Annotated in this window: 46 protein-coding genes and 1 other annotated feature (1 of these 47 running past the window's edge); of the genes, 35 read left to right on the top strand and 11 right to left on the bottom strand. The window is 45.0% G+C overall.

The annotated features are described in order from the left end of the window. Window positions 1–548, bottom strand: the 5' end (the start) of a protein-coding gene (locus AB4Z17_RS03070; protein WP_441958072.1) for a UvrD-helicase domain-containing protein. The gene continues 1,687 nt to the left of window position 1, outside the view; only the first 548 of its 2,235 coding nucleotides appear in the window; it begins with the start codon at window positions 546–548; the stop codon falls past the left edge of the window. Window positions 549–617: 69 nt separating this feature from the next. Between AB4Z17_RS03070 and AB4Z17_RS03065 the strand changes: the two genes are divergently transcribed. From AB4Z17_RS03065 to AB4Z17_RS03050, 4 genes are all read left to right on the top strand, one after another. Next, on the top strand, window positions 618–1,178 hold the full coding sequence (locus AB4Z17_RS03065) for a GNAT family N-acetyltransferase (RefSeq protein WP_441958070.1): 561 nt from the start codon (window positions 618–620) through the stop codon (window positions 1,176–1,178). Window positions 1,179–1,283: 105 nt separating this feature from the next. After that, the gene (locus tag AB4Z17_RS03060; protein ID WP_441958068.1) at window positions 1,284–2,588 is read left to right on the top strand and encodes an MFS transporter; all 1,305 of its coding nucleotides are present in this window, start codon (window positions 1,284–1,286) and stop codon (window positions 2,586–2,588) included. Then, window positions 2,581–4,548: a glycosyltransferase family 39 protein gene (locus tag AB4Z17_RS03055; RefSeq protein WP_441958066.1), complete on the top strand. Its 1,968-nt coding sequence runs from the start codon at window positions 2,581–2,583 to the stop codon at window positions 4,546–4,548. Before AB4Z17_RS03060 ends, AB4Z17_RS03055 begins: the two co-directional genes overlap by 8 nt. After that, window positions 4,514–4,654 carry a hypothetical protein gene (locus tag AB4Z17_RS03050; RefSeq protein WP_441958064.1) on the top strand — a complete coding sequence of 47 codons (141 nt, stop codon included), beginning with the start codon at window positions 4,514–4,516 and terminating at the stop codon, window positions 4,652–4,654. Before AB4Z17_RS03055 ends, AB4Z17_RS03050 begins: the two co-directional genes overlap by 35 nt. Before the next feature lie 2 nt (window positions 4,655–4,656). On the opposite strand, the gene AB4Z17_RS03045 is transcribed toward AB4Z17_RS03050, so the two are convergent. Next, window positions 4,657–4,992 carry a DUF1904 family protein gene (locus AB4Z17_RS03045; protein ID WP_441958062.1) on the bottom strand — a complete coding sequence of 112 codons (336 nt, stop codon included), beginning with the start codon at window positions 4,990–4,992 and terminating at the stop codon, window positions 4,657–4,659. Between the two features lie 148 nt (window positions 4,993–5,140). Then, a complete protein-coding gene (locus AB4Z17_RS03040; protein WP_083681946.1) occupies window positions 5,141–6,067 on the bottom strand; it encodes an RluA family pseudouridine synthase in 927 nt (308 codons plus the stop codon). Window positions 6,068–6,257: 190 nt separating this feature from the next. Between AB4Z17_RS03040 and AB4Z17_RS03035 the strand changes: the two genes are divergently transcribed. Both AB4Z17_RS03035 and AB4Z17_RS03030 read left to right on the top strand, forming a co-directional pair. Beyond that, on the top strand, window positions 6,258–7,808 hold the full coding sequence (locus tag AB4Z17_RS03035) for a stalk domain-containing protein (protein ID WP_441958060.1): 1,551 nt from the start codon (window positions 6,258–6,260) through the stop codon (window positions 7,806–7,808). Between the two features lie 157 nt (window positions 7,809–7,965). Next, window positions 7,966–9,858, top strand: coding sequence for a B12-binding domain-containing radical SAM protein (locus tag AB4Z17_RS03030; RefSeq protein WP_441958058.1), 1,893 nt, complete (start codon window positions 7,966–7,968; stop codon window positions 9,856–9,858). Between the two features lie 84 nt (window positions 9,859–9,942). On the opposite strand, the gene AB4Z17_RS03025 is transcribed toward AB4Z17_RS03030, so the two are convergent. From AB4Z17_RS03025 to AB4Z17_RS03015, 3 genes are all read right to left on the bottom strand, one after another. Beyond that, window positions 9,943–10,923 carry a type I phosphomannose isomerase catalytic subunit gene (locus tag AB4Z17_RS03025; RefSeq protein WP_441908804.1) on the bottom strand — a complete coding sequence of 327 codons (981 nt, stop codon included), beginning with the start codon at window positions 10,921–10,923 and terminating at the stop codon, window positions 9,943–9,945. Window positions 10,924–11,018: 95 nt separating this feature from the next. Further along, entirely contained in the window at window positions 11,019–11,612 is a 594-nt protein-coding gene (locus AB4Z17_RS03020) for a class I SAM-dependent methyltransferase (RefSeq protein ID WP_441958056.1), read from the bottom strand. Window positions 11,613–11,618: 6 nt separating this feature from the next. After that, the gene (locus AB4Z17_RS03015; protein WP_076268079.1) at window positions 11,619–12,584 is read right to left on the bottom strand and encodes a TIGR01212 family radical SAM protein; all 966 of its coding nucleotides are present in this window, start codon (window positions 12,582–12,584) and stop codon (window positions 11,619–11,621) included. A 282-nt stretch (window positions 12,585–12,866) separates the two neighbouring features. Here AB4Z17_RS03015 and AB4Z17_RS03010 point away from each other — a divergent pair, with 282 nt between their 5' ends. Together AB4Z17_RS03010 and trmB are read left to right on the top strand one after the other, a co-directional pair. Continuing rightward, the gene (locus tag AB4Z17_RS03010) at window positions 12,867–13,076 is read left to right on the top strand and encodes a hypothetical protein (protein ID WP_076268017.1); all 210 of its coding nucleotides are present in this window, start codon (window positions 12,867–12,869) and stop codon (window positions 13,074–13,076) included. 153 nt (window positions 13,077–13,229) lie between these two features. After that, complete coding sequence (gene trmB / locus AB4Z17_RS03005; RefSeq protein ID WP_076268016.1) at window positions 13,230–13,997, top strand: tRNA (guanosine(46)-N7)-methyltransferase TrmB; 768 nt, start codon at window positions 13,230–13,232, stop codon at window positions 13,995–13,997. On the opposite strand, the gene AB4Z17_RS03000 is transcribed toward trmB, so the two are convergent. Continuing rightward, window positions 13,994–14,566, bottom strand: a complete 573-nt coding sequence (locus AB4Z17_RS03000; protein ID WP_441958054.1) for a phosphatase PAP2 family protein — start codon at window positions 14,564–14,566, stop codon at window positions 13,994–13,996. The two genes, trmB and AB4Z17_RS03000, sit on opposite strands and share 4 nt — an antisense overlap. Before the next feature lie 707 nt (window positions 14,567–15,273). Here AB4Z17_RS03000 and AB4Z17_RS02995 point away from each other — a divergent pair. The 5 genes from AB4Z17_RS02995 to AB4Z17_RS02975 all read left to right on the top strand — a co-directional run bounded on the left by AB4Z17_RS02995 (window position 15,274) and on the right by AB4Z17_RS02975 (window position 18,511). Continuing rightward, window positions 15,274–16,512: a glycosyltransferase family 2 protein gene (locus AB4Z17_RS02995; RefSeq protein WP_441958052.1), complete on the top strand. Its 1,239-nt coding sequence runs from the start codon at window positions 15,274–15,276 to the stop codon at window positions 16,510–16,512. Window positions 16,513–16,578: 66 nt separating this feature from the next. Further along, window positions 16,579–16,736: a sequence feature (ribosomal protein L20 leader region), on the top strand. A gap of 56 nt (window positions 16,737–16,792) precedes the next feature. Further along, window positions 16,793–17,290 carry a translation initiation factor IF-3 gene (gene infC / locus AB4Z17_RS02990; protein ID WP_144376751.1) on the top strand — a complete coding sequence of 166 codons (498 nt, stop codon included), beginning with the start codon at window positions 16,793–16,795 and terminating at the stop codon, window positions 17,288–17,290. 34 nt (window positions 17,291–17,324) lie between these two features. Beyond that, entirely contained in the window at window positions 17,325–17,522 is a 198-nt protein-coding gene (gene rpmI, locus AB4Z17_RS02985; RefSeq protein WP_076268012.1) for a 50S ribosomal protein L35, read from the top strand. 50 nt (window positions 17,523–17,572) lie between these two features. After that, on the top strand, window positions 17,573–17,932 hold the full coding sequence (rplT, locus tag AB4Z17_RS02980; RefSeq protein WP_054028358.1) for a 50S ribosomal protein L20: 360 nt from the start codon (window positions 17,573–17,575) through the stop codon (window positions 17,930–17,932). 186 nt (window positions 17,933–18,118) lie between these two features. Continuing rightward, window positions 18,119–18,511, top strand: a complete 393-nt coding sequence (locus tag AB4Z17_RS02975) for a hypothetical protein (RefSeq protein ID WP_441908808.1) — start codon at window positions 18,119–18,121, stop codon at window positions 18,509–18,511. A 14-nt stretch (window positions 18,512–18,525) separates the two neighbouring features. Here the strand turns inward: AB4Z17_RS02975 and AB4Z17_RS02970 are convergent, their stop codons facing one another. Continuing rightward, window positions 18,526–19,026: a GNAT family N-acetyltransferase gene (locus AB4Z17_RS02970; RefSeq protein ID WP_083681944.1), complete on the bottom strand. Its 501-nt coding sequence runs from the start codon at window positions 19,024–19,026 to the stop codon at window positions 18,526–18,528. A gap of 514 nt (window positions 19,027–19,540) precedes the next feature. Here AB4Z17_RS02970 and ilvB point away from each other — a divergent pair. The 22 genes from ilvB to AB4Z17_RS02860 all read left to right on the top strand — a co-directional run bounded on the left by ilvB (window position 19,541) and on the right by AB4Z17_RS02860 (window position 54,851). Then, the gene (gene ilvB, locus AB4Z17_RS02965) at window positions 19,541–21,286 is read left to right on the top strand and encodes a biosynthetic-type acetolactate synthase large subunit (protein ID WP_076268010.1); all 1,746 of its coding nucleotides are present in this window, start codon (window positions 19,541–19,543) and stop codon (window positions 21,284–21,286) included. After that, window positions 21,283–21,768 carry an acetolactate synthase small subunit gene (ilvN, locus tag AB4Z17_RS02960; protein WP_076268009.1) on the top strand — a complete coding sequence of 162 codons (486 nt, stop codon included), beginning with the start codon at window positions 21,283–21,285 and terminating at the stop codon, window positions 21,766–21,768. Before ilvB ends, ilvN begins: the two co-directional genes overlap by 4 nt. Window positions 21,769–21,891: 123 nt before the next feature. Continuing rightward, window positions 21,892–22,884 carry a ketol-acid reductoisomerase gene (gene ilvC, locus AB4Z17_RS02955; protein ID WP_076268008.1) on the top strand — a complete coding sequence of 331 codons (993 nt, stop codon included), beginning with the start codon at window positions 21,892–21,894 and terminating at the stop codon, window positions 22,882–22,884. A gap of 120 nt (window positions 22,885–23,004) precedes the next feature. Beyond that, a complete protein-coding gene (locus AB4Z17_RS02950) occupies window positions 23,005–24,549 on the top strand; it encodes a 2-isopropylmalate synthase (protein WP_076268007.1) in 1,545 nt (514 codons plus the stop codon). Between the two features lie 365 nt (window positions 24,550–24,914). Further along, window positions 24,915–25,994, top strand: a complete 1,080-nt coding sequence (gene leuB / locus AB4Z17_RS02945; protein ID WP_339207563.1) for a 3-isopropylmalate dehydrogenase — start codon at window positions 24,915–24,917, stop codon at window positions 25,992–25,994. Between the two features lie 144 nt (window positions 25,995–26,138). Further along, window positions 26,139–26,687 carry a peroxiredoxin gene (locus AB4Z17_RS02940; RefSeq protein ID WP_076268005.1) on the top strand — a complete coding sequence of 183 codons (549 nt, stop codon included), beginning with the start codon at window positions 26,139–26,141 and terminating at the stop codon, window positions 26,685–26,687. A gap of 314 nt (window positions 26,688–27,001) precedes the next feature. Then, window positions 27,002–27,418 (top strand): hypothetical protein, encoded by a 417-nt coding sequence (locus AB4Z17_RS02935; RefSeq protein ID WP_441958050.1) that lies wholly within the window; start codon window positions 27,002–27,004, stop codon window positions 27,416–27,418. 222 nt (window positions 27,419–27,640) lie between these two features. Further along, entirely contained in the window at window positions 27,641–28,465 is an 825-nt protein-coding gene (gene sigI, locus AB4Z17_RS02930; RefSeq protein ID WP_441958048.1) for an RNA polymerase sigma factor SigI, read from the top strand. Beyond that, window positions 28,462–29,775, top strand: a complete 1,314-nt coding sequence (locus AB4Z17_RS02925) for an anti-sigma factor domain-containing protein (protein ID WP_441958046.1) — start codon at window positions 28,462–28,464, stop codon at window positions 29,773–29,775. The genes sigI and AB4Z17_RS02925 overlap by 4 nt, the downstream gene beginning before the upstream one ends. A 198-nt stretch (window positions 29,776–29,973) precedes the next feature. Further along, window positions 29,974–31,344 (top strand): ATP-binding protein, encoded by a 1,371-nt coding sequence (locus AB4Z17_RS02920; RefSeq protein WP_441908812.1) that lies wholly within the window; start codon window positions 29,974–29,976, stop codon window positions 31,342–31,344. Between the two features lie 232 nt (window positions 31,345–31,576). Continuing rightward, window positions 31,577–33,100: a leucyl aminopeptidase gene (locus AB4Z17_RS02915; protein WP_441958044.1), complete on the top strand. Its 1,524-nt coding sequence runs from the start codon at window positions 31,577–31,579 to the stop codon at window positions 33,098–33,100. 92 nt (window positions 33,101–33,192) lie between these two features. Next, on the top strand, window positions 33,193–33,900 hold the full coding sequence (locus AB4Z17_RS02910) for a DNA alkylation repair protein (RefSeq protein WP_441958043.1): 708 nt from the start codon (window positions 33,193–33,195) through the stop codon (window positions 33,898–33,900). A gap of 175 nt (window positions 33,901–34,075) precedes the next feature. Further along, window positions 34,076–35,080: an acetylxylan esterase gene (locus AB4Z17_RS02905; protein ID WP_441908817.1), complete on the top strand. Its 1,005-nt coding sequence runs from the start codon at window positions 34,076–34,078 to the stop codon at window positions 35,078–35,080. Window positions 35,081–35,373: 293 nt separating this feature from the next. Continuing rightward, the gene (locus AB4Z17_RS02900) at window positions 35,374–38,289 is read left to right on the top strand and encodes a 2-oxoglutarate dehydrogenase E1 component (RefSeq protein ID WP_441958041.1); all 2,916 of its coding nucleotides are present in this window, start codon (window positions 35,374–35,376) and stop codon (window positions 38,287–38,289) included. Window positions 38,290–38,295: 6 nt separating this feature from the next. Beyond that, the gene (gene odhB, locus AB4Z17_RS02895; protein ID WP_441958039.1) at window positions 38,296–39,525 is read left to right on the top strand and encodes a 2-oxoglutarate dehydrogenase complex dihydrolipoyllysine-residue succinyltransferase; all 1,230 of its coding nucleotides are present in this window, start codon (window positions 38,296–38,298) and stop codon (window positions 39,523–39,525) included. Window positions 39,526–39,779: 254 nt separating this feature from the next. After that, a complete protein-coding gene (locus AB4Z17_RS02890) occupies window positions 39,780–41,555 on the top strand; it encodes a histidine kinase (protein WP_441958038.1) in 1,776 nt (591 codons plus the stop codon). Further along, entirely contained in the window at window positions 41,548–42,837 is a 1,290-nt protein-coding gene (locus tag AB4Z17_RS02885; protein ID WP_441958037.1) for a response regulator, read from the top strand. The genes AB4Z17_RS02890 and AB4Z17_RS02885 overlap by 8 nt, the downstream gene beginning before the upstream one ends. A gap of 169 nt (window positions 42,838–43,006) precedes the next feature. Next, window positions 43,007–44,449: an ABC transporter substrate-binding protein gene (locus AB4Z17_RS02880; protein ID WP_441908825.1), complete on the top strand. Its 1,443-nt coding sequence runs from the start codon at window positions 43,007–43,009 to the stop codon at window positions 44,447–44,449. Between the two features lie 107 nt (window positions 44,450–44,556). Further along, entirely contained in the window at window positions 44,557–45,462 is a 906-nt protein-coding gene (locus AB4Z17_RS02875) for a carbohydrate ABC transporter permease (RefSeq protein ID WP_441958035.1), read from the top strand. Further along, the gene (locus tag AB4Z17_RS02870; protein ID WP_441908828.1) at window positions 45,459–46,334 is read left to right on the top strand and encodes a carbohydrate ABC transporter permease; all 876 of its coding nucleotides are present in this window, start codon (window positions 45,459–45,461) and stop codon (window positions 46,332–46,334) included. Before AB4Z17_RS02875 ends, AB4Z17_RS02870 begins: the two co-directional genes overlap by 4 nt. A 33-nt stretch (window positions 46,335–46,367) precedes the next feature. After that, window positions 46,368–52,844 (top strand): S-layer homology domain-containing protein, encoded by a 6,477-nt coding sequence (locus AB4Z17_RS02865; protein WP_441958034.1) that lies wholly within the window; start codon window positions 46,368–46,370, stop codon window positions 52,842–52,844. A 195-nt stretch (window positions 52,845–53,039) separates the two neighbouring features. After that, the gene (locus AB4Z17_RS02860; RefSeq protein ID WP_441958033.1) at window positions 53,040–54,851 is read left to right on the top strand and encodes a PAS domain S-box protein; all 1,812 of its coding nucleotides are present in this window, start codon (window positions 53,040–53,042) and stop codon (window positions 54,849–54,851) included. On the opposite strand, the gene AB4Z17_RS02855 is transcribed toward AB4Z17_RS02860, so the two are convergent. The 3 genes from AB4Z17_RS02855 to AB4Z17_RS02845 all read right to left on the bottom strand — a co-directional run. Next, window positions 54,843–56,057 (bottom strand): MFS transporter, encoded by a 1,215-nt coding sequence (locus AB4Z17_RS02855; protein ID WP_441958032.1) that lies wholly within the window; start codon window positions 56,055–56,057, stop codon window positions 54,843–54,845. The two genes, AB4Z17_RS02860 and AB4Z17_RS02855, sit on opposite strands and share 9 nt — an antisense overlap. 28 nt (window positions 56,058–56,085) lie before the next feature. Further along, window positions 56,086–56,538: a MarR family winged helix-turn-helix transcriptional regulator gene (locus AB4Z17_RS02850; RefSeq protein WP_441879177.1), complete on the bottom strand. Its 453-nt coding sequence runs from the start codon at window positions 56,536–56,538 to the stop codon at window positions 56,086–56,088. 99 nt (window positions 56,539–56,637) lie between these two features. Next, the coding region (locus tag AB4Z17_RS02845; protein ID WP_441958031.1) for an AraC family transcriptional regulator at window positions 56,638–57,671 on the bottom strand (1,034 nt) is incomplete at its 5' end.

Raw genomic sequence — 57,671 nt, 5'->3', positions numbered from 1 at the left:
GCAAGAATGGTTTCGGGCTCATATTCGTTTTGCAGCAAAAGCTCCCGCATCAGACGTTTGAAAAAAATATGCTTTTGTCCGGTTTCACCCAAAATGCCTTGGCGATAGCCGCGCCCTCGCAGCAGTTGGAGGCAGAAGGAATGAAAGGTACGAGCCTCTACGCCGCTTGCTGCTTGCGGATTAAGCACAGGAAGAGCGCGAATGCGGCTTCGCATTTCATCAGCTGCTTTTTTGGAAAAAGTCATTAATAAAATATGCTGCGGCAAGGCGCCTTGCACAGCAAGCAGATAAGCTGTTCGGCATACGAGTACTGACGTCTTGCCCGATCCTGCTCCTGCCAGCGTTAGGGCTGCTCCTTTGTTATGGCGAACAGCAGCAATTTGAGGCCTATTGAGTGATATGCCGAATTGCTCTAAAGACCGGAAGAAGCCGGCATCCTTCTGGCTTGCATCAACAAGCTGAAGGCTCGTTTCGGCTTCTGCTTGCTCGGCAAAAGGAACCTGACTGTTCCGAATGCCTATGGGAAATGTATAATAGACATGACTCACTACTTCATCACCTTTAAGAATAATATTCACTTATTATAACAGAACATTAAAAGAATGAGGGATGACATCATGATTGAACAAGCTGTGAAAGAAGACTTAAAAGAAGTAATGCCGCTGCTGCTATCTGCGATCGGCCATATTGCCTACACCTTGGCAGGAACTGAGGATGATGCTGAAGTAGAGCGCATCCTTGGCGATTTTTATGTTCGCGAGGACAATCGGATTAGCTATAAGCATGTTCTTGTCGATAGGAGAGAAGATGGCATTGCAGGAATGCTTATTAGCTATTCAGGCGATGGAGCTGCAGAGCTGGATGTGCCATTTGTTACACGTCCTGGGCGAGATAAAGGTGTGCGTGCGGATGAAACGATTGCTGTTGAGGCACAAGAAGGCGACTTTTACTTGGATTCTATCGCAGTCGCCGAACGTTATCAGGGGCAGGGCATAGCTAAGGCGCTAATTAGCGCTTTTGAACAGAAGGGTGAAGAGGCTGGATGCAGCAGGCTGTCGCTGATTGTAGAGCCAGAAAATACGAGAGCTTATGCGATTTACAAAAAGCTTGGTTTTACTGAGGATGGTACGATTTTAGTGAGCGGAAGTCCTTATATCCGAATGGTAAAAATCAAGTAATTGTTCAATAAGTTAATTATGGAATAAAAAGGGTTTGTGCGGTAAGATGAGAGAGTTATATGTAATTTATAATAGACTTTCATCGTAACCGGGGGCGTTTTATTTATGGCTATGGCAAGCTTCAAATCGAAATTAGCTTACAGCTCGGGAAATTTATCAGTCAACTTAATTGCACAGGCCTTCGCATCCTACATCGTTTTTTATTATGTGGATGTGCTTGGTGTAAAACCGACTTTAATCAGTCTGGCCATGGTGATTCACGGCATCGTCAATGCGGTGCTAAACCCGTTGTTCGGACACATTTCCGACCGTACGAGCTCCCGTTTTGGCAGGCGCATTCCGTACATGCTGTTTGGCATGGTGCCGCTGGTGGCCTTGTTTACTGCGATTTGGTTTCCAGTTGGCAYCGGATCAGCGCTGTTTTGGTACTTCTTAACGATCGTGCTGCTCTATGACATTATGTTCGTGATGGTTGTATTGAACTATTCTGCACTTTTCCCTGAAATGTTTACAACTATGAAAGAGCGGGCAACGGTGTCCTCATGGCGTCAAATGTTCGGCATCTTGGGGATGATTATTGGTGTGGCTCTTCCTCCACTCGTTTATGCGAATATGGGCTGGGGGCCGATGGGAGCGATTTTTGCAGGGATCGCGCTTATTTTCTTTATTGTTATGGTATCGGCAAGCAAGGAGAAAATGGTTGTTTCGCGTGAAGAGGTTGGTTTCGTTCAATCCTTGAAATTCACATTCTCGAATAAGGCGTTTGTTTTATTCGTTATTGGCAGCTTTTTCGTCCAGTTTACCTTTGCCATGCTGCCCGCGGCTATTCCTTTCTTCACCAAATACGTGCTCGGAGCTGAAGATAGCAGCAATACGATTTTGCTCGGTGCTATTTTTGTCGCTGCCATCCCGTGCGTCTACATATGGGGGAAATTGCTGCAGAGATGGGGCCCGCGCAAGACCGTTATGATTGCCGTTAGTATTTACGCATTTGCAACGATTCCATTTTTATTCGTATCCAGCGTTGCAACTGCGGCAATGGCGGCGGTCGTGATCGGCATCGGTTTAGCGGGTTTGCTCGTTTTGCTGGATGTTCTGTTGTCCGAGATTATTGACGAGGATGAGAAGCAGACAAACGTACGCAGAGAGGGCATGTACTTTGGGATGAACGGCTTTATCGTCAAATGGGGAATTTCACTGCAGGCTGTTGTTCTGGGTGTTGTGCTGGAGGCAACCGGCTATGTGAAGGACGCGGTTCAAGCGGATGCGGCAGTGTGGGGCATTCGTTCAATGCTCAGCTTTATCCCGTTCATAGCTTTGCTTGTAGCTCTTCTATTTTTCTATTTATACCCTATTCGTCCTACGAATACGATTACAAAAAGCGGAGCGGTGACCCATAGTAATGACTAGTTTTATAGATTGGGCAAAAAAGAACCCATTATTGCTGCTTCTGTTTCTCGTCGGGGCTGCGGTGAGAGTGGTATATGCGGGATCCATACCAGGCGGCTTGAATCAGGATGAGGCATCGATCGGCTATGAGGCTTATTCTATTCTGCATTATGGCATTGATCGCAATGGCATATCGCTGCCGGTTCATCTTATTGCATGGGGAAGCGGTCAGAACGCGCTTTATGCTTACCTGTCTATGCCTTTTATCTATTTATTCGGTTTAAATGAACTGTCAGTTCGAATGGTTAGCATCTTATTTGGCCTACTGAGCATGGTGCTATTCTATCGGATTGCAAATCAGCTATTCCAAAGAAAGCATGCAGCTGCGGCTGCAGCTTTTTTTATCGTCATATGTCCTTGGCATATTATGATGTCACGATGGGCGCTGGRGTCGAATATTTTTCCTACTCTAGTGCTGATCGCCGTGTTTTTTTTGTTTAAAGCGCTGCAGCAGCCGAAATGGCTGATTGGCTTTACATTAACACTAGCCGCTTCGCTTTATGCTTATGGAACGGCTTATTTTTTTGCACCTGTTTTTGGAGTAGGCGTATTGGCTCTGCTCGTTGTTAAAAAGGCGTTCAAGCTGCGAGTTCTGCTTTGGAATTGCGCGGTTCTCATTATATTAGCAGCACCTATCGGACTGTTTCTTCTTATTAATCGATATGGCATGGCGACCATACAATTTCTTTTTTCTATTCCTAAGCTAACTGTTCCTCGTGTAGAGCAAATCTCTACCGCATTTGGCGGTCATTTTTTCTCAACGTTTGCGGACAATTTCAAATCATTTTTGCAAATGTATTTGACTCAAAATGATGGTTTGCTGTGGAATGCCATGCCTAAATTTGGATATATGTATCCGTTAGCATTACCGCTGATCGGGATTGGCATCTTGTATGGCGTTATGAAACTGATTAATAATTTCCGCATAGAGACAGCAGTCATTGCTATCTGGTTCGGAACGGCAATTCTAATGACATTGATTACAGATGTGAATATCAATCGTATTAATATTATTTTTTATCCGACGGTATACTTGGCAGCTGCAGGCCTTATGTGGCTGCACAAGCGGATTAAATACTCTTTCCCTATCGTTATAGCGGCATTCTCTATTTTCTTTGTTTTCTTCTGTGCTAACTATTTCACTACGTATGCGAAGCAAATAAGCCCGCTTTTCTATGAGTCCTTTGGAGAAGCTGTACAGTACGCATCGGATGAAACGGAAGGCAATATCTATGTGACAGATCAAGTGATGATGCCTTATATTTATGTATTGTTTTATGAAAAAATGGATCCGAAGCAGTTTATGAGCACAGTCGACTATATCAATCCGGGTGAGCCCTTTCAGTTTGTTCGAGCATTCGGCAGATATCATTTTGGGCAGCCTGAGCTAAGGCCAAATGAGGAAGCGGCTTATATTTTCAAAAATAGCGACCCTATTCCGGGTGAGGATTCAGGCTATAAGATTAAACGATTTAAACATTATACGGTCGTGAGCGGTACAGGAACAGTGGTGGCTCTGAAGGTTCATGAATCATTTCAGAACGGCGGCTTTGAGGAAGGCCAGCAGTATTGGTCATTTACTTCCGGCACGGGGATCGGCTCAAACCGTCCTTACAGCGGTTCCAACTTAATGTATGTTGACCCAGGCAACGGTCGTGTCGTTTCCCAAACCTTCTCGGCTGCTGATGACGGTGACTATATCCTTTCTGCTAAAGTAAGTACGAGCGCTGCTGGTGGAATGATCGGGGTTTCCATCAATGGAGCAAAGATTGAAGATCTTGCGATTAACGCACAAGAGCAATATGTAGAAGTTAAGCTGCCTGCAGTATCCGTGAAAATGGGAGACACCGTTTCTATCTATTTTACCGGAGGGGCGGGCTGGTTAAATGTCGATGATGTGGCGTGGAGCAAGCATGCTTAATGGAAAGATGGAGGAGTCTCAAAACCATTTGGATTTGGACTCCGGGGAGTGGGAGGATTCCAACGATAACTGGAAAATATCGTCCATCACACGAAAGATGGAATGAGGCTATTTCGATACGGCTTCACCGTTAATATAATAGCTGTCCTCACGATAAGCATGAAACACGATTTCAATTTCAGATAAGCCAATCTGGCTGACGTATTTGGTAACTGCCTGTGCAAATCGATTTCTTACTTGCTGTCCCCGCTCGAACCAGCCGATCTCGATAAATGCAAACCCTTGATCATCTGTCTCACTGCCAAAAACGCTGGTCGTATGTAGACAAGCCATTGTAAAATTATCGGTACCGCACTCGCAAATAGCGGCAAGCTCAGCAGCAAGCGGTGCCGAAACTGACTTCAACTGCTCGGACGGTACTCCGCGGAATAATAAATGTGGCATTACGCTGTTCCTCCTGCATAGATAGATTAAATATCCATAGTAGTATAACAAAAAAAAGCATCAGCCGCTTTATACCAGGGAATGCCGTCTGATTCACAATCAGTGGGCATTCCTGTATAACGACTGATGCTTGTTTGTTTGCTCCTGCTTACTCCGTCACATGAAACGGCTTAAGAAACAGCTTAGGAATTTCAGTTTCAAACTTGACCAGTTTGCCGGTTATCGGATGCGTGAAGGACAATACGCGGGCATGCAAGCCAAGGCGGCCAATGATGCGTGTGCGTGCGCCGTATTTTTTGTCGCCAACAACGGGATGGCCAATGTCCTCCATATGAACGCGAATTTGATTTTTTCGGCCTGTCTCGAGATTCACTTCGAGTAGCGAGAAGTTTTTATTGGAACGAAGCACCTTATAATGGGTAACGGCGTGCAGACCATCGTTCGGATAGGAGCTGGAATACATTTTGAGCGTTTTGCTTTCCTTCAGCCACGAACTGATTGTACCTTGCTCCTTCTTAACCAATCCTTCTACAAGCGCGATATAGCTTCGTTCTTGAACCGAATCCTGCCAGCTGTTTTGCAGCTGCTGCTGAACCGCCTCGCTCTTTGCAAACATCATGACACCTGACGTATCACGATCCAGACGATGCACAACGTAAATCCGGTTTTTCGTATTTTCGACCCGTACATGCGCCATAAGCTGGCGATAGGCGGTCACTTCATTTTCTGGCGCGGAATCAGAAGATATGGACAGAAGCCCCGATTCCTTCTTTATAACGATAATATGCTCATCCTCAAACAGGATCGCGAGCCCTTCCAGAGGTATTTTATCCTGCGGCCGGTCTCTGCCTACCGTAACGGTTTGACCGGGCTGAAGCGGATAGTTGTAAGCGGTCGTTGATTTTCCGCCTACAGATACTTGTCCGTTCGCTAATATGGATTTCACTACATTGCGTCCAGCACCTGAAATGTTTTTTATGAGAAAGGGAAGCAGTTCCATCGGTTCGTTAACCGGGTAGGACTTGCTCTTATCTGCTTGTGATTGAGGAGCTCCGCGCTTTTTTCCCCTGTGCATGCCAAAAAACCTCCTAGATTCAATGCTCCTACTATACCATGAGTATGGGCTTCAGTTCTAATCTTCTGTTTAGCTGTTTAACAACGCTCTATGAATCTCGATCTAATAGACAAAGAGTTAAGAGGAGTGGTAGGATTAATGATAGATTTACCAAATGGTGAAAAAGGAAAAGTTTGGAGGAAATGATCGGGTGAAAACAAAAATTATAAAGACTATGCTAAGTCCTATGCTCATTGCCGGGTTATTGCTTGCCCCTTTGTCAACACTTGGCGTAGATTCTGTAGCGGCAGCCAGCGCTGCAAGCAAGACGGTTGCCGTATCGACGCAACAACTGCAGGTGATTGTAGATGGCAAGAAATTAGCTCTATCAGCCGGCGCGTATGCAGAGAAAGGCGTCACATTTGTTCCGATGCGCGATATTTTTACAGCACTGGGCGCTACCGTAACTTGGGAAGGCAAGACGGAGACGATTATTGGACGTAAAGGCAATCGTTCTATTTCTCTTAAAGTAGGCATGAAGCAAGCGGTCATTAACGGTAAAACAGTGAAGCTCGATTCACCTGCTGTCGTTCGCAAAGGCGTTACGTTTGTACCCGTTCGGTTCATCTCGGAAGCTCTTAACGCAAATGTGAAATGGGATAAAGCGGCTAACGCGGTTCGAATCACATCGCAAGAGGCTGCCGAGCAAGCAGAATACAACGAGTGGCTTGAGCAGCAGAAAAACATTCCTAGACTTACTCCTAAAGAAATCGTAGATAAATATGATGAGAGTGTTGTTCTCATTATGACCAATCGCGCTCAAGGCAGCGGCGTTGTTATTGGAGATAACCTGATTCTTACTAATTATCATGTTATCGGAGATGCAGCCTCCGCTACTATGCTGGATGTTTATGGTGACGAGCTGAAGATTACAGGCGTAGTTCATTATGATAAGGCAGCAGATCTAGCTATTGTCAAAACAGAAAAATCAATAGACATTCCGCCGGTCGTTCTAGGTTACGGATTAAACTCGTATAAAGGCGGCAAAGTCGTTGCCATTGGAAGTCCGCTTGGGCTGCAAAATACAGTTTCTGACGGTCTGATTAGCAACATCACCTATGAAGACGGTATCCGATACATTCAGACAAGTGCTCCGATCGATCACGGCAGCTCAGGCGGGGCATTGTTTAATGAGTTCGGAGATCTTGTTGGCATCACCACGCTTGGATACTCTGGGACGAGCGCGGATTTGAATTTTGCTGTATCCGTTATTCATGCTGCTAGTTTGAATAGCGAAGTGACAGAGGAGAAAATAAAGAACGCCAAGTTTTTACCTTCAAGCTTGCCGGATACGCTCGTTGGCGCTCCTTTGGCTGATATCGAGAAGGTGCTGAAAGATCAATTCTCTTCTGTATCTACTACTGAAGGCGAGGCTAAGTTTACGAAGTGGGAAGCCAAACGTGATTCCGCTGGCTGGCTCGTGCTGACAGCAGATATTGATCCTAGGTTTTATATGTTATACGGAGCATCGATGTCTCAGGAGCTCAGGCTTTGGGCAATTAATCTAGGGAATGAGTTCCATAAGATGCTGCCGGATGAGAAAATTCAAGTGCTCATTTCCTTCGAGCGCGATTATGGTTTCGAGCCGCGCGGCTTTGAATCGGGCGAGGTTACAGCACTTGGCGGCGACAAATGGCGTGTTCGCTATCCAATCATCGATATGCAGCTCAAAAATGAGCTTTATATTAAAGTAAGAGTGTAAAAAAATGGAGGCATCTGCTGCTGCGATCTGCGGCAAGGGATGCCTCTTCTTTTTTTTGATTTTTTTCTGTACAATAGAAGGCATCTTGCTATAAGCGCTGAAGGCTTTCGCAAACGTGCTTTATAGGCAAATGCTTAAGTTAGAGAGGTTATTACTTATGAAAGTGGTACTGTCCACATTAAATGCCAAGTTTATACACACATCACTGGCGCTGCGCTGTTTGAAGGCGTTTAGCGGCGATCGATTCGATATTGAAATTGCAGAGTACACCATCAAAGATCCAGTGATGAACATCGTGTCCGATATTTTTTCGAGAAAACCTGATGTAGTCGGATTCTCCTGCTACATTTGGAACATCGAAGAAACGATTACGGTTATTAATATGCTGCGCAAAATCATGCCTGAAATCAAAATTATTTTAGGCGGTCCTGAGGTCAGCTATGATATGGACTATTGGATGGAGCGTGTGCAAGAGGTTGATTTTATCGTGGTGGGCGAAGGCGAAGAGACCTTCCATCATTTGCTTACTGAGATTGAAGGCGATGGCAAATACCATATGGTATTTGGAATTACGTATCGGAAGCAGCGCGAGGATCGCGTCGAGGTGCTGATTAATCCGCCGCGTCCCAAGCTGAATCTGAATGAGCTGCCATCCCCGCATCGCTTTGAGGAGGATATTCCTCATTTGGGAAGCCGTGTCGTTTATTTTGAGACAAGCCGAGGCTGCCCGTTCAGCTGCCAGTTTTGCCTATCCAGTATCGAGGTTGGCGTTCGTTATTATGATATGGAGCGGACGAAAGCAGATATTTTGTATTTGATCGAAAAAGGTGCCAAGCTTATTAAATTCGTCGATCGAACATTTAATATTAAACGGGATTACGCGCTTGAAATTTTTGAGTTTTTGATTAAAAACCACCAGGGCTGTGTTTTTCAATTTGAAATAACAGCAGATATCATGAGACCTGAGGTGCTTGATTATTTAGCTGAAAATGCGCCTCCAGGCATATTCCGCTTTGAAATTGGCGTACAATCTACGAATGATCCAACAAATGAAGCGGTTCAGCGTCGCCAAAACTGGATGAAGCTGGTGCGTACCGTTATGAAAGTGAAAAATTCTCAAAAAATCGATCAGCATCTTGATTTGATTGCCGGTCTGCCGCTTGAGAACTATGATACGTTCCGTGGAACGTTTAATGATGTATTCGAGCTGCGTCCCGAGGAGCTGCAGCTAGGCTTTCTCAAAATGCTGCGCGGTACGGGTCTCCGCCGTGAAGCAGATAAATGGGGCTATATTTATATGGACAGATCGCCTTATGAAATGCTGGGCAATGATCTGATGCCATTTGGCGATATCGTTCGCATTAAACGGGTAGAGGATGTATTAGAGAAATATTGGAATGCGCACCGAATGGATCATACGCTGCTTTATTTGGTTGATCGTGTGTTTCCATCGCCATTCGACTTCTTCCAGGCGTTCGGCGATTTCTGGGAACGAAGCGGCTGGCAAAAGATCGGCCATCAGCTGGAGGATCTGTTCTCTCGGCTCTCGGCGTTTCTTGGATCGCTGCCTATCTCAGCCGAGAAGAACTTCGAACATGTGCCAGCACTGCAAGAGGATACGAAGAGAGTTTCTGCTTCACCAGAAGAGATACTCGCAATTGCAGGCGAACGCTTAGATAAGGACGTCGTACTGGGGCTAATGAAATATGATTATTTCCTTAATCATAATTATAAGCCTCGCAAAATTTGGTGGGAGTTTACGATGGACAAGTCGCTTTGGAGCGGCTGGATGCGCCACTTAGCGGATCGCCCAGAGGATGTATCTCCTGAATTCGCAGCACTGCGATTTGGCGAGAAGGAGCTTCACAAACATGCGGTTATTGAGAAGCTGCCGTTTGATCTTGCAACATTCCTTGCTACAGGAGAGGTTGATCGCGAACATCATACGCTGCTCGTTGTTCTGTATGCACTTGAGGCAGGCAGCAGCAAACCGAAGCCGCGTCCATTCACTTTAAAGATTAAAGCTGGTCAAGAAGCGATGATTAAGTAGTCCTGATTGAAATTGAAAAGAACCTCCAAACCCATGAAGCAAACGGGTTTGGAGGTTCTTTGTTACTGGTTTGAAAATATGAAATTAAACAGAAGCAGGTACAATACTGCGAAGTACTGTCATGCTGCCGGAGAGCTCATAGTCGCCAAGGTTAGCTGGAAGGAGGAAGCACTCGCCTGCTTTAACGGATTGCTCGCCATCTGCCCATTTCACTTGTCCCTCACCATCGGCAACTACAAGGATAACGAAGCTATCAAGCGATGTGGACAGCTTCCAAGGCGCGGCTACGATACCCTTCTCAACGATGAAGTAAGGAGAAGAAGCGATGGTCAGCCACTGGCCAGCTACTGCGCTGTCTGTTTTCATCCGCTCAGCGCCTGCGCCTTCATAGGCGATGACATTAAGGGAATCTTCGATATGAAGCTCGCGCAGTTGACCATCAAGTCCAAGGCGATTGTAGTCATGCAAGCGATAAGTAGTGTCGGAGTTTTGTTGAATCTCAGCTACAACAACGCCAGAGCAGAGAGCATGAACGGTTCCTGCGGGAATGTAAAATGCATCACCAGCTTCAACAGTCACTTCTTGAAGCGCGTCCATAATGCGGCCTTCAGTGATTGCTGCTTCCATCGCCGCACGGTCAATGCCGTCTTTTAGGCCATAGATGATTTTTGCGCCTGGCTTAGCGTCGAGGATGTACCACATTTCTGTTTTGCCAAGCTCGCCGTCAGGCAGCCCTTCGTATGCATCCGTTGGATGGACTTGAATGGATAGGTCATCATTGCAATCGAGCAGCTTGATAAGGAGCGGGAAACGTCCGTTTTTCTCGGAAAAGCCTTGTGAGCCAAACCATACAGGTCCGTAAGTTTCACGAATTTGGTCAAGTCCAACGCCAGCAAGCTCGCCGTTCATTACTTTTGTAATGCCGTTAGGGTGATCACTGATCATCCAGCCTTCGCCAATTGAGCCTTCAGGCATTTCAAGGCCAAAACCTTCTAGTGCGCGTCCTCCCCAAATACGTTCTTTCATTTCCGCTTTAAATTGTAATGGATAAGGTTTTACTGTCATTATTTATCTCTCCCATATTGGTAGTATGTCGTTCTACTGCAGCTAAAAAATAACATTGGCTTTAAACAGCTGTAAGGTGAGCGCGTTGCAAAAGATTAACGAGCAGTTGGACGTTTCTCTGCCGCAATAAGGTAAGGGGCAGCCTTGCGCTGGGTCTGCCTGTAAATAACGGTCTGCGCTAGGCTTTGAGGCAGCTGCTCTGCCCATGATTCCACGGAGGCGGCTTCCTCAGCACCGCCAGGATGCCCTGGATACAATACGCAGGTCACGATACCTCCAGGACGCAGCAGCATGATAGCTGCATCGAGCGCAGCCAGTGTTGTTGCAGTCTCCGTTATGATCGTGAGATCATCGCTTCCCGGCAAATAACCGAGATTGAACATTACGGCTGAGACTTGTCCGATAATAGAAGGATCAACAGTCTCAGCCATACTTGCATGATTGCTCAGCACAAGTTTAATATCGGGAAGCTTATTGTTATTTTGAAGGGAAGAAAGGCGCTCTTGCGTGCGATCAAGCGCCTCTTGCTGGATATCAAAGGCATATACCGTGCCGTTAGGTCCAACAAGCTCGGCAAGCGCAAGTGTATCTACACCACCGCCGGCAGTAGCATCAATGACAATGTCACCTGGCGAAGTACGCTCGTTGATCCATTTGTGAGCCATGCTTAGAACTGATAGAAAACCCATATCTCGCTAAACCTCCTGCTGCCATAACTTGCCTTGCCACGTATTGCGGCGCGTAAGCTCGTCGTCGAAGGCATTCAGCACTGACCATTTATTCATGCTCCACATCGGACCAATCAACAGGTCACGCGGCGCATCTCCCGTAAGGCGATGCACGATCATTTCCGGCGGCAGAAACTCAAGTGTATCAACAATTAATTTCACATATTCATCCTGCTCAAGAAATTGAAGCAGACCAGCCTCGTACTGACGTACCATCGGCGTCTTGCGCATGAGATGAAGCAAATGAATTTTAATGCCTTGCACGTCCATCTTGGCGACGGCGCGACCTGTATCAAGCATCATTTCATGCGTTTCCTGAGGTAGACCGTAAATGATATGCGCACATACGCGAATGCCGCGTTCCCGAAGACGTTTTACGGCATCGAGATAGCAGGCCGTATCATGTGCCCGGTTGATGAGCTCTGAAGTAGATTCGTGCACGGTTTGAAGTCCCATCTCCACCCAAAGGTAGGTTCGCTCATTCAGCTCAGCCAAATAATCGACTACATCATCGGGCAAGCAATCAGGACGTGTTGCAATGGACAAACCAACAACGCCAGGCTGCTGCAAAATGACTTCATAATATTCCCTCAGCTCTTCAACGGGCGCATACGTATTTGTATAAGCTTGGAAATATCCAATATACTGCGCATTTTGCCATTTCTGATGCTGACGGTCCCGTATTTTATTGAATTGTGTAACGAGGTCGTCCCGCCTGCTGCCCGCGAAATCACCAGAGCCGCGAGCGCTGCAAAATGTACAGCCGCCCTTTGCAATGGACCCGTCACGGTTTGGGCAAGTGAAGCCGGCATCAAGCGTAACCTTGAATACCTTGCCTCCCAACTGCTCATGCATTTCGTAATTCCATGTATGAAATCGTTTATCGCCCCAAAGCAGTGGCTGCTGGTGTTGCGATGTTGATAATTTAATCATCGTTTTCCCCTTCATTCAAGACCTACACCCTATATTTTAGCGAAAAACGAGTGGAAAAGCCACGTTTGTCATGCGAATAGTTATTGAATGTTCGGAAAACGCTTTAATTGGAAATATTTTTTGAAATGGGTGTTTTTAGACTTGCGCAACCTTACATGAAGTGTTATATTAAAAGTGCGACAAAACAACAAATAAACCTAACATAGCCCATATGCACCTGCATTCATGAAACGTCGATTAAATGGAAATACTCTTACTAATAAATCGATGAGGTGATTAGAGATGAATAATGTAACCAAAATTCCGCACGGCGACGATACTGTAACTGTTGAGCTGACTGTAAAAGAATTGATGGCGCTTACAGGCGTCCGCTTTCACAATAATCATGGTGTAGAAATTTCCGCTCGCAAGAAGTTGAATGAAGTATTAGTGGGAACATACGAGCGTGAGCAGAAAGAGAACGCTCCGATTCCGTATCAGCTTTTGCTGTAACGACTATACATCCAATGACATGATAAGCAAGCCGCATCGCCAATAATTGGCTGCGGCTTTTTTCTATCCTCTTTACATTGCTCAAATTCTTGGGCACAATAAGGACTAGTCTATTCGTTGCATCGTCTACGATAAATGGAGGAATCACTGCATATGCGTTTAAGAGGAAGAAAAGGTATTCGTGAAAGTTTAGAGGGTCAGCCGGAGCTAGTCGTGCTAGATGCTGCGCCGCACAAAGGCAAGTGGCGTGAGTTTTTTGGCAACGACCAGCCTATATATGTAGAGCTTGGCATGGGCAAGGGTCGTTTTATAAGTCAAATGAGTGCTCGCTACCCGCACATCAATTTTATTGGTGTCGACATGTATGATGAGCTTCTTCGCCGCGCAAGCGAGAAGGCACGTATCGTATGGGAACAAAAAGGGGAGTCTCATCCGCCCAATCTTGCGCTGCTTCGCGCTAATATTGAAGGAATCGAGACGATGTTTGCTCCGGGTGAGCTTGAACGCGTCCATCTGAATTTTAGCGATCCTTGGCCAAAGGCTAAGCATGCGCGCAGAAGACTAACGCATCCAAGACTTGTTGCCAAGTATATTGAACTGCTTAACGAGCGCGGCGAGATCCATTTTAAGACGGATTCACAATCTCTGTTTGAGTTTTCATTGAACAGCTTCGCGGAAATGGAGCTTATCATGCGCAATATTTCGCTTCATTTACACAAAGAAGGCCCTCGAGAGGACCTTGTGTTTACGGAATATGAGATGAAGTTTATGGAAAAAGGACAAAATATTTATCGTGTTGAAGCCGTTATCGGCTCCGAGGCTATTCGGAAGCATCGTGAAGCGAAGCATGAGAAGTCGCTTAAAGAGGAAGCTGAGGCATCAGAATCCGTATCGAATGATTCGGATGATGAGGATAATTAATTTAGTCCTACTGCAGACGATACCCAGGAATAATTGACTGCCAAAGCTGTTATCGTTCCGATCAGTGCGCCAGCTGCAACATCAGATGGGTAATGCAGCCCTAGATACATTCTTGACCATCCAACGGATAGTCCAATTATTAACGCAAGCGGCACCAGCAGAGTCATCCATATCCCGCTAGTCAGCAATATAGGGACTAGCCATGCGAAGATCGCTGTTGTGTGTCCGGATGGAAATGAAGAATCGACAAGCGGCTTATGACATGTATTTACATCAGGCAGCGCTTGATAAGGTCGAAGCCGTTTGAATTTACGCTTTACAATTGCTACTGGCAAATGGCTTATGACGACCGCAGTCAAGCATTGCCACCCAGTAAGGCTCCAAGGAGCAGGTGCAAGTAGTGCATATAGAAGGGCGGTTGCGAGCGTAAAGGTTGCGCCGCCCATATGTGTGRCCGTGCTTAACCATTTCCCCAGAATTCGATGTCTTTTTCTCCCTGAAGGTCTCCGGTTTGCCCAAATCAATAATCTTTGCTCACTCGTTTTCAGCCAGCCTATCATTCGTTCCATCGCTGTCATCCTCCTAACGGTGGCTTACTTCTATAACATTTATCAATTCCAGACTTAATTTTAGCATGTTTTTGTTCGCTGAGCGTAAACTATTTCTTGTCCCTATATTAAGGATAAGTAAGTATTATAGCACTAACTTGCTTTCCATGGGTGCTGCCTGATGAGAATGCGCTGTCATGCGTCTATCGGTATCCTGTTTTCGCTCCAAATACAGGGAATAAATATTGATTTCAAATTACTGTTTAATAATGTGCATTTGATGGTAAAACTGTAATGGACAAATTCCACGCGGTTGTGACAGGGTCTGTCGAAACCGCAAAAGATGTCGGAACGGAACTTTCTCGTTCACTTGTTCGTCACATAGACCTATTTCGATTTAAGAAACATTTTCACACATTTTAACGTAAATAAGGACGTTAGTGCTAAAAACTTAGCAATTGGTTGAAAATAAGGCTGAGTCGTCGTAAAAGGAGGTAATGTATTCATCCGTGTGCAATGCAAGCGTTTTTCTGCCGAGATTAAGCGCAATGAAGACTAATTCAACTTTTGACAAAGAAGTTGTTTCTGTGGAGAATCAATTAAGGTCCGAGAGTGTTTGCAGAGAAACACTCATACAAAGAGAAAATATATAATAAAAAGCTTACGGCAGCCACGGGTGGATGCTGAAAAAAAAGCAAAAAAAATGGGGTCTAAAGGGGTAATGCCGCATGTTCAATACGATTATGTTTGTGGTTCAAATTCTATTTGCGTTGCTAGGTGTGTATCAGCTGTTTTTAACGTTTTTCGGATGGYGGCGTAAAAAAGAAGATCTTTCTCATGCACCGAAAAAAACATTCGCACTGCTGATAGCAGCTCATAACGAAGAGCAGGTTGTTGGCGCACTGATTGAAAACTTGCAAAAAATGAAATATCCACGGGAGCTTTATGATATTTTTGTAATTTGCGATAATTGCACCGATGGTACAGTCGATGTTGTAAATAGTTATGATGGAGTATATGCATGTGTTCGTGAAAATCCAAATCAACGCGGCAAGGGCTTTGCAGTTGAGTGGATGCTTAAAGAGTTGTGGGCTATGCCAAAGAGCTACGACGGCGTAGCGATCTTTGATGCCGATAACCTTGTAGCGACTGATTTCTTGCAGTACATGAACAATGATTTGAGCAATGGATTCCGAGTTATTCAAGGTTATCTGGATACAAAAAATCCAAATGATTCTTGGGTCAGCTCAGCAAATGCAATCAACTACTGGTTCTGCAACCGGCTTTGGCAGCTTCCGCGTACAAATCTTGGCCTTGCCAACTTTCTAGGTGGAACAGGCATGTGCTTTGATTCAAAGCTGCTTCAGGAAATGGGCTGGGGAGCTACAAGCTTGGTTGAAGATTTAGAATTTACAGTCCGCTGCATTAAACGCGGAATTTATCCGAAGTTCAACTTTGAGGCAAAGGTGTTCGACGAGAAGCCGATTACGTTCCAAGCATCAGCTCGCCAAAGGCTTCGCTGGATGCAAGGACACTTTGATGTTACTCGTAAACATATGCTTCCTCTGCTTTGGCAGGGAATCAAGGATCGCAGCATGACGAAGATTGATGCGGCCCTTTATGTGTTCAATGCTTATAATTATTTGGCTGGATTTTTTATTGCAGCGATCATTTGGGGAGACATCCTTCTGTCAGGCGGAGATAACGTCACCTCCGTGTACAACCTGCTTCCAATTTGGCTAAGCATTCCGTACATGGCATATATTTTTGTGCAAATACCTTTATCCATGTATATGGCTAAAGTTTCGTGGAAGCTATATTTGCGGATTCCGACCTTTCTATTGTTCACCTTGTCATGGTGGCCGATAACGGTGCATGCATTCTTCACGCAAAACAACAAAAAGTGGAGTCATACCCAGCATACACGCGTCATCCGTCTTGAAGAAGTTCAAAGCAAACAAGTGTAATCGCTTGTTGACAAGGCTTTGTAGGCCATGGTATAGTAACACGGTAACATTTACAACTAACTTAATACGCACAAGCAGAAGCACCCGCTTCTCACCTTTCGGCTCAGGCTGGCTGGTTCGCGATAATCGATTAGTCATTCCATCATTTCAACTGAAGTGATGCTCTGACATACATGTACGGTTATGAGATGCGGGTTCGAGCGAACCCGCATTTTTTTATTGCGTGGAGACATGAACAAACCATTTTTGGAGGTGGCACGTTATTAGCAGAGAACATCAAATCAATGATGAAATCCGGGCCAGAGAAGTGCGTTTAGTAGGCGCTGAAGGCGAGCAAATCGGTATTAAATCCATTCGCGATGCTATGCAGCTTGCTATCGAGCTGAATTTGGACCTGGTGAACGTCGCACCGACGGCTAAACCGCCGGTATGCCGCATCATGGACTACGGAAAATTCCGTTATGAGCAGCAGAAGAAAGAAAAAGAAGCACGCAAAAACCAAAAGATCGTTGATCTTAAAGAAGTTTGGTTCCGTGCTAACATTGATGAAAATGACTACCAAACGAAGTTTCGTAACGTTGTTAAGTTTCTCAATGAAGGCGATAAAGTGAAAGCATCCGTAAGATTCCGCGGTCGTGAGATTGCTCATGCATCTCTAGGCCAAAAGATATTGGATCGTCTTTCAAAAGAGGTTGCCGAATTATGCAGCGTTGAGCGCGCTCCTAAGCTGGAAGGCCGGAGCATGATTATGATTTTGGCACCCAAAACCAACAGCTAACAACTGATGAAGAACTTTAAGGAGGATAACTGATATGCCTAAGATGAAAACTCACAGCAGTCTGAAAGACCGCTTTAAAATTACTGGAACTGGTAAAGTAAAACGTTACAAAGCTTACCGTAACCACTTGCTTTCACACAAATCCGGTCGTCAAAAACGCGTACTTGCTGGCCAACCGCTTATGGCTGCTGGCGATGTTCGTCGTTTGAAACAAGGCCTTGCTAACTTGTAATAATAAGCTACACCAAATAAGCTAATTCAACCTACAGGAGGTTTCCACTCATGGCAAGAGTTAAAGGCGGTTTTGTCCGCACTCGTCGTCGCAAAAGAATTCTAAAGCTAGCTAAAGGTTATTTCGGTTCGAAACATCGTCTGTTTAAAACAGCGAAGGAGCAAGTTGGTAAGTCCCTAATGTACGCTTACCGTGACCGTCGCAACAAAAAACGTGACATCCGCAGACTGTGGATCGTTCGTATTAACGCGGCAGCTCGTATTAACGGACTTTCGTACAACAAATTCATGCACGGCTTGAAACTTGCGGGCGTAGAAGTAAACCGCAAAATCCTTGCTGACCTTGCAGTTAACGATATGACTTCGTTCAACTCGCTTGCTGGCATTGCAAAAGAAAAAATTAACGCTTAGGCGTTGACCGCATATAAGGGCTGTCCAAGTCATCTAATCGATGATTTTTGGACAGCCTTTTTTGCGTTTTTTTTTTTGCGAAGATGAACCAACATGCGCACATTTATTGGAGCAGAGGACAAATAAACAGACGGATGCCACCCTCCGCGAATATGCTGTAGGACAACGGGAAGGGAGGGATTTCGCATGCGTAACGTTTCCAAGCAGCAAGTACGGAAACTGGTCGGCAAATCCATTTATGCAGTACGTCCTGACGGCTCTGTCGTCACTGGCAAGCTCGTTCGGGTACACCAAAATAAACTGATCGTCGCTCCACTCGAAAAAGACAAAGGCAAGCTCGTGCAAACGAAAGCAATTTTGCCTCTCGTATTGTTTGACCTTCTTGCCATCGGCACGCTTCCTTTATGGGGTGGCGGCTTTGGTGGTGGTTATGGCGGTGGCTACGGCGGCGGCAACTGCTGCAACAACAATTTTAACCAATACGGCAATGGCAACTATGGTGGCTATGGTGGCAATGCTGGTTATAACGGCAATGCTGGCTATGGCGGTTATGGAAACCAGGGCTACAACGGTTTTTAATGGCAATTAAGTAATCATAGCGGGGTGAGCGGTTTAAGTAATTCGTAGCAGCGCAGCTCAGGATAGTATTGGACGGTATAGTAGCCAAGCTTACTATAGAGTTGATGTGCTTTACCATTAACCTGATCGACAAACAGCCTGGCAACTTTGCAATTCTGCGTTTTGCCGTAAGCTTCGCTATGAGCTATTAATTTTCTGCCCCATTGTCTATTCCGGTGATCAGGATGCGTGACCATCATATCTAAATAAAGCACCTCACCCATCACTTCAAAATGGATGAAGGAGACTGGAGGGCTTTTTTTAGATAAGGATGCTACAAAAGTAACGCCGCGACGGAAACGCTTAGGGAGCTCTCGAATCGTTTGCGCATCATGTTGGTGTACCGTATGAGATAAGGGAATAAGCTCATTGCGAATGAGGCGAACCACTTCGGCTTGATCATACCTAGGCTCATAAATACGAATCATGCTCATCATTCCATTTCTACCGCGCCAAATGGATCTGGGACGCAGCATGAATTTGCCGCATTAGGGCTAAACTAGTATATGTAGCGCGCTAAAGGATTGCGCCGAATACATTTTACAACAAGAGTTGTTTATGGTTCTTGACGAACTGAGATTCACGGCATATAATAAGGAAAGTCTTATCTACCACGTACTGGTATTCGTACCATGTGGTAAATACAAAATCAGCATTGATGAGGACGAAGTGCTTAGGGCCCTTTTGAACAGAGAGCGGATGGATTAGCTGCAACCATCGCCAAAATCCCTTTTCTACGAGCTCACCTCGGAGCTGTTTCCTTGAAAAGCAACCATGTGTTGCCTATTAGGGGGAATCGCAGGGCAAGCGTTACAGTGCCATTGGTAGAACGTATATGCATGACGTTCTTACTTGTAGAGGTTATACATCGGGAGATGTGTAACGAATTTGGGTGGTACCACGGAAGATATACCTTTCGTCCCTCGTTGCTTCGTATTGGAGCATGAGGAACGAGAGGTTTTTTTGTTTTTTCTGAGAGGAGGATGACTGATGATAACGCAAGGTGCAACACTGAAGTCAAAAGAGGAAATGAAGGAAAGAATTTCGAAACCTGAGGTTATTTCTGGTTCGGAAATTTTGCTAAGAAGTCTATTGCTTGAGGGTGTAGATTGTGTGTTCGGCTATCCAGGTGGAGCAGTGTTGTACATTTATGACGCGATGCACGGAAACCCCGATTTCAATCATTTATTAACACGGCACGAGCAAGGCGCGATTCACGCAGCAGACGGTTACGCCCGCGCAAGCGGCAAAGTAGGCGTATGTATCGCTACATCAGGTCCTGGTGCAACAAACCTCGTGACGGGAATTGCAACTGCATATATGGATTCCGTACCACTAGTTGTTATTACCGGTAATGTCATCTCCAGTCTGATTGGCAGCGATGCATTCCAAGAGGCAGACATTACGGGAATTACAATGCCAATCACTAAACACAGCTACTTGGTTCGCGACGTTGAGGATTTGCCTCGTATTATTCACGAAGCATTCCATATTGCCAACACGGGACGCAAAGGTCCAGTATTGATCGATATTCCGAAGGACATCTCAGCGGCTAAGACATTGTTCAAGCCAGTAACAGAAGTTAACATCCGTGGTTACAACCCGACAGTTACGCCTAACAAAAATCAAGTGGATAAGCTGATTAAGGCGATTGAGCAAGCGGAGCGCCCGCTTATACTAGCAGGCGGCGGAGTTGTTTACTCTGGCGGACATGAAGAGCTGTTCGAATTCGTTACTAAAACGCAAATACCAATTACAACAACATTGCTTGGTTTGGGAGCTTTCCCAAGCGGCAATGATTTATTCCTAGGCATGCCAGGCATGCATGGCACATATACGGCTAATAAATCGATTCAAAGCGCAGACTTGCTAATTAATATTGGCGCTCGCTTCGATGACCGCGTAACCGGCAAGCTTGCGGGCTTTGCTCCACTGGCGAAAATCGTACACATCGATATCGATCCAGCGGAAATCGGCAAAAACGTACCAACAGACATTCCGATTGTCGGTGATGTAAAGACTGTTCTTGAAATTGTGAATAAGCTTGCGAAACGTGCAGACAAAGCGGATGATTGGCGTGCGAAGCTCAAAGCTTCATGTGCGGAATATCCGTTCAGCTATACGGATTCTGATGTTGAGCTTAAGCCGCAGTGGGTTGTTGAGCTGATCCATGAGACAACGAATGGCGATGCGATTGTAACAACTGACGTTGGTCAACATCAAATGTGGGCTGCTCAGTATTACAAGTTCAACAAGCCTCGTTCATGGGTTACTTCCGGAGGGCTAGGCACAATGGGCTTCGGATTCCCTTCTGCTATCGGCGCTCAAATGGCGAATCCGGATCGCGTAGTCGTTTCCATTAATGGTGACGGCGGGATGCAAATGTGTGCGCAAGAGCTTGCAATTTGCGCAATTAACAACATTCCGGTTAAGGTAGTAATTATCAATAATCAGGTGCTTGGTATGGTAAGACAGTGGCAGGAGCTTATCTATGACAACCGCTACAGTCATATTGATCTCTCAGGCAGCCCAGACTTTGTGAAGCTGTCAGAAGCTTACGGAGTTAAAGGCTTCCGCGCAACGAACAAAGAAGAAGCGCGTGCTGCATGGGAAGAAGCATTACGCCATCCTGGTCCGGCTGTTGTTGAGTTCGTCGTTCGCAAAGAAGAGAACGTGTACCCAATGGTAGCGCAAGGAAGCACCATCGACGAAATGATCATGGGGGATGCGGAATGAAAAAACACACGATCGCAGTAATCGTTAACGATCAGCCCGGCGTTCTACAGCGCGTATCTGGTTTGTTCGGACGCCGCGGCTTCAACATTGAAAGCATAACGGTTGGTTCCAGCGAAGAAGCAGGCTTGTCGCGTATGGTCATCGTCACTTCTGGTGATGATCATACGCTCGAGCAAGTAACGAAGCAGCTTTATAAGCTGATTGACGTTATTAAGGTCATTGATCTTAGCTCAAATCCGATGGTTGGCCGCGAGCTTGCACTCATTAAAGTGAATGCAGAGCCAGCATCTCGTCCGGAAATTTTAGGTGTTGTTGAAACTTTCCGCGCAGCGGTTGTGGACATTGGCACTCATTCGCTTATGGTACAAGTAGTAGGTGACACTGAAAAAATCGATGCTATGGTTGAACTGCTTAAACCGTATGGCATTCGTGAACTGTCGCGCACAGGAGTAACAGCATTAAACAGAGGCAATTCCAAGTAAGAAGAGTTCATCATTCAACATCCCGCTTTGAGCGGGAGTTTAAGGGGAGAACCGCTGCTTAAGGGTCATTCTCTGCTTAAACACCCGCTCAAAAGGGTTAAACTAAAGGAGGCAATTATTAATATGGCAGTTACAATGTACTATGAAAAAGACGCTGATCAAGGCGTACTACAAGGTAAAACAATTGCAGTTATCGGTTACGGCAGCCAAGGTCACGCTCAAGCACAAAATCTTCGCGACAGCGGCTTGAAAGTTGTTATTGGTCTTCGTCCTGGTAAATCCGCAGACGTTGCCAAAAAAGATGGTTTCGAAGTACTTACAGTTGCTGAAGCAACTAAAGTGGCTGACGTTGTTCAAATTTTGCTTCCTGATGAAACACAAGCGAAAGTGTACAATGATGAAATCGCTCCTAACTTGAAAAAAGGCGCGGCTCTTATGTTCTCCCACGGCTTCAACATTCACTACGGACAAATCGTTCCGAACAAAGATACAGATGTATTCTTGGTAGCTCCAAAATCTCCTGGTCACATGGTTCGCCGTACGTACCAAGAAGGCTTTGGCGTTCCTGGACTAATCGCTATTGAACAAGATGCTACTGGCAATGCTAAAGCTATCGGTCTTGCATATGCTAAAGGTATCGGCTGTACTCGTGCAGGCGTTATCGAAACTTCTTTCAAAGAAGAAACAGAAACAGATTTGTTCGGTGAGCAAGCCGTTCTTTGCGGTGGTGCTACTGCACTAGTTAAAGCTGGTTTTGAAACGCTTGTTGAAGCTGGCTACGCTCCAGAAATGGCTTACTTCGAGTGCTTGCACGAGCTTAAATTGATCGTTGATATGATGTATGAAGGCGGAATGGCGTCCATGCGCGATTCTATCTCCAACACAGCTGAATACGGCGATTATGTAACTGGTCCTCGCATTGTTACTGAAGAAACGAAAAAAGAAATGAAACGTGTATTGGAAGATATCCAATCCGGTCGTTTTGCTCGTGACTTCATCTTGGAAAACCAATCGAACCGTGCAATGCTTACAGCTACTCGCCGTAATGAAGCTGCTCACCCGATTGAAAAAACAGGCGCACAGCTTCGTGAATTGATGCACTGGATCAAGAAGTAATAAAAGATAGAATGTAGGAAAATATCCCGGTTCGCCGGATCGTTTGACGATGAGCACGTAGTATCGCCATGTGGTCCGAGCGCACCGGGATCATTTTGTTCACGGAGGTGCATTGCACAAATGCGGAAAATATATGTTTTCGATACAACACTTCGTGATGGAGAGCAATCTCCTGGGGTTAACCTGAACACGAAGGAAAAGGTAGAGATTGCCCTTCAGCTTGAAAGGCTGGGAGTGGACCGCATGGAAGCTGGCTTCCCTGCTGCGTCTCCGGGAGACCTTGCTGCAGTTAATGCGGTAGCACGAGCAGTTAAAAATGCTACAGTTATCGGACTCTCACGCTCGCGTGAGCAGGATATCGATGCTGTTCGTGAAGCGCTTATCGGCGCACAGGATCCGTGCATTCACGTATTTCTTGCTACAAGTCCGATTCACCGCAAGCACAAGCTGCGGATGGAGAAGGAGCAGGTGCTTGAAACGGCAGAGCGTGCCATTCGGTATGCAAAGCAATATTTTGACAAAGTTGAATTCTCAGCAGAGGATGCAGGACGTACAGAGCTGGACTTTCTGTGTCAAGTCGTCGAGATGGCCATTAAAGCGGGAGCAACGGTCGTAAACATTCCGGACACGGTCGGTTATATGAATCCGCAAGAATTCGGGAACATCTTCAAGGTATTGAAGGAAAATGTTCCGAATATCGAAAAAATTCAGCTGAGCGCACATTGTCACAATGATCTCGGCATGGCGACTGCAAATTCGCTAGCAGCGATCTTGAATGGTGCAGATCAAGTTGAGGGTACGATCAATGGTATTGGGGAGCGCGCAGGTAACACAGCGATCGAAGAGATTGCAATGGCGCTTGCTACGCGTCCTGACTACTTCGGAGCTCAAACGACGCTGAACCTGAAAGAAATTGCCAAGACGAGCCGCCTTGTCAGCAAGCTGACGGGCATGGTCGTTCCAGGCAACAAAGCAATTGTTGGTGCCAACGCATTCGCGCATGAATCTGGTATTCATCAGGATGGCATGCTGAAAGAAAAAACGACGTATGAAATCATTTCACCAGATACGATCGGACTGAAGGAATCCAAGCTGGTGCTTGGCAAGCATTCAGGACGCCATGCGTTCCGTGAGAAGCTGATCGACCTAGGTTATGAGCTTGAGGACGAAGCGGTTAATGCAGCATTTGCTAAATTTAAAGATTTGGCAGATCGCAAGAAAACCGTAAGTGATGAGGATATTCTTGCTCTGCTAGAAGAGAAGCTCATTGATACGCCGGAAGTATTCAAATTAGAAATGATCCAAGTCAGTTATGGCAATCAATCTACGCCAAGCGCATCCGTTCGGATTCGTAAAGCGGAGGGTGAGGTCATAGATGAAGCGGCAATCGGCAACGGTTCCGTAGACGCCATCTATAACGCGATCGACAAGGTGACACAGGAAGTCGTGGAGCTTGAAGATTATTCGATCAAATCCGTATCGCAAGGCAAGGATGCGCAAGGTGAGGTTCATGTTGTACTAAAGCAGGATGATGTTTCTGCTCAAGGACGTGGACTTAGCACAGACATTCTTGAAGCTAGCGCGCGAGCATACATCGATGCACTTAATCGACTGATCGAGAAGCGCAAGACGCCAGGCCGCCGCGATAAGATGAGTCTAATCTAAATGAAAAGCAGTTCGCCAGAGTATAACCTTTGGGCGGACTGTTTTTTTTGTTCTTTGATAGATATAGCTTCAAAAAAGGGATAATCAATGACCCTATAGTTACAGCCTATAGAGTAAATAGATTTTATATCTTGGTAATCAACTCGTTTTTATGGTACAAATGATAATAGAATGAGAATGAATGTGTAGACTTGAACTTTTCAACAGGATTCGCCAAGCAAAAACGCTTTAGCGTCCTTTGGACGCTGAAATAGCTTTGACGGTGAAATATAAGCCCTTTATAAGCTAACAAACTTATAAATTCTTATATTTTTGAAAACGTTGAATGGACAAGTTTAACTCAAAACGAGGAGTGTTACATTATTATGTCAGAAGTTAAAAAAATTGCAGTTATTGCCGGCGACGGTATCGGCCCTGAGGTAGTTGGCGAAGCGCTTAAAGTGCTCAAAAAAACCGAGGAGCTTTACGGCTACAAATTCGAAACAGAACACGGTTTGTTCGGCGGTATTGCAATCGACGAAAAAGGCACACCATTGCCGCAAGAAACACTTGACCTTTGCAAAGGTGCAGACGCGGTATTGCTTGGCGCAGTAGGCGGACCAAAATGGGATAACAACTCCAAGGAGCTTCGTCCAGAAACAGGCTTGCTAGGCATTCGCAAAGCACTTGGCCTTTTCTCAAACATTCGTCCAGCTACCGTATTCGATTGCTTGAAAGAAGCTTCAACTTTGAAGCCAGAAGTGCTTGAAGGCACGGATCTCATCGTTGTTCGTGAATTGACTGGCGGTATTTACTTTGGCGAGAAATTCCGTCGTGAAGGCGCTGGCGGCGAAGAAGCGGTTGATACATGCGTATACAACGTGCAAGAAATCGAGCGCATCGTTCGTCAAGCATTCGATATCGCAATGACTCGCGGCAAACGTCTTGCTTCTGTTGATAAAGCAAACGTACTAGAAACATCCCGCCTATGGCGCGAAGTGGTAAACCGTATCGCTCCTGAATATCCAGAGGTAGAGCTAGAGCACGTGCTTGTTGACAACTGTGCAATGCAATTGCTTCGCCGTCCTTCGAGCTTTGATGTCATCGTAACAGAAAATATGTTCGGCGACATTCTTAGTGATGAAGCTGCAATGCTGACTGGATCAATCGGAATGCTCTCATCTGCATCGCTTGGAGAAGGCAGCTTCGGCTTGTATGAGCCGGTACACGGCTCAGCACCTGACATCGCGGGTCAAGGCATCTCCAACCCAATTGCAACAATCCTTTCCGTAGCGCTTATGTTCCGCCTTACATTTGGTTACCACGAAGCTGCTGCAGCAATTGAAGCAGCGGTGAAAGAAGTTCTTGATGCAGGCCACCGTACAGGTGATATTGCTGTTGATAAGAGCACAGCAATTGGCACAACAGAAATGGGCGATTTGATCGTAGCTGCTCTAAGAAAATAACATCTAGATTATAATTATTATAAATAAATATTAATTATAATATTGACTTGTTTATAAACTAGTGATACTATTTACTAGGTAAGTCACACAGACGAAGTGACATAAACAATAAAATTTATGGATAGGTCAAGGAGGTTTTCTATTATGGCAGAGCGTTTGGTAGGCCGTCAGGCCCCTGATTTTTCAATGGAAACAGCAACAGGTGACGGTAAAGATTTCGGTACAGCATCACTTGCAGATTATAAAGGAAAATGGTTGGTATTGTTCTTCTACCCACTAGATTTCACATTCGTATGTCCAACTGAAATTACTGCACTTAGCATGGCTGCAGCTGAATTCAAAAGCTTGAACACTGAAATTCTTGGTGTCAGCATTGATAGCAAACATAGTCACCGTGCATGGATCAACACGCCGGTTAACGATAATGGTCTAGGTCAACTTGAATTCCCTCTTGCTGCTGATATTACGAAAAGCGTAGCTCGTGACTACGGTGTATTGATTGAAGAAGAAGGTATCGCTCTACGCGGTCTATTCATCATCAATCCAGAAGGCGAAGTACAATATCAAGTTGTTAACCACAACAACGTTGGCCGCAGCGTAGACGAAACTCTTCGCGTATTGCAAGCTTTGCAATCCGGTGGTCTTTGCCCAATCAACTGGAAACCAGGTCAACAAACTTTGGTATCGAAATAATATATTTCGAATAGCAGTATTAACAAAACCCGTGCCATTTAATGGTACGGGTTTTGTTTTTGTCTACATAGGGATACGGATAATGTGAGGAGAAAGCAGGAATTTCGTCCATGCAGAGCGAATATGGTATACTTAGCAACAGATAATAAAAAATGATAGGTTTGTTAACGCAAACTTTAGTTGATGCTTACGAAGATAGGTTTACTACGTAAACCTAAGTTGATGCTTACGAAGATAATAGGTTTACTACGTAAACCTAAGTTGATGCTTACGAAGATAGGTTTACTACGTAAACCTTTGAGGAGGAGTCGTCAATGAGTTTTTGCTGTGGAGCTAGTATGATTGGAACAAAAGGTACACTTAAGCATATTCGGACGCATATTCACAATGTGCCCATTATGTTTTGTCCTGTCTGTCACCGTGTAGATATTCATTATCTAATCGAAAATGAATATGAGATACTATCCGAATATGCACATGGCGACGGTGCTGCTGAGGTTGATTTTCAGGAGTACGTAGAGCAAGAAGGCAAGGCGCTGCTTGAGAATTGTGTTAACCATGAGAATGAGGATCCAATGGATGTTGTCCACAGTCAAATCGATATGGCGCTTGATTTGCTAAGCTTTGCCAAGCAAATTGAGGATACGGAATGGCAGCTTGTTCTTAAGAAGCGTCTAGGGATGCTTAACAATAGAAGGAATAAGCTCCGTCAACGCCGTACTTCCGTTTAGTTTTTTAAACATGAATGGTGAGCCTCCTTCACGGGGGCTTTTCTTTATTTTGAAAATATATAAATGTATCATTTTGTAATTTTTTAAGTTCGTTTGTTTCTCAATCAACGGTTCTTTGGCGATATAAAGGGCACTAAACATGCTTTTAAATGTAAATTAAGATTTTCTCAGAATATACCCCCCGAAACCGGGCAGACAGAAACGAATCATACTAATAGTGAGGTGGAGCGGTTGTTACTTGTTTTGTTCAAACGCTTTCTGCGGAAGTCTGTTTCTGCCAAAGCAGCAGAGGATGAGCAGAAGCTCACTCCAGAACAATGGGTTGCTCAAATTCGTGAAGGTGACGAGCTGCTGCGTGAGCAGTTCATAGCAGACTATAAGCCTTATATAATAAAAGTTACAAGTCGATTTTGTAAACGGTATATCGATCCGAGTCGAGATGATGAATTCAGCATAGCGCTGCTGGCTTTTAATGAAGCCATCAATCAATTTTCCAGCAGTGCTGGAAAATCATTTCTCGGATTTGCTGAAACCGTCATTCGTCGTCGGCTTATTGACCATGTCCGGAAAGAACAGAGGCATTCTCAGGTTGTGCCTTACAGTATGTTCGACTCAGAGGATGAGGAGCAGCCTCAATATAATTCAGTCGAGACAAGACAAGCGATGAATGCATTTGAGATGAAGCGCACAGAGGACGAGAGAAGGCTTGAGATCACTGAGCTTAATCAAGAGCTTTTGCGATTTGGCATTTCCTTTGCAGAATTGGTAGACAATTCTCCCAAGCATACCGATTCAAGAAAGCTGTTGATTGGTATCGCGCAAACGCTCGTAAGTGAAACGGACTTATTAGATTCTTTAAGGCAAACGAATAAGTTGGCTGTAAAAGAGCTGACCGAAATGTGCGGCGTTTCCCGCAAAACGGTGGAAAGAAATCGAAAATATATTATTGCTATCGCACTAATCATTTCCGGGACATACCCTTACATGCATGATTATTTACATATATCCGATGAGCGCATCGTCGAGAATAAGGAGGCAAGCAAATGAAACGTGGAGTCGTTATGAGCATTCATAAGCAGTATGCAGTTGTGATGACGGCAGACGGTCAATTTTTGCAGGCCCCTATTCAGGGAACTACACAAATCGGAGAAGAAGTGACATTCGAAGAAGAGTTTAAGAAGCGCGTCATCCAGAGGTCGATTTATTGGTATGGGAGTGCTGCCGCTCTAATTTTGATTCTGTTTGTTCCACTTTTATTTTTCATGCAAAGAGACTCACAATCCGTAGTTGCTTACGTGAGCATGGATATTAATCCAAGCGTAGAGCTAGGCGTCGATGAAAACGAGAAAGTACGTGAGCTTCGCGCACTTAATGAAGATGGAGAAGTCATTATTAAAGGGCTCAAATACGCAGGTATTCATGTGGAAGAGGTTGCTGCTTCTATTTTGGAGAGGGCTAAAGGCTCACATTATCTGGATACGCCAAACAAGGATATTTTTATTACGAGTGTTTTATTAGACGACAATTTTGCGAGTAAAGGCGATTTTGAGAATATTTTGACGGGAAAAGTCGACGAGAAACTGAAAATGCTGCTCGCTCAGCTTGAGGCAGAAGCAGCAAGTGCTACAATTACAACGTTGTCGCTGCCTAATGAGGTGCGTGAGGAAGCAGCTATAAATGGTATTTCTTCAGGCAAGATGGCCGTATATTTAATGGCAAAGGATGAAGGCTATAGTATCGAATTGGAGCAATTGAAAAAGCAATCCATCGATCAGGCAACAGCGTCTATCGGCGGAGTGAAGACGATTGTAAGCAATGCGGGAGATACGAGCAAAGAAAAGCTCAAGAAGCTGGTAGCACTGGAGAAAGAGGATAAGGTTAAGCAGCAAAAGGAAGAAACAAAGCCAAAACCGAAACCGATTAAACCGACTGCGACTCCAACTGCAAACAAGCCTGTAAAAGTAGAAAAACCAAATAAGCCTGTCGTTAGCGGAGTAAATAAAGGCAACGCAACTAATAAGCCCAATAAAAACGGGACATGGGGCAACAAGCCGGTAATTACGCCAGGGAAACCAACGAAGCCAGTTCAGCCTACAATGCCGAGCGGCGGTAAAAACGATCATAACGATGACGACAAAAATAATAACAATCATAATCATGATCGAAATAATAATGATGATGACAATGATCGAGATCGCAATGATAGCAACAATAATCGCAATAATAACGTAAACAGTCATCAAGGCAATCAGGAAAATCATAATTGGAAAAATCGAGATGATGATAAAAAAAATAAGGAATGGAAGCACGATTGGGATCGATGGTATAAAGGTCGGGGGAGCAACAATAATGATTAGACTTCCGATATAAAAATGAACAAATAGCAGGAAATAAATGCTTTAGGCTAAAGTCCTAGATGACTTTCGGGCAGACTTTTTGCCTATTTAAGGTGCATAATTCGACAGGATTTCCGATTGACAGGGATTGTAAACTCGCCCTATGATTAGTAGTAACTGTAACCGTTATTTATAGATGCTGCCGGGGAGGAGTACAAGATGTTGGCCATTCGAAAGCGCTATTTCCCGGCGCTTGCCGAGTATATTCGGAGTGGTAAGGAAGTATCATTATTCCATGCTAACGAGCTTGGCAAGGAGCTTTACGGAATAAATCCTGAAGAAATTATTGCCGTACATGAGGAATGCATACAGTCTTTGGCTGCAAATGTTGACTCGGAGGAGGCTGTGCGATTATATAATCGTTCCTTTGTATTTTTAATGGAGATTATGGTTGCTTGCCGATTTCGTTTGCAGCCAGAGAGATCAACGGACCAAAAATTCACTGAAATGCGTGAGATGCTTTTCAGGTCCAACCGCTCCTTTGAACGAGTCAAAAATAAGTATGAAAATGTTTTGCAGCACATGGACAGTGGAATTGCTTTGTTTGATAGTGATGGAATTTTATCGTTTATTAATGTACAAATGGCCAAGCTGCTCGACATCCCTCGGAAAACATTAATTGGTTGTACGATAAAGGAAATATTAAGACATCGGCGGCTTACTAGCAGCACGAAGCGAACAGTTCTTAGACTCTACAAAGAAATGTTTCTCATGCATAGCAAGTATTATGAGTTCCAACACAAAGATGGTAAACATCTATTGGTAACGGTTACATACGGTGATCAGTTAGACGGTGATTTTTTAATTAGCGTGAAGGATGTTTCTGAATATAAGCAAATTGAGCAGACGGCATTGCAAAACGACAAGCTTGCCATGCTCGGGAAAATTGCTGCTGCAATTGCACATGAAATTCGTAATCCGTTGACAAGCATTCGCGGCTTTATTCAGCTATTGCGGCCATATTTACTGGAAGTGGGCAAAGAAGAATACGCTCGTATTATTTTAACGGAAATCGACCGGGCAAATGATATCATTTATGAATTTCTAAATTCGTCCAAGCCATCAGCACCAATGAAACAATTGGTGTCTATCGATCATTTAATAAAAGAGGTTGTGCTTCTGACAGAAAGTGAAGCTTTGATGCGGAATTGCGAAATTAAAGCGGAGTGTTATTGCTCAGAGCATCTCGTCTCGATTGATGTTAAACAAGTGAAGCAGGTTATTTTGAACATTATTAAAAATTCACTCGATGCGATTGAAGAAGTTCAGAGTGAGCGTAGAGGCCTTATTGATATTATTACACGTGGAAATGGACAATTTGCCGAAATTATTATTAAGGATAATGGAAAAGGCATGGACAAAGCAACGATGAGCAGATTGTTTGACCCCTTCTTTACGACGAAGCAGTCGGGTACAGGGTTAGGCTTATCGGTAAGCTACAGAATTGTTCGCAATCATAACGGTACGATTAGAGTGGATAGTCAATTAGGGGTAGGGACTGAATTTATTCTGACTCTGCCATTAGCTTAATGTTCACTACAAAAAGGTTGGCTTGGCTGAATTGAATCGGATGCTCTCCCCCAATCGTGGGCGGGGAGTATTTTGCTTTTTCATATCATGTTAGCTAAGTGACAAGTCTGCAATTATAAACATGGCAAAGAGGAGAACGCTTAGGTATAATGAGTTTGAAAAAAGCGATTGAAACGATTCAAATGAAATGGATTCAGTTAAGTAAATCCATTTGGAGAGCGAGGAAATAATAATGAGTATTCAATTTACATACGGGGTTCGCGGTACAGAGCAAGCAAATGTAGATGCGGTTATTCGTTTTGTCAGTAAAAAAGAGTTGACGCAATCAGAAGCAGTTACCCCAATCGTACAGCCGCAAATCGATGAAGCGCTTAGAGGGCGTTATGCTAAAGGGTTGTTTAAAGCGGATTCGGAGCAAACGGAGATTATGCCGACGCTTGGATTGTATCCTGCGTCTCATATCGTGTTTGTTGGGCTTGATCAGGATGGCGGAGCTACGAGCCTGCGGCTTGCAGCAGCGGCTGCAGCCAAAGCATTGAAAAAATTATTGGCGGTAAATGTGCAAGTACTACTGTCTGATGCACTTGTTGAAGGGCCAGCTGCAAGCCTTGGAGTGGAGTCTACTGCACAAGCGCTGACTGAGGGCTTGCTGCTCGCGCTTCATGATCGACAGCCGTTGAAACGGGAGAAAGCGGAGCGATTTTCACTGAAAGAGGTTGCACTCGTACCACAGGGAGCAGCTGCATCCGCAGAGGAAGCGGCTTTATGGACACAAGGGATAACAAAAGGCAGATTGTATGTTGAAGGGGTCATTTTGGCGAGAGATCTTACGAATCTGCCTGGTAATGATCTTACGCCAGAACGGTTGGCGTATCATGCAGAGGAATTAGCGCGTGAGCTTGATTTGGAAATTGAAGTCATTGACGAATGGAGCGCGGCTGATCAGCGGATGGGCGGTCTATTAGGCGTTGGTCAAGGCAGCATAAATCCACCGCGTATGATCGTTATTCACTATAAAGGCAATCCAAATTCAGAAGAGGCATGGGGACTAATCGGAAAAGGAATTACATTTGATACGGGCGGTATTTCCTTGAAGAGAGCGGAGGGCATGCAGGATATGATTTCCGATATGGGCGGCGCAGCTGCTGTGCTGGGTGCTATTCGCGTCATTGGAGAGCTAAAACCAGCAATCAACGTCATCGCAGTCATTCCGACAGCTGAGAATATGCCTTCGGACCGAGCGATTAAACCTGGAGATGTGCTACGGATGATGAGCGGCCATACCGTTGAGATTGTGAATACCGATGCTGAAGGCAGATTAGTGCTGGCAGATGGACTTACGACCGCAATTACAAGGGGAGCAACGAAGCTGATTGATGTGGCAACTTTAACTGGTGCCGTATCCGTAGCCTTGGGTACGCACGCAACGGGCGCTATTACAAACAATGACGAGCTCTACAAACAGGTGCAGCTTGCGTCAGAGAGAGCTGGCGAACGAATCTGGCAGCTTCCTTCTTATCCGGAATATAAGCGCCAGATTAGAAGCGATGCGGCAGATTTGAAAAATAGCGGCGGAAGATATGCCGGTACGATAACCGGCGGATTGTTCATTGGACATTTTGCCGAAGGATTGCCGTGGGTGCATCTCGATATTGCCGGAACTGCATGGCTGGATTCGAGCAGAGGCTGGGAGCCTAAGGGAGCTACCGGCGTCATGGTTAGAACTTTAGTTGAATTGATTGTACATCAAGAATAAGCTTTGAGATGTGATGATTTGGAGGTTCGCCGCTAATGGCGTACCTCCTTTATTTGCGCAGTAATACGTAGACTAAAATGGAGGCCTGACATATGACCTATGAAGAGATAATGAAGGAATTAGAGCGGCTAGGCAATGAGCAAACGAAAATGACCTTTATTCGTCATGGAGCGATGGAGCCGCTCTTTGGTGTGAAAATCGGTGATTTGAAGAAGCTTGTTAAATATGTAAAAAAAGACGAAGAGCTAGCGCTAAAGCTGTTTGCGTCCAGTAATAGCGATGCGATGTATTTGGCGGGACTTTCAGTTAATCCAAAAACCATTGCTAAAGAGACGCTGCAGCAATGGGTCAAACAAGCTTATTGGTACATGGCAGCGGAATATACGGTAGCAGGTGTCGCAGCGGAAAGCCCTTTTGCCCATGAGCTGGCAGTAGAATGGATAGACTCCTCGGAAGAGATGGTGTCAACGTGCGGCTGGAGCACTTATGCGAATTACATTTCTATTACACCGGACGAGCAGCTGGATTTTAATGAAATTCGCTTTTTGTTAAATAGAATAAAGGAAACTATTCATACGGAGCAAAATCGTGTTCGTTATACGATGAACACCTTCGTTATGATTGTCGGTATTTATGTCTCGGAGCTGCGTGAAGAAGCAGAGGCCGTTGCAGCATTCATCGGCAAGGTGCATGTAGATGTCGGAAATACAGCATGCAAGGTCCCGTTAGCTAGTGATTATATCCAAAAAACAGTTTCTTTGGGCAAAGCAGGCGTTAAGAAAAAAACTTGTATCTGCTAACTGTGCTAACTGTTAATGCCCTATGGTAAATAATGAACAATTCATTTTCAAAAAAGGCTATTTTTGGTTTGGCTCAATGAGTTAAACTTGAGATAGCTTATTTTATTTATGCCTCAAAGAACAATTTCTTTGTGTGTCGGAACGAAAATACATAGTGGAATAGGGGTATACTTATATGCATGCAATAAATAGAAGGAAAAATGATTTATTAGCTTATCGGCCATCCGTAACGATGGATGTTGAAGAGTTAAATCAATACTGGGAAAATGTATTAAACAGCTATGCAGAGAGGCCGCTTGATGTGAGGAGACAAACGGTTGAAACGCCAATCACGACGGTGAGAACGGAGCGTTTAACTTATAAAGGCGGAGATGATACGCCTATTCACGGGTTGTACATCGTTCCTCAGCAAGGATTAAACGGTGCGAAGCTGCCTTGTGTCGTTATTTATCAGGGTTATACAGGCGACAAGGGACTACCAGAGCGTTATGCTGCATGGCTGCTGCTGGGTTATGCCGTATTTGCAGTTGATGCTAGAGGGCAAGGTGGCGAAACAGGCAACTTGTTAACCTCTGATGAAGGTTTCGTCAAAGGCTGGGTTTCACAGGGAATAACGAATACCGAGCGCAGCTACTACCAGGCGATTACAATGGATGCGGTTAGAGCAGTGGATACAGCTGCCCTACAGGATGAGGTGGATGAGTCGCGGATTGCGGTTGTTGGCGCTAGTCAAGGAGGCGGATTGTCATTGCTTGCTGCAGCGCTGAACTCCAAGGTAAGCGCGGTCGTTGCCGATATTCCGAACATGTGCCATATGGATTTTGGCCTAATGAATTCGACGAGCTCGCTTACGGAAATTGCGCAGTACATTAAAAGGTATCCTGATCGGCTCAACGCAGTGCTGTCTACGCTTGCTCATTTTGACCTGTTGAATTTGGCTGAACGCATTAAGGCGCCTGTGTTGATGTCGGTTGGCTGGAAAGATACCGTGTGTATGCCAGAGACCATCTACGCCGTATACAATCGGATACGATCGCTTAAGCAGCTAAATGATTATCCTTTTTCAGGTCATGAGGTAAGTGAATACCAGAACCGAGAATCGATTTTATTTTTACAGGAAGCGCTGAAAAACGGCCTAAAGCCTTCAATTGATGCAATCGAGCAGCAAGATCAGAATTAATGCTCAATTAGTTGTCCAAAAGAGACAATCAATGCTTCAAATGGATGATATCGATGCCAATATGGTTATGGATGGAGAGCGTACTATGTACTAGAATATATATGAGCTATAAAACGGTGTCCTTGACACATGTTCATTTTTCTTACTTTTCCCTTTATATGTTAAGGGATTAGTGTTTGCTTGATTATTATTGAAAACGATTTAGGCAAGTGCAAGTTGGCGAGCATGTATGGCGAGCATCGCCTTAGAAAATAATAGGATGGCAATGAATAGAGAGGGTGGAATTTTCTGCAATGAGCAACCATGATGAGCGAAATTATTCGCCTTGGCAAAGCTACTATGGCCCCAACCTTGGGTATGTGCAGGAGCAATACGAGCGTTTCTTAACTGATCCAGACTCCGTGGAGTCTACAGTTCGTGAGCTTTTTGTACGTTTCGGGGAACCTCCGGCTACACTACAAGGAGAAGCTCCGAGCATTACGGCTAAGCCAAGCGAGCAAAAGGCTGCATCACATGCAGCAGCACCTGGTCCGATTGATTCAAATATGTTGAAAAAGGTTGTCGCTGCGCATCAGCTAATGCTGAACATTCGCAGATACGGCCATTTAGCTGCAGATATTGATCCGCTCGGCTTCAGCCCTGCTGCTGATACAAAGCTGCTTGAGCCAGAAACTTTCGGACTTACGCAAGCGGACTTAACTTCTATTCCAGCATCGCTTATTTGGGATAATGCGCCAGCATCAATCTCGAATGGCTGGGAAGCAATCAACCGCTTGAGAGAGATTTATACCCGTTCAGCGGCGTATGAATTTACACATATTCATGATGAGAGTGAACGCAATTGGCTTAACAAACAGGCGGAGTCGGGAAGCTTCCCAGCACCGCTGTCTGCAAGAGAACGTTCAGCGCTGCTTGAGCGTCTAATGGAAGTCGAGTATTTCGAGAACTTCCTGCACCGGACATTCGTTGGACAAAAACGTTTCTCTATCGAGGGCGTAGACATGCTCGTGCCAGTGCTTGATGAAATCGTCCGCTCCGTTGCACACGATGGAGCACACCATATTCTTATGGGCATGGCGCATCGCGGTCGTCTCAACGTACTGACGCATGTACTTGGCAAGCCTTATGAGAAAATATTTTCTGAATTTCACCATGCTCCGAATAAAGAGCTTATTCCGTCTGAAGGATCAATGGGCCTTAATTATGGCTGGACCGGCGACGTAAAATATCATCTAGGTGCTGACAGAGCTGTGAAGGAAGGCGAAACGATTCGTGCGAATCTTACCCTTGCGAACAACCCGAGCCACTTGGAATTTGTTAATCCAGTCGTTGAAGGCTTCACACGCGCAGCTCAAGAAGATCGCAGCAAGCGGGGAATGCCTACACAAGATCCAGCGAAAGCAGTGACGATTGCCGTTCACGGCGACGCGGCTTTCATTGGTGAAGGAATTGTAGCGGAAACGCTCAACTTCAACAAGCTGCAAGGTTATCACAATGGCGGTACGATTCATATTATCGCAAATAATCGCCTTGGCTTTACGACGAACAGCATTGATTCTCGCTCGACGCATTACGCAAGTGATCTTGCGAAAGGCTTCGACATTCCTATCGTACACGTAAATGCGGATGAGCCGGAAGCTTGCTTGGCAGCAGTACGCCTCGCTTGTGAATACCGTCTCCGCTACAATAAAGGTTTTGTTATTGATTTGATTGGTTACCGTCGTTTCGGTCATAATGAAATGGACGATCCAGAAGTAACACAACCGCTGATGTATGCAAAGGTTCGCAATCATCCGACCGTAAGCGTGCTTTACAGCGAGCAGTTGAAGGGTGAGAAGGCGATTACGGAAGCGCAGGTTGAAGAATTGCGTCAACGTACGAACGGCAAGCTGCAAGCAGCCTATGATGCGATGAAAGCGAAGGAAGGCGAGCCGAAGCTTCGCGGTGAGCAAAACAAAACAACGCTTCCTACAGGCGAGGAAGTACGCACTGCAGTTCCGCTTGAGACGCTTCGTGAAATCAATCTGGAGCTGCTTAACCGTCCAGAAGGCTTCACAGAATATACGAAGCTTCAACGTATTTTGCAGCGCAGAGCTTCAGCTTTGAACGATGGGGAAAAGGTTGACTGGGCACATGCCGAGACGCTTGCCTTCGCAACGATTCTTGCAGACGGTACACCTATTCGTCTAAGCGGTCAGGATTCGGAGCGCGGAACGTTTGCACATCGTCATATTATGCTTAATGATAATGCGACGGCAGCTAAGTTCTCGCCGCTGCATATTTTGCCGCAAGCGAAAGCATCCTTCGCCGTTCATAACAGCCCATTGTCGGAAACGGCAGTACTCGGCTTTGAATATGGCTACAACGTATTTGCGCCTGAAACCTTTGTTATCTGGGAAGCGCAATATGGTGACTTTGCCAACGTTGCCCAAGTTATTTTTGACCAATTCATCTCAGCTGGCCGTGCGAAATGGTCGCAAAAATCAGGCATTACGATTTTGCTGCCGCATGGCTATGAAGGCCAAGGACCGGAGCATTCAAGCGCTAGACTTGAACGTTTCCTTCAGCTTTCAGCTGATAACAACTGGACCGTTGCGAACCTTTCAACGTCCGCTCAATATTTCCACTTGCTGCGCAAGCAAGCAGCGTCGCTTGGCACGGAGCATGTTCGTCCGCTCGTTCTAATGGCGCCTAAGAGCTTGATCCGCAACCCTCGTGTTGCGTCGCATGGCGTTGCGTTCAGCGAAGGCTCATTCAAGCCGGTGCTTCCGCAATTCAAGCTGACAGAGCCGAAGGAACAGAAGGATAAAGTAAAACGTTTGCTTCTTTGMACCGGTAAAGTAGCAATCGATATTGAAGAGGCGCTTGCATCGACAAATGCTGAAGATTATGAATGGCTGCGCGTTGCAAGAGTAGAGCAGCTGTATCCGTTCCCTCATGCAGAAATCGAACGCATTGTGAAGCAATTCGACAAGCTTGAAGAAATCGTATGGGTACAAGAAGAACCGCAAAACATGGGGTCATGGAGCTTCATGGAACCGCGTCTTCGCGCGTTAGCTCCTAAGAAGGCAGCTGTTCGCTACGTTGGCAGACCTGATCGTTCAAGTACTGCAAGCGGACACCAAGAAGTACATGCCGCAGAACAAAAATGGATTATTTCGACAGCATTGAACGGCAAACCAGTTGAAACAAGTTTGATTAGGGGGTAGTGACTAATGGCTGAAATTATTGTACCGGAACTAGGCGAGTCCATTTCTGAGGGCACAATTACCAAATGGTTCGTGAAGGAAGGCGACTCTGTCAATCAGGGAGATGTCCTACTAGAGCTTGAAACCGATAAGGTTAACATAGAAATTAGCGCAGACAATAGCGGTGTTGTATCTCGCATTGCTAAACAAGACGGAGAAGTTGTACTTGTAGGCGAAGCAATCGGTTCGATTGGAGAAGCAGCGGGCGGAGCAGCCGCACCTGCTGCTCCGGCAGCTGAGCCAGCACCTGTTGCTGCTCCTGCCGCAGTAGCTGCACCAGCTGCTGCGCAAGCGGCGCCTGTTGCCTCTTCTGCAATTGAAAGTGCAGCAACGATTAATGCATCGCCAGCTGCTCGTAAACGTGCTCGTGAGCAAGGCATTGATCTTTCAGCGCAAGGACAAGCTCCTGCTGCTGCACCTGCGCCAGCGGTTGCCACTCCGGTTAAATCTGCTCCGCTAACACAATCAGAACCTGCTAACGCAGGCAAAGATGTGAAGCCGACTGAACGCAAACGGATGTCTCGTCGCCGGGTTACGATTGCTAACCGCCTAGTTGAAGCACAACGCACAGCAGCGATGCTGACGACTTTCAATGAAGTGGATATGACTGCGATTCTTGATTTGCGCAAACGCCGCAAGCAAGCTTTCTTCGAGAAAAATGATGTGAACCTAGGTTTTATGTCATTCTTCACGAAAGCTGTAGTTGGTGCGCTTAAAGCATTCCCGCTGCTTAATGCTGAAATTGACGGCGAAGATATTGTTACGAAAAAATTCTATGATATCGGCATTGCAGTATCTGCAAAAGAAGGTCTTGTCGTTCCAGTCGTACGTGACGCGGACCGTCTAAGCTTCGCTGAAATCGAGAAAAATATCGTTGAGCTTGCTGGCAAAGCAAGATCAAACACGCTTGCCATTTCTGATTTGCAAGGCGGAAGCTTCACTATTACGAATGGCGGCGTATTTGGCTCCTTGCTGTCCACGCCAATTCTTAATGCACCGCAAGTTGGTATTCTCGGCATGCACAAAATTCAAATTCGTCCAGTAGCAATCGATGACGTTCGTATGGAAAACCGTCCGATGATGTATCTTGCATTGTCTTACGATCACCGTATCGTAGATGGCAGCGAAGCTGTTCGCTTCCTCGTAACCGTCAAAGCGCTTCTAGAAGATCCAGAAGCACTTCTTCTCGAAGGCTAAATATAAAGCATCACATTAGAGACTGTCCTTTAAGTAGAGTGATCTACTCAAAGGACAGTCTCTTTTTTGCGATTAAGATGGCCATTTTATTATGTTATGAAAAAAAGATGTCGAAAAAAGATCTGAATATCGATTACAATAAACATAATATTGAACATGGAAGCGGGCGTATTATCGGCTACAATTAAGATTTAAGAAGTATTCAATGGAGAGAGGCTGCATAATAGATGCGAGAATCCTTTACTAATCTCACAATGCTCCAGCGATTCATCGCGTTGTTTATTGTACTAGTCGTTATACCTGTTATTTTTATGGATTGGGTTGTCTCGCGCAATGTCGCAGAAATTACGGAGCGGCAAGTGGGTTCGACTCTGGTGAAGTGGGTGGAATCAAGTCATGTAACGATTGATCGAACAATCATGCATATGGAAGAGACCATGAATTCGATCATGATGACCAAGGAAATTCAGGAAATGCTTAATATCCCGTTATCTTCATCCTACGAGCGTTTTAGACGGTTCACGTCTCTGGATGAGATGCTGCTCAAACAAACATCTCCTAAAATAGCGTATTCTTTTTTTATGCCGGATTCTGAAAGTCTTTACTCTTTTGTGCCTTCTTTGGATATTCAGACGCGAGGCATCTACTTCTCTACAAATGTGGATGCGCTTCCATGGTATAAGGAGGCTTATCGTGCACAGGGGCGGGGAGTGCTGAAGGTACTGCATCAATTCGGAGATAATCCGTCCGATCTGGAGACGCTTGTTATGGTAAAACAAATGAACAGCATAACGAATGGGCGCTCACCAGAAGCTGGGTACTTGATCGCGTCGGGACTTGAACGTGTGCTGGCAAGTGATCTTGATCCTGATAATGTGGCGAAGGACGGCGAATTATTGATTTTAAATGAAGATAATATCGTCATCTCAACAACAAGCAACTACTCCATCGGAAAGATCCTCCCGTTGCCGGACTACGTATCGAAYTCCAAAGGTGGATATTATACGCTAGAGGTTGATGGGAAAAAGTGGCTATATGCCATTCATCAAAGCGAGCAAAGTAAAACAAAGCTGCTCTACAAAACACCGCTGCAATCTATAATCGGCGATCATGAGGTTATTGAGCAGCTCGTTTATTATTCGATGATGGGTTATTTCCTGCTCTTGCTCCTATTAGGTGTTTACTTTATTCGTTCCATCGTTCGTCCAATTTCTAGACTCGCTAGGCATACACGCTCTTATGAGCCAGGCAAACCGCTTGGCTTAACACAATATCCACAGCGTACCAAAGATGAAATCGAAATTTTAAACAATAATTTCATGGATATGACAGAGCGGCTAAATGAAACGATCCACGATAAATATGTGCTTGAGCTGAAGCAAAAGGAGGCGGAGCTGTCGATCCTTCATTCACAAATCAATCCGCATCTGCTTTATAATACGCTGGAATCCATTTATTGGCGGATGACGCTTGAGGGAACGGACGAGTCAGCGGAAATGGTTCGAGATCTCTCCCTTGTAATGCGAATTGGCCTTAGCCGAGGCAAATCATTAATTACGATTGAAGAAGAGCTGCAGCATGCAGAGGCTTATGTAAGGCTTCAACTAAAGCGTTATGATTATAATTTCAGTGTCAATTGGATCATTCAAGAGGAAGCGAAGAGCTGTCTAATTCCGAAGGTTGTACTGCAGCCGCTTATCGAAAATGCAATCGTGCATGGCATCAAACGAATGGATAGTGATGGCGAGCTATGGATATCAATCAAGCTGGAGCTGGATTGCATCGTCATTGCAATAGAAGACAACGGATATCGCTTGAGGGATGTTGCGCACATTTATGATATTTTGGAAGGCAGAAATCCTGATGCAGGATACGGCATTCGAAACGTCAATAAACGAATCCAATTGCATTTTGGCGAGTTATTCGGTTTGGAATATGCTTTGCGTGCGGAAGGCGGGCTTCGGGCTCAGCTTACGATACCAATCTCACATACCACAGAAGACCTCATGAGGGAGGAAGAGCATGTATAATATACTGATTGTTGATGATGAACCGATGATTTGTAAAGGGATCAGCTCAATATTAAGGCAGTCAGATATTCAAATCGGCGAGCTGTTTACGGCTGGCAATGGCTTTGAAGCCTTGGATTATTTTCGACTGGAGAAAATAGATTTGATCATTACAGATATTCAGATGGAGCATATGAACGGCATTGAGCTCATGGAAACGATATTTGTAGAAAATAGTGCGGTCCCGATTATCGTGCTGTCTGCGCATGGAGAGTTTGCTTATGCTCAGAAAGCAATGAAGTTCGGCGCCAAAGAGTATATCGTAAAGCCAGTCATGCCGAAGCAGCTTATTCAAATAGTTGGAGGTTTGCTAAGACATAAGGAAAGTGAGCTTCGCACGGCATCCGATGCTGCGTTCAATCGCAAGTTTTATTTGGAGGAAACGAATCCAAAGCAGCATATGCTGCTTAACGAGTTAATTACGGAAGGGCTTGGCGAGTCGGAGGTTGAAGCTTTATTTCAATCATTAGGATTAAAGATGGAGGGCCCGTGCTTCTGTTTGTTTACGATCCAGCTGCATTTGAAAAACGCTGGTAAAACGGATAAAGACATTCAGTCCTTGCGGGATCGGAATTTGCTTAAGTATGCCTGCTACAACGTGGTAGAGGAAACGATCAGCAGCTGGGATAAGTTATTGTTTTATTCACCGAATGGAGCTCTGACTGTCGTGCTGCAGCTTTCAGCAAAAGAGCTGGACCATTCGATGAGAAGCAGCTTGCTGACGACGATCGGACAACAACTTCATGCGCATCTGCTGGAATACTTAAATGTCCAATGCACGATTGGGATTAGTACGATTAAGGAAGGGCTGTACAGCTGGGCAGAGCTATACAAGGAAGCGATCTCCGCGCTAAAAATGACAGAGGTTCATCATGATCATCATGTGTTTTTGGCCGAGGATGTGTCAGACAAAAAATCTACGGAGGATCATAATGGAGATATTCAGGAAGCGAGAGGCTACATAGACAAACATTTTAGTAAAAAAGGAATGAAGCTGCAGGATATTGCGGATGCCGTTCATCTCAGTCCCAATTATTTGAGCTATTTATTTAAAAAGGTGCTTAATATTACGATATGGGATTACCTGACGAAGCAGAGAATGGAAGCTGGAAGAAGGCTGCTGCTTACGACTGATATGCGGAGATACGAGATTGCAGATGAGATTGGTTATGAGTCGCCGGAGCATTTTAGCAAAATGTTTAAAAAGTATTTTGGCTATAATCTATCAGATTTAAAAAAATAACATTTCTGCTCGTGCTGCTGCGCGAGCAGTTTTTATATGTCGAACAATATGTCGAAATCATAACAGCGCACACCTTAACCGTAACAGCGACCATCGTGTAGAGGGAAGAAGCTGACTTATAATGAGGATGCAAGCAACAAAAGACCTAATTGAGAGGGGAACCAACACGATGAAGATCAGGGGAATCGTAATCAGCATGCTCGTACTAATGATTGTATTGGCAGGCTGCAGTGGCAGTAACAATGGCGGAAACAAAGGGAAAGAAGAAAATGCTGGAAAAGCAACGAATGCAGCTGTAAACAAAACAGAGGAGCAGCCAGCAACTGAGAAACCAGCAGAGCCTGTAGAAATTACAGTTCAAGGCCAACCGCCGGATAGAACAGAAGCGATCGAGCAGTTGAACCTGAAAATTGAGCGTTTCAAAAAAGCAAACCCTAACGTTACGATCAAGACGGACGATTGGCAGTACAATCCAACTGAAATCGGAATTAAAATGGCTGCTAACAATGCGCCAACTGAGTTTAATGCTTATTTGACAGAAGGACGTGTTCTAGCTGAAAAAGGCTGGGCGGCTGATGTTACGAGCCTTATTGAAAATTGGAAAAACAAAGATGACCTAAATCCAATTATGACGGGTCCATTCTCCGTTGACGGTAAAATTTATGGTATTCCAGTAGATGCTTATGTTATGACAATTACGCTTAACAAGAAAATTTTCGAGGAAAAGGGCGTTCCGCTTCCATCGCTTGACTGGACTTGGGAAGAGCTGATTGAAACTGCGAAAAAAGTAAACGATCCGGCTAAAGGTATTGCTGGCTTTATCCCAATGGGCAAAGGCACAGAAGCAGGCTGGAACTGGACGAACTTCTTGTTTGCAGCGGGCGGCGACATTCAAACGGTTGAGAACGGCAAAGTAAAAGCAACATTCAACAGCGAGCAAGGTTTGAAAGCGTTGGAGTTTTACAAGCAGCTGAAAGATGCTGACGTGCTTCCGAAAAACTGGGCGCTAGGCTACGGCGATGCACTCAACCTGTTTAACCAAGGCCGTGGTGCAATGGTTATGTGCGGAAGCGGCAATGCAGCGGATGCAGCCATCAACACAGGCGGTATCAGCAAAGACGACGTCGTTATTTATCCAATCCCATCCGTAACTAAAGGCGGCAAGCACACTGGCGTACTAGGCGGCAGCTTCAAAGTCATCAACCCTAAAGCAGATGCTGCACAGCAAAAAACAGCATTTGACTGGTTGACTTCCGAGTATTTCACTGACGAATTCATTAATGCAATTGATGGTGAAATTACTACACGTAAATCAGAAAACAAAGTATATATTCCACAAACAATTTTCTATTGGACACCAGAATCGGAGTTCGGTCAAAAATGGGATACGATGTTGGCTAAACATGACAATGTGTTCACATATGACCCTGCTTTGATGGCTTTGCTTGATGGTAAGCCGGAGCCGCAATATGAAACACAAGCTTTCTATGCAGAAATGGCTAACGTTATTCAAAAAGTGTTCACGACAAAAAATGTTGATTTGAAAAAAGTGTTGGATGAAGCAGCAGCTAAAGTCCAATCGGAATTCTACGACAAAATTACGATTCAATAAAAAGCCGCGACACCAAGGGCCAATACCAATAACCTCGGTATTGGCCCGTTTTTTTTACAAATTAGAAGTGATCATAAGTATCGCAGCACCTTGGGAGGGGGAGAACCATGGCAACACAAACGATTACATCAACGATAAGCACGAAGAAAAAGCGCAAGTGGAACCTCTATATGTGGGGGGCCTTGTTTGTACTTCCCGAAATTATCGTTTTCTTGCTCTTTCTCTGGATTCCTATTATTAAGGGAGTTCTGTACAGCTTTCAAGAGGTGGATTTCGTTAAAGGGAATGTTTTTGTTGGACTGCAAAACTACATCGATATTACTAGTTCAAGTGACTTTTATACCGCAATAAAAAATACGCTGTATTATATGGGGCTTTGCGTAGTCATTGGCTTTTGGGTGCCTGCTGCGGTTGCTATTGCTGTATCGGAGCTCAGAAGATTTCAAGGACTAGCTCGCGTAGCGGGTTATTTGCCAAGTGTAATACCAGCTATCGTGTTGTATGGCATGTGGGTTTGGTTTTATGATCCGATCGGTCCAATTAATGCATTTCTGATGGGCATCGGATTGCCGGCAATTGATTTTTTCACAAAAGGCATGTCCATGATCTCGATCGTTATTATGGAAACGTGGCAAAACTTTGGCGGAGCGGTGCTCATCTATTTGGCTTCAATCGTCGGCATACCGCGGGATCTGTATGAAGCTGCGGAAATCGACGGTGCAAGTGTATGGCAACGAATTAAGTTTATTACACTGCCTAATTTGCGCTYATTGCTGTTCCTGATGTTTTTACTTCAAATCATTAACACCTCGCAAAGCTTCCAAGCACAACTGGCTATGACTGCCGGAGGTCCGGACAACGCGACTTTAACTTATATGCTGCTTATGAACAGAAATGCATTCACTTATTTGGATTTTGGCAAAGCAACAGCAATGGGTACGATGATGTTCGCCGTTATGATGGTGCTCTCCTTCTTCTACCTGAAAGTGCAGAATAGGAGTGAAAAAGGATGAAAAATACCGAGCGTTCCATAATCTCGTCATTTGATTTCAAACGTTGGCAGGTAAAGCTTGGTTACGCTGTGATGGTGCTGTTTATCGGCATAATCATTGTATCCATGCTGTATCCCTTTCTGAATACGCTGCTTAGCTCTCTGAAAACGACTGGGGAATTTTTTGCTTTCCCTGCGCCGTTTTTCCCAAAGGATTGGCTGTGGCATAACTATATTGATGCATGGCATGTTATTCCGATGCTTATGTTCTTGAAAAATACGCTGATGATTTTTATTGGCACGGTCATTTTCGCGCTTGTCTTTATTGGCATGACGTCATTCGCGTTGTCTCATATGCGGGTACCTTTCAAGAAAGTGGTCATGCTGTTTTTCTTGTCTACCCTGATGATTCCATCTGCTACTTACTTAATTCCAAACTTCCTTAACTTGCAAAGCTTAGGTTTGCTAAACAGCTACTGGGCCTTTTGGCTTCCAGCAGGCGCGAATGCTTTTTATTTGCTGCTCATGAAAAACTTTTTCGATGGATTGCATAAGGAACTGTTTGAAGCAGGCAGAATCGACGGAGCTAGTGAGTTTTTATGTTTTATTCGGATCGCGATTCCTTTGTCGGTACCTATCCTAATGACGCTTATCATCTTCTATTTCTCCAGCACATGGAATGATTTTTATTGGCCGTCACTTGTTATGCTGGAGAAGGATATGTATCCTCTTGCAACAGGTATTTTCAGATATGTGGTCTACTCCGGCTCCACGATTCAGTGGAACGTGAAGTTTGCGGTGCTCTCCATTACGATGGTTCCGCCGCTAATATTTTTCCTTATTTTCCAGCGTTACATTATGGGTGGACTTAATGTAGCTGGGGTGAAAGGTTAGCATTTTATCGCAAAACAATACGTGGAGGAATTGATGATGAAGAAAAAGCTGCGCCGAGTTTCGCTCAGTGCATTAATTTTTCTTCTGCTAAGCTCGTATATCCCCGCCTTGCAGGGCGGGGGAAATACGGCTGTACAAGCTGCAGAAGGGGATAAAGCGGAATATGTTCGCATTAAAAATCAATACAGAGGAACCTACTTATTAGCAGATGGAGATAAAGTAGCTTACGGTGCTCCTGTAGAAACGGACCGAGCCTCCCAGTGGTTTATTGAAGAGCACGATGGGAAGCAGATGATCAAAAATAGAGAAACTGGTCTTTATATGTCATTGGAAGGGTGGACTTCTCACGAGAGTCCAATTCGCTTGGCAGCAGCAAGCAGTGATGCGGCTGCGTTGTGGAAAATTGTGAATGCGGTTACAGAAGGTTTTAAATCGATTCAGCCAAGCACTAATCCAAATCACTATATTCATATTGAGGACAAAACAGGATTTGCACAAGCTAGCAGCATCCCGCCTAATTGGGGAACAGCGCAGTGGTCATTTGAACCCGTTGTTGATTATGTGCGTTTCAAAAACAAGCATACGGGAGAGTATTTATTTGCCGCAGAAGGGATATTGAAATACGGCAAGCCGGCTGAAGCAGATCCGTCCTCTCATTTTGCAGTAGAGAATAAGGATGGCAATCAGCAAATTAAGAATAGAGCTTCGAATGCCTATGTTTCCGCTGTTGAATCGACGTATTATTATAGTCCTGTCACGCTCATTCCAGCAGACGAGGAGTTGGTAGATGTAGATTGGAAAATACTAGACGCCAACGAAGCTGGTTATGTAAACATTGAGCATGCGGCAACAACATCTGAAGGTGCCTATCGATATCTTCATGTTCAAGAAGAGGCAGGCAAAACTGATGCTCAATTGAGCACTATTGATAAAACATGGGGCACGCCAAAATGGGCGGTTGAGCCGGTTACCGTAAAAACGGTTTACAATCCTAATCCCGACAACTCGCCAAAATATATTCAAATCAAAAACGATTGGCTTGGCCTCTATATGTATGAGGACGATGGAGTCGTCAAATACGGAAACGTATTAGCTGATAACAAGCTCGGACAATGGCTCATCGTTGAAGAGGAAGGCATGCAGCGAATTCAGAACCGCGCAACTGGAAATTACATAAGCTTGAAGGATGTGAGCTCCGACAAAATCTCGGTTAAAACAGTTAAAGCAACTGAAAGCGCTGTCACGGAGCAATGGGTAATTGATAACTTAAACTCCTCAGGATCAAAGCTAATTCATCCTGCAAGCGATGAAGGCAGCTTTCTCCATGTTGAGAAAAAGCGTGGTTTTGTACAATTTGGCGCAGTTCCTCGTGATTGGGGTAGTCCCAAATGGACTTTTGTTCCTGTAGCGAAGGAAGCAGCTCCCAAATATATTCAATTAAAAAATAGCTACACGAACAAGCTTCTTTATGAAGATGAGCAAAAAGTAAAATATGGTGATCCTGATTCCTTGAATGCGGCATCACATTGGCTCATTGAGGATGCAGGAAATGGATTAAAACGTGTCAAAAATCGTTTGACTGGACACTATCTTCATGTAGAAGGCATGCAGGCGGATACAAATCCCCATTTGCTTCCACTAAACAGCGGAACGATTGAAGAAAGCTGGACAAGTGCTAAATGGTCAGTCACCGTTACAGAAGATAATAAATTAGTGTTTACAAACGGATACAAAACAGATCAAGTTATTCATGTGCAGGACGCAACAGGGTATGCCCAATCAAGCAATATCCCTGCTGAATGGGGTAGCGCGCAATGGATTGCAATCGAAGCTCAGCCTTTGCTGCCATCGGAAATACCGACGGATTATATTCGTTTGAAAAATGCCGACAACAGCAGCTATTTATACGAAAATGAATTCGGGGTTATTCTTTACGGAACACCAAATGCAAGAGATGCAAGATCACACTGGATGCTGTTAAGCAATACTAGCAGTGTGATTGGAGAAGTTACAATCATTAACCGTGCCACGAACCATAAGATTACGATAGCAAAAGAGGAAGCCTATTTAGTAAGCAGAGCAGGAATGCTTGGCAGCAATGGAGAGCAGACCTGGTTCTTAGAGAGGAATTTAGTAAACGGCAAGTTTCTCCTGCGCAGCAAGTCACAGCCGGTAGACTACATGCATATTCAGGACCGAACAGGATATGCACAGGTTGGTTTGCGCTCGATCGAATCGGCAGCGCTCCAATGGGAGCTGGAGACGGCTTCAAAAGACAGCTTTGTTCCAGAACCAGAAGCACCTTCCGAGCTTGTGCATACAACAAGGCTGAATGATTCTCGCAGCTTCCAGCTTTTGAGTGCTGGCAGTGATGTTAGACTTGCGATTAACGGAAATGAGCTTGTTGTACTTCCTGCCTCAAGCGGAAGTTCAGAATCGAATTGGCGTCTTCAGGACGAGGATGGTTATAAGCTGATCTATAATGAAGCGGCAGATCGCTACCTTGCTGTGAAGGATGGTCAGTTGATCGTTTCTGAGAATACAGGTAAAGCAGAAGCATCGAGCCAGTGGAAAATGATCGATCGAAGCGGTCTTATAAGCTTCGAGAACGTCGAAGCCAAGGGTATGCTTCTCCAAATAAGCGGCAATGCTGCAGGTCTGTCTTCAGGAACGCTTAACGCACCTAAAGACGAGCAGCAGCTTAGAATGGCATTGCTTAAATCCAATGTCACATTAGAAGCAGAAGATGCTTTCCTAAGCGGTGGGGTTCAAGCAGGCGCTGATGCGAAAGGCTTCAGCGGCGATGGATACGCGGGGGATTTCTCGGCGCTAAATGCTTCTGTGACTTTTACCGTATTTGCTGAGGAAGCTGGCACGTATGACGCTTCGATTCGGTATGCGAATGCTAACGGATCAGCAAAGGTGCTAGCGGCGGCAGTCAATGGCTTGAATGAGCAGCAGCTTGCCTTTACAGCTGCAGGCAGCTGGGACACTTGGCAGAAGCATGAGTTCAAGCTAACGCTTAGAGCTGGATTAAATACCGTAACCTTATCGAATAACAAAGGCGACGTTGGTCAAATATTGCTCGATCAGCTTGTAGTAAATAATGTGCTTCCGCTCGCAAGCAGAGGAGCAAGCACGGCTTACAGTCAATATGAAGCCGAGCATGCTGCGACGAATGCAGTGATCATTGAACCAACCCGTGCATATCGTGCTTTAGCTTCTGAAGCATCCGGCAGACAGGCGGTCCGTTTGGAAGAAGCAGGCGATTATGTGGAGTTCAAGCTGCAAAAAGCGGCAAATCGATTAACGCTTCGTTATTCGATTCCGGATTCCGAAGACGGTATGGGCAATCAATCATCCATAGGTTTATATGTAAACGGAGTGAAGCAAGAAGCAGGGCTATTAACCTCTAAATACTCTTGGGTATATGGAAGCTATCCTTGGACCAATCAACCAAGCGATGGAGACGCTCATCGTTTCTTTGATGAAACAAGCTTCATCATTGCTGATGCAGCAGCCGGCTCTACGATTAGAGTGCAAAAGGAAGCGGACAGCGCAGCAGACCATATCGTGATCGATTTAGTAGAGGCTGAGCTTGCTGATGCTGCTTACAGCATGCCTGACGGTTTTGTTTCTGTAACTGAATTTGGAGCTACAGCAAATGACGGAACTGATGACTCTAATGCAATCAGAGAGGCTATTGAAGCAGCAAAGCTGAGCGGCAAGGGGGTCTGGCTTCCTGCTGGAGCCTTCCGTATTGACCAGGGTCCTATCGAGCTTGCTGACATTACGATTCGCGGTGCAGGCAAATGGCAAACGACGCTCGTTGGCGGCGGATTTATGGGAGTAGGAAATCATATACGCGTGTATGATCTTGCTATTGATGGAGAGGTAACTTCCCGTCGTGATGACCAGCCAGAATCTGCATTTGATGGCACTTATGGCATTGGTTCAACGCTTCAGCATATTCGCGTAGACCATGTGAAAACCGGGATTTGGGTAACGGAGAAAGAGCTTGCAGGCGGTGCAACCCTTGCAACAGATGGCTTATATGTTGCTGGCTTGCAAATTAGGAATACGTTTGCCGATGGCATTAACTTTAGCACAGGCACCTCGAATTCGATGGCCGAGCAAACCCAGCTGCGCAATACAGGAGATGATTCGCTTGCGATGTGGGCAAACGGAAAACAATCCGTTGGCAATACGTTCCGCTTCAATACAGCGGAGCTGCCGTGGCTGTCCAACAACATTGCCGTTTACGGCGGCAAGGACGTTACCATTTCAGACAATATCGTTTCGGATACCGTTGCTTTTGGTGCAGGAATTAGCGTTAGTACGAGACATAATCCCGTTCCTTTTGAAGGCGATGTTATCGTAGAGCGCAATACGTTGCTGCGAACAGGAGGAAGAGAGCATAACTGGCCAGCAGATTTTGGCGGTTTATTCTTATTCTCAGGTGATACGGATATGACAGGCAACATTCAAGTGCGTGACAATATTATTTCAGACAGCACTTTCCAAGGTATTTCTTTGCTTGGCGAAAAGTATACGTCTGGCATCGTGCTTGAAAATAACGTAGTTGACGGTGCGGGCACATGGGGCATTCAAGCATCCGGCAATATAAAAGGTTCTGCGGTATTCGGTGATACCCTTGTTCGCGGAGTGAAGGTCGGAGCATTTATGAATGGAGCTTCTGATTTTGCATTTGAGACAACAAATGAAGCCTTTAGTTTTACTCATCATGCCTTCTCGGTTGCAGCAGGTGAACAGCGCCAAGCGCCATACCTAGTAGAAGCAGGGCAAAGCATTCAACTGACTGCTTTCGCAAATGGCACTGAAGCTGAGGCTGAAGCTGTAATTTGGGCGGTGAAAGATTCAGCTGTTGCAGAAATAAGCAGCAGCGGGGTATTAACGGGTATAGGTCAAGGTGAAACACAGCTAAAGGCTGTGTATGGAGATGCAATAAGAACGTATACAGTTAAAGTAGCGGATGATATTGCACCTAATTGGCCAGCAGAAGCAGCACTTTCTGCTGCTCAGGGCGAGAATGGCAGCGCAGCGTTAAAATGGCCGTTAGCAATGGATAATGGACAAATCGCCGCTTATCGCTTGTCATGGGATACCGGCTTTAAAATCGTTCCAAGCACGGAAACAGCAACTCAGGTGAGTGGACTTTCCGCAGGGCGCAGCTATCGATTTGTACTGGAAGCGCGCGATCAAGCCGGAAACTGGACCGAAAATGCATTAATGGCTGATCTTAATGCTCCAAGCACTCCGCCTGACGGTGCTGTAACTCCACAGCCGTCGGAGAGCTTGAAATGGATCGAAACTGTAAAAAAGCAAGAGGACGGAAAAACGTTTGCAGAGCTGACATTCCAGAAGGAAGATTTACAAGCTGCATTGAAGCGCGCTGCAGCAAACCAYAATTCCGTGCTGTCGCTAGTATTAGCAACAAAGGAAACAGCCGCGGATATCGTTTTACCTGTCTCTGTCTTGAAGGAGGCAGCAGCCGCTCAGCCAGAAACGATTATTGAAATTTCGATTTACAATGCCGTGTATGAGCTGAATATCTCAGCTATTCGTCATCTTCTGTCTGATGATCCGAATGCACAGCTGAGGCTGCGAATGAAAAAGCTGGATTCGGCTGCTAGCCAGCTGCTAACAGAGCATACAGGAATAAAGCCGATTGGTGAGGTTTATGCTTTTGAGCTTATGTTAGAAACGGGAGGTAAAGTGCAAACGATTCATAGTTTCGCTAATCATTATGTGAAGCGCTCCATCATTTTGCCAGCAGCTTCAATGACTGAGTTTGCAACAGGTGTAGTTTATGATGAAGCCGGTAAACGGTGGAAGCATGTGCCGACTCTGTTCAAGGCGATGTCAAATGGCAAAATTGAGGCAGTCATAAGCAGCTTGTCGAATAGCATCTACACTGTTATCAATGAGAAGAAAACCTTTTTAGATATGAAGGGGCACTGGGCGGAGAAGGAAGTAACGAAGCTTGCTTCTCAGCAAATGATTAAAGGGATGACCGAAAGTGAATTTGCTCCAGGGCAAAAGGTTACAAGAGCAGAGTTCGCGGTTATGCTGACCGAAGCTTTTGGTCTTTCTGCTAGCAGCCTCAAACCATTTAAAGATACGAAGGCTGACGCTTGGTATTCGGACGCTATCGCTTCAGCGTATGAAGCGGGTTTCATCAAAGGATTTGACAATATGATGTTTAGGCCAAGCGAATCTATTTCGAGAGAGCAGATGATCGTCATGTTAATGCGGGCTTATCGTTTGGCAAATCCACAAATCAAACAAGCGGATTTCAATCTTAATGCATTCAGTGATGCAAAATATGCTTCAGCTTGGGCTGTAGAGGATTGGAAGCTTGCGCTGAGCTTAGGAATTGTAGAAGGGCAAAACAAGGTCGCTCTTGCGCCGAAGGCGTTAGCCACAAGAGCGGAAGCAGCAGTTATGATTGCTAGAGTATTAGTGGCACGGGGCTTTATGAACGAGTAGTAAAACGGATTACATGACTCTCTTATAGACATTGCCGCTAATCGATACACTTGCTGGCGGCAATGTTTTTTTGTATTTTAAAATCGAAGCGGAGCAGGAAGAAGGCTGGGGATGTTGAAAGTAATCAACAGGATGAAGCTGTTTGTTGAAATGAGATGAGATGAGGGGATTAAAATCGTCGAGGTTAACGAACAATTGAGGGAAAGCGAAGAGAGATATCAGCATTTAGTTCATATGCTTCCTGACGGGCTAATTGTTGTGTTAGAAGGTGATATTGTATTTGCTAACCACGCAATGCTAACCATGCTGGGCATTAGCAATCTCGATGATATTATTGGAGACCCCATAAATAAATTCATACATTCCGAATATTTAGAGCGGTTTCCAGCTATGATCAACTATTTAATTATAGAGGCTAATCCTTCTACGTTTACTTACTACGAGCTGCTTCGTCTGGATCAGCAAACGATAGAGGTTGAAATGAGAGCAGTTGCTGTGAAATTTGATGGTAAAAATGCTGTCCAGCTTATTATTCATGATATAACCAAGCAGAAGCGCATGGAAGCCTCCTTGCACGAGAAGGATTATTTATATAAAAGCTTGATGGAAAATGTCGTAGCAGGCGTATTTGTAGGACAAAGCAATAAAATTGTTTATGCCAATCCTTATTTGGCGGAGATGTATGGCTACACATTAGAGGAGATGTATGAACTCACTTCAAGCGATTTGGTGTCAATGGATGAAATCAATCATCACAGAAACGAGATTATGCATGGATCGGCGATTGGGTTAAATCAATTTCCGCTCAAGTGTACAGGCAGAAAAAAAGACGGCAGCATCATTTATTTGGAGGGTAACACCTCCATCATTATGTTCAATGGACAGCTGTCCTTGCTCGGCACGATACAAGACGTAACCTTTAAACGTGAAAAGGAAAATCTGCTAAGGGACAATGCGAACCTATATCAAAAAATTATTAAGTTTGTCCCCGAACCCATCGTTATTAGCGATCAAGGAATCGTCCTTTATGCGAACAAACTAGCTTTGCATGCACTCGGGATTGAACCTGGAAAAGAGGTCATTGGAAGAAGTGTATTCGAGTTTATTCATCCCAGTCATCATGCCTCTTCATTGGAGCAGATGGATTTAATCATGTCGTCGGATGAACCGACGTCATTTGTTGAACGAGTCCTTGTACGTCCAGACGGACAGTTATTGGATGTAGAAATATCTAGTATCCGAATTAACAATTATTTGGGCAAGGATGTCATGCTCAGTGTGATTCGTGATTTGACCGACCGCAAACGCTCGGAGGAGGTTCTTATTCGTTCAGAGAAGCTGTCGGCAATTGGTCAGCTTGCCGCAGGCGTAGCGCATGAAATTCGAAATCCGTTAACAGCGCTAAAGGGCTTCACGCAGCTATTAAGCAGTAAATACCCGGAGAACCCGCATTATTTTTCAATTATGGCCAATGAAATTGACCGTATTACTTTAATCGTAAATGAGTTTATGACGTTAGCGAAGCCGCATTTCGCGAACTATCGCAGCGAGCCTCTAGAGCCGATACTGCGAAGTGTATTATCTTTGCTGGAAACACAAGCTATTCTAATAAATGTGGAATTGAAGGTTTGTTTTGACCATACACGGCCGAGTATATTTTGCAATGTGGACCAGCTTAAGCAGGTTTTTTTGAATATTATTAAAAACGCGTTAGAGGCGATGCCGCAGGGCGGCGAAGTTGTAGTGACGGTTGCAAGCTTGGAGGATGGCTTCGTTCATATCCGAATTATAGATGGCGGTCCAGGTATACCGGAGGAGCTTATTTCAAAAATCGGCGAACCTTTTCTGACAACGAAAGAAAAAGGGACTGGGCTTGGCATAATGATCAGCAACCGCATTATTGAAGCGCACAAGGGTACGCTTCAAATTAGCAGTGTGATGAATGAAGGAACAGTCGTGGAAATTATGCTGCCTGTTGAGGATCAGCTAACGATAGGCCTAGGATGAGCTATAGGCGTTATCGTCTGATGTCGCCAACAATCTTTTGCGTTTATGGTGAAGTGTGAAATAAATGACGGAAGATAAGGCAATTATAATGGCACAAAGTATATACATAACGCTGTACCCGTAGCTTGAAGCCAACGAGCCAAGCGTGTAGGATCCAATGCCATATCCAAGGTCGAACAGCAAATAAAACGTTGCTGTAGCGAGCCCTCTGCGATGAGCCGGAGCAGCAAGCACGGCTATGGTCTGAAAGCAAGGCAGCAGGGCGCCGTATCCGAGACCAATGACAGCACCGGAAACAAGCAGAATAACTGGCGAGCTTGCTTGGCTAAGCAGCAGCATGCCGATGGCAAATATAACGATGCTGGGATATACAATGACATGTTCTCCTACACGATCAAGCAATTTACCGACAAGCGGACGAGGCAATACAATCATAATGCCGAAGCACACAAAGAAATAGCTTGCATATTGATCAATAGCCTGTTCATGAGCATAAACCGACATAAACGTTACAAGTCCGCTGTAGGCGAACGCGACTACAAAGCCGCTAAGTGCAATTGGCACAGCTTTCTTCTCTACAAGATCGCGCCAATGCAGCTTGCTCTTCGTTTTTAAGATCGGTTGTTCAGCTTTGGCAGCAACGGATTTTTTGGCTGTTGAAGCGCCTAGGATGAAGGCGAAGAGCGCGCAGACAGCGCATAGTGCGAACATCGCTGTAAAACCGCCATGCGTCGTTATCGTTAAACCAACGAAGGGCCCGATGACCATCGCGAGGCTCATAAATAAGCTGAAATAACTAATTCCTTCTCCTTTGCGATGTTCGGGTATGATTCCAATTGCAGTCGTATTCGTTGAGGTAGTTGCGATAGCGAACGTGCCGCCATGAAAAAAACGAACCAGCAGCAGCATCGCATATCCAAAGACACCTAAGTATGCGATCGAAAACAATAGAAACAGCAGCAACGAAATAATAACGATTTTCCGTTCCCCATAACGAGTCATCAGTTGGCCTGCGAAGGGCCGCAGCAATACAGAGGCGATAACGAAGACGGTCATCGATAATCCGGCCTGCGTGTCAGATCCTCCAAGTCCATTGGTCACATAAACGGACAACGCTGTTGCTAATGTATAAAAAGCAAAAAATAGAAAAAAGCTGCTTAAACATATTTTAATGAAGTCGGCGCTCCATAATTTATTCGTATTCATTATAGTTCCCCTCTCAGATGTTCGCCGATCATTCACTCGTCTTTGTGTTTGATTCGTGGTTCAGTTCTGCGTTTTTAGTTATTTTGGCGATAAATTTTTTGAATGATTGAATTTCGTCTTCAGAAATATCGGTCAACAGCTGTGCAACAAATTTTTCTTCGATAGGTGCCAGTTCATTAGAGCATGTTCTGCCATTAGCGGTTAAATAAAGCAGCTGCGATCGGCGGTCATTCGGATTGGCGACACGTCGGACAAGCGCTTTTCGTTCAAGCTGGTCAACAAGCCGTGTAATGTTGGCGGGGTCCTTGTCGGAGCGCTGTGCCAAATCTTTATGAGTCATGCCATCATGCTCATCAAGATACATGAGCAGCGACCATTGTTCAGGCGTAACGTCATAATCTTGAAAAAGCTGATGCAGCCGAAGGTTTAGTTTGCGGCCTGTATTGCTGAGCATATAGCCTACTGATTGTATAATTTCCATTGCTTTCACCTGCTATTTTCATTTAGTTGTTATGACAATAATACGYTTAACAACYAAATGGGTCAAGAGCTTCAATCCACAAATTTGGAATGAAGCGGTTTACAGTTGATCGGAAGAGACATGATTTTGCTTGCGATATTGTTCGGGTGTAAGGTCGGTATGCAGCTTGAAAGCGCGGCTGAAATGAGAGGGATGCTTAAAACCAACATCATAACCAATGTCGGTAATGGGGTGAATGGTGTTGATAAGTTCGATTTTGGCCTGATAGATTCTACGCTGCATGAGAAACTGGAAGATTGTAAATCCAGTAACCTCTTTGAATGTTTTAGCCAAATAGTATTTGCTTAAGTGCAGCTCTGCTTGAATCGCCTCCAGCGTAATATCATTATTATAATGACACTCCAAATAGGAGATGACCGCTTGAACATGGCGTTCTTTGGAGGTTGGAAAGGATGGTTTATCCTTCAGCGGCTTCTGGCAAAGCTGATTGATCTGAATAAGAAAATCGAGCATTAAAGCTTGAAATCGCTGAATGGAGAAGCTGTCCTGAAGTACGTAAAGCTGTTCAAGCTTATGAAGACTAGCTTCTATTTCCGCTTTCTCATTGCCCTTCAGCTGCAAACGTATATTTTGAAGCTTCTCGAAGGGCTCGAGCAGGTCCGCTGCAAATGAAGGCTGAATAAATTGCTTGAAGTAATACGGATCAAAATGTAGGATCGACCGGTGGTAAACTGCGCTTGGATCGACATGTGCCCGGTGAAGTGTCATCCCGTGCATAAGCAGCAAGTCGCCAGGCTCCAGAACATAGATGCGGTCATTAATAAGATAGTTTACTTTGCCGCCATGGAAATAATAGATTTCGTAATGAAAGTGACTATGATAGGGAATATGAGCATTAAAATCAGAGCTGGTTCCCATTGTGAACGGTAATTGGATTTGTTGCTGCTTGCTCATCGTTTCGCCTCCACTCATAAATACCATCATTATACACCAACCAGAGTCAAATAAAAGCGTAAACAAGTTAATGCGAATGAAGCCCACTGCATCCCAAAATGCTACCATATAGGCAGGCAAAACGATTGTGAAAGCAGCTGCTATTATAACAATGTAAATAAAGGGGCGGTATTCGGACT

This window comes from Paenibacillus sp. TAF43_2, from assembly GCF_052113545.1.
Taxonomy (GTDB): Bacteria; Bacillota; Bacilli; order Paenibacillales; family Paenibacillaceae; genus Pristimantibacillus.
The sequence above is the reverse complement of the archived record's forward strand: the minus strand, read 5'-3'. Positions and strand labels throughout refer to the sequence as shown.

What these genes read in the sequence shown, in the direction of transcription:
- AB4Z17_RS02950 (WP_076268007.1), top strand. Translation starts at nt 23,005, where the DNA reads ATGCGGAAAATATATGTTTTCGATACAACACTTCGTGATGGAGAGCAA.
- AB4Z17_RS02905 (WP_441908817.1), top strand. Translation starts at nt 34,076, where the DNA reads ATGCATGCAATAAATAGAAGGAAAAATGATTTATTAGCTTATCGGCCA.
- ilvB (WP_076268010.1), top strand. Translation starts at nt 19,541, where the DNA reads ATGATAACGCAAGGTGCAACACTGAAGTCAAAAGAGGAAATGAAGGAA.
- AB4Z17_RS03025 (WP_441908804.1), bottom strand. Translation starts at nt 10,923, where the DNA reads ATGACAGTAAAACCTTATCCATTACAATTTAAAGCGGAAATGAAAGAA.
- AB4Z17_RS02915 (WP_441958044.1), top strand. Translation starts at nt 31,577, where the DNA reads ATGAGTATTCAATTTACATACGGGGTTCGCGGTACAGAGCAAGCAAAT.
- AB4Z17_RS03015 (WP_076268079.1), bottom strand. Translation starts at nt 12,584, where the DNA reads ATGATTAAATTATCAACATCGCAACACCAGCAGCCACTGCTTTGGGGC.
- AB4Z17_RS02975 (WP_441908808.1), top strand. Translation starts at nt 18,119, where the DNA reads ATGCGTAACGTTTCCAAGCAGCAAGTACGGAAACTGGTCGGCAAATCC.
- AB4Z17_RS03045 (WP_441958062.1), bottom strand. Translation starts at nt 4,992, where the DNA reads ATGCCACATTTATTATTCCGCGGAGTACCGTCCGAGCAGTTGAAGTCA.
- AB4Z17_RS02925 (WP_441958046.1), top strand. Translation starts at nt 28,462, where the DNA reads ATGAAACGTGGAGTCGTTATGAGCATTCATAAGCAGTATGCAGTTGTG.
- AB4Z17_RS03030 (WP_441958058.1), top strand. Translation starts at nt 7,966, where the DNA reads ATGAAAGTGGTACTGTCCACATTAAATGCCAAGTTTATACACACATCA.
- rplT (WP_054028358.1), top strand. Translation starts at nt 17,573, where the DNA reads ATGGCAAGAGTTAAAGGCGGTTTTGTCCGCACTCGTCGTCGCAAAAGA.
- AB4Z17_RS02880 (WP_441908825.1), top strand. Translation starts at nt 43,007, where the DNA reads ATGAAGATCAGGGGAATCGTAATCAGCATGCTCGTACTAATGATTGTA.
- AB4Z17_RS03010 (WP_076268017.1), top strand. Translation starts at nt 12,867, where the DNA reads ATGAATAATGTAACCAAAATTCCGCACGGCGACGATACTGTAACTGTT.
- AB4Z17_RS03020 (WP_441958056.1), bottom strand. Translation starts at nt 11,612, where the DNA reads ATGGGTTTTCTATCAGTTCTAAGCATGGCTCACAAATGGATCAACGAG.
- AB4Z17_RS02940 (WP_076268005.1), top strand. Translation starts at nt 26,139, where the DNA reads ATGGCAGAGCGTTTGGTAGGCCGTCAGGCCCCTGATTTTTCAATGGAA.
- AB4Z17_RS02870 (WP_441908828.1), top strand. Translation starts at nt 45,459, where the DNA reads ATGAAAAATACCGAGCGTTCCATAATCTCGTCATTTGATTTCAAACGT.
- trmB (WP_076268016.1), top strand. Translation starts at nt 13,230, where the DNA reads ATGCGTTTAAGAGGAAGAAAAGGTATTCGTGAAAGTTTAGAGGGTCAG.
- AB4Z17_RS02885 (WP_441958037.1), top strand. Translation starts at nt 41,548, where the DNA reads ATGTATAATATACTGATTGTTGATGATGAACCGATGATTTGTAAAGGG.
- AB4Z17_RS02935 (WP_441958050.1), top strand. Translation starts at nt 27,002, where the DNA reads ATGAGTTTTTGCTGTGGAGCTAGTATGATTGGAACAAAAGGTACACTT.
- AB4Z17_RS02910 (WP_441958043.1), top strand. Translation starts at nt 33,193, where the DNA reads ATGACCTATGAAGAGATAATGAAGGAATTAGAGCGGCTAGGCAATGAG.
- ilvC (WP_076268008.1), top strand. Translation starts at nt 21,892, where the DNA reads ATGGCAGTTACAATGTACTATGAAAAAGACGCTGATCAAGGCGTACTA.
- rpmI (WP_076268012.1), top strand. Translation starts at nt 17,325, where the DNA reads ATGCCTAAGATGAAAACTCACAGCAGTCTGAAAGACCGCTTTAAAATT.
- AB4Z17_RS02855 (WP_441958032.1), bottom strand. Translation starts at nt 56,057, where the DNA reads ATGAATACGAATAAATTATGGAGCGCCGACTTCATTAAAATATGTTTA.
- AB4Z17_RS03040 (WP_083681946.1), bottom strand. Translation starts at nt 6,067, where the DNA reads ATGCACAGGGGAAAAAAGCGCGGAGCTCCTCAATCACAAGCAGATAAG.
- AB4Z17_RS02970 (WP_083681944.1), bottom strand. Translation starts at nt 19,026, where the DNA reads ATGCTGCGTCCCAGATCCATTTGGCGCGGTAGAAATGGAATGATGAGC.
- AB4Z17_RS02920 (WP_441908812.1), top strand. Translation starts at nt 29,974, where the DNA reads ATGTTGGCCATTCGAAAGCGCTATTTCCCGGCGCTTGCCGAGTATATT.
- leuB (WP_339207563.1), top strand. Translation starts at nt 24,915, where the DNA reads ATGTCAGAAGTTAAAAAAATTGCAGTTATTGCCGGCGACGGTATCGGC.
- AB4Z17_RS03050 (WP_441958064.1), top strand. Translation starts at nt 4,514, where the DNA reads ATGTCGATGATGTGGCGTGGAGCAAGCATGCTTAATGGAAAGATGGAG.
- ilvN (WP_076268009.1), top strand. Translation starts at nt 21,283, where the DNA reads ATGAAAAAACACACGATCGCAGTAATCGTTAACGATCAGCCCGGCGTT.
- AB4Z17_RS03065 (WP_441958070.1), top strand. Translation starts at nt 618, where the DNA reads ATGATTGAACAAGCTGTGAAAGAAGACTTAAAAGAAGTAATGCCGCTG.
- odhB (WP_441958039.1), top strand. Translation starts at nt 38,296, where the DNA reads ATGGCTGAAATTATTGTACCGGAACTAGGCGAGTCCATTTCTGAGGGC.
- AB4Z17_RS02850 (WP_441879177.1), bottom strand. Translation starts at nt 56,538, where the DNA reads ATGGAAATTATACAATCAGTAGGCTATATGCTCAGCAATACAGGCCGC.